The organism is Streptomyces showdoensis, from assembly GCF_039535475.1.
Classification (GTDB): domain Bacteria; phylum Actinomycetota; class Actinomycetes; order Streptomycetales; family Streptomycetaceae; genus Streptomyces; species Streptomyces showdoensis.
The window spans coordinates 1-57,671 of the sequence record NZ_BAAAXG010000003.1 but is presented as its reverse complement, the minus strand read 5'-3'; the positions used below and the strand labels follow the sequence as shown (position 1 = coordinate 57,671).

At 71.8% G+C, this 57,671-nt stretch carries 36 protein-coding genes and 5 pseudogenes (1 of these 41 running past the window's edge); 29 read left to right on the top strand and 12 right to left on the bottom strand.

Annotated features, from left to right (window positions below; genetic code table 11):
- A protein-coding gene (locus ABD981_RS02025; protein ID WP_046905776.1) for an FGGY family carbohydrate kinase crosses the window boundary here: on the bottom strand, window positions 1-651 show its beginning. It extends 918 nt beyond the left edge of the window; 651 of the gene's 1,569 nt are visible here — the first part of the coding sequence; it begins with the start codon at window positions 649-651; its stop codon lies beyond the left edge, outside the window.
- 119 nt (window positions 652-770) lie between these two features.
- Between ABD981_RS02025 and xylA the strand changes: the two genes are divergently transcribed.
- From xylA to ABD981_RS01995, 6 genes are all read left to right on the top strand, one after another.
- Window positions 771-1,940: a xylose isomerase gene (xylA, locus tag ABD981_RS02020; RefSeq protein WP_046905777.1), complete on the top strand. Its 1,170-nt coding sequence runs from the start codon at window positions 771-773 to the stop codon at window positions 1,938-1,940.
- Window positions 1,941-2,033: 93 nt separating this feature from the next.
- Window positions 2,034-2,570, top strand: a complete 537-nt coding sequence (locus ABD981_RS02015; protein WP_165590887.1) for a hypothetical protein — start codon at window positions 2,034-2,036, stop codon at window positions 2,568-2,570.
- Window positions 2,567-3,673 (top strand): hypothetical protein, encoded by a 1,107-nt coding sequence (locus tag ABD981_RS02010; protein ID WP_165590888.1) that lies wholly within the window; start codon window positions 2,567-2,569, stop codon window positions 3,671-3,673. The genes ABD981_RS02015 and ABD981_RS02010 overlap by 4 nt, the downstream gene beginning before the upstream one ends.
- Before the next feature lie 78 nt (window positions 3,674-3,751).
- Complete coding sequence (locus ABD981_RS02005; protein ID WP_046905779.1) at window positions 3,752-4,666, top strand: poly-gamma-glutamate hydrolase family protein; 915 nt, start codon at window positions 3,752-3,754, stop codon at window positions 4,664-4,666.
- Window positions 4,667-5,089: 423 nt separating this feature from the next.
- On the top strand, window positions 5,090-6,610 hold the full coding sequence (locus ABD981_RS02000; protein ID WP_123954133.1) for a cellulose binding domain-containing protein: 1,521 nt from the start codon (window positions 5,090-5,092) through the stop codon (window positions 6,608-6,610).
- Between the two features lie 16 nt (window positions 6,611-6,626).
- On the top strand, window positions 6,627-8,387 hold the full coding sequence (locus ABD981_RS01995) for a glycoside hydrolase family 6 protein (protein ID WP_046905781.1): 1,761 nt from the start codon (window positions 6,627-6,629) through the stop codon (window positions 8,385-8,387).
- Between the two features lie 68 nt (window positions 8,388-8,455).
- Here the strand turns inward: ABD981_RS01995 and ABD981_RS01990 are convergent, their stop codons facing one another.
- Together ABD981_RS01990 and ABD981_RS01985 are read right to left on the bottom strand one after the other, a co-directional pair.
- Complete coding sequence (locus ABD981_RS01990) at window positions 8,456-8,935, bottom strand: hypothetical protein (protein ID WP_046905782.1); 480 nt, start codon at window positions 8,933-8,935, stop codon at window positions 8,456-8,458.
- 226 nt (window positions 8,936-9,161) lie between these two features.
- Entirely contained in the window at window positions 9,162-10,181 is a 1,020-nt protein-coding gene (locus tag ABD981_RS01985) for a LacI family DNA-binding transcriptional regulator (RefSeq protein WP_046905783.1), read from the bottom strand.
- Window positions 10,182-10,564: 383 nt separating this feature from the next.
- On the opposite strand from ABD981_RS01985, the gene ABD981_RS01980 reads away from it, so the two are divergent.
- The 5 genes from ABD981_RS01980 (at window position 10,565) to ABD981_RS01960 (ending at window position 16,206) form a co-directional block, all read left to right on the top strand.
- Complete coding sequence (locus tag ABD981_RS01980) at window positions 10,565-11,914, top strand: ABC transporter substrate-binding protein (RefSeq protein ID WP_046905784.1); 1,350 nt, start codon at window positions 10,565-10,567, stop codon at window positions 11,912-11,914.
- A gap of 140 nt (window positions 11,915-12,054) precedes the next feature.
- Complete coding sequence (locus ABD981_RS01975; RefSeq protein ID WP_046905785.1) at window positions 12,055-13,059, top strand: carbohydrate ABC transporter permease; 1,005 nt, start codon at window positions 12,055-12,057, stop codon at window positions 13,057-13,059.
- Window positions 13,060-13,062: 3 nt separating this feature from the next.
- Window positions 13,063-13,944, top strand: coding sequence for a carbohydrate ABC transporter permease (locus tag ABD981_RS01970; protein WP_046905786.1), 882 nt, complete (start codon window positions 13,063-13,065; stop codon window positions 13,942-13,944).
- Between the two features lie 91 nt (window positions 13,945-14,035).
- The gene (locus ABD981_RS01965) at window positions 14,036-15,481 is read left to right on the top strand and encodes a GH1 family beta-glucosidase (RefSeq protein ID WP_046905787.1); all 1,446 of its coding nucleotides are present in this window, start codon (window positions 14,036-14,038) and stop codon (window positions 15,479-15,481) included.
- An 80-nt stretch (window positions 15,482-15,561) separates the two neighbouring features.
- The gene (locus ABD981_RS01960) at window positions 15,562-16,206 is read left to right on the top strand and encodes a maltokinase N-terminal cap-like domain-containing protein (RefSeq protein ID WP_046905788.1); all 645 of its coding nucleotides are present in this window, start codon (window positions 15,562-15,564) and stop codon (window positions 16,204-16,206) included.
- A gap of 24 nt (window positions 16,207-16,230) precedes the next feature.
- Here the strand turns inward: ABD981_RS01960 and ABD981_RS01955 are convergent, their stop codons facing one another.
- Entirely contained in the window at window positions 16,231-17,148 is a 918-nt protein-coding gene (locus tag ABD981_RS01955; RefSeq protein WP_046905922.1) for a glutaminase, read from the bottom strand.
- Between the two features lie 124 nt (window positions 17,149-17,272).
- Here ABD981_RS01955 and ABD981_RS01950 point away from each other — a divergent pair, with 124 nt between their 5' ends.
- Window positions 17,273-18,217 (top strand): endonuclease/exonuclease/phosphatase family protein, encoded by a 945-nt coding sequence (locus ABD981_RS01950; RefSeq protein WP_123954134.1) that lies wholly within the window; start codon window positions 17,273-17,275, stop codon window positions 18,215-18,217.
- A gap of 121 nt (window positions 18,218-18,338) precedes the next feature.
- The gene (locus tag ABD981_RS01945; RefSeq protein WP_123954135.1) at window positions 18,339-19,142 is read left to right on the top strand and encodes a VOC family protein; all 804 of its coding nucleotides are present in this window, start codon (window positions 18,339-18,341) and stop codon (window positions 19,140-19,142) included.
- A 192-nt stretch (window positions 19,143-19,334) separates the two neighbouring features.
- Here ABD981_RS01945 and helR read toward each other — a convergent pair.
- Window positions 19,335-21,505: pseudogene (gene helR, locus ABD981_RS01940) on the bottom strand (RNA polymerase recycling motor ATPase HelR).
- A 155-nt stretch (window positions 21,506-21,660) separates the two neighbouring features.
- Entirely contained in the window at window positions 21,661-22,725 is a 1,065-nt protein-coding gene (locus ABD981_RS01935) for an enoyl-CoA hydratase/isomerase family protein (RefSeq protein ID WP_046905790.1), read from the bottom strand.
- 209 nt (window positions 22,726-22,934) lie between these two features.
- Between ABD981_RS01935 and ABD981_RS01930 the strand changes: the two genes are divergently transcribed.
- Together ABD981_RS01930 and ABD981_RS01925 are read left to right on the top strand one after the other, a co-directional pair.
- Window positions 22,935-25,706: a SpoIIE family protein phosphatase gene (locus ABD981_RS01930; RefSeq protein WP_046905791.1), complete on the top strand. Its 2,772-nt coding sequence runs from the start codon at window positions 22,935-22,937 to the stop codon at window positions 25,704-25,706.
- A gap of 44 nt (window positions 25,707-25,750) precedes the next feature.
- Window positions 25,751-26,161, top strand: coding sequence for a VOC family protein (locus tag ABD981_RS01925; RefSeq protein ID WP_046905792.1), 411 nt, complete (start codon window positions 25,751-25,753; stop codon window positions 26,159-26,161).
- Window positions 26,162-26,205: 44 nt separating this feature from the next.
- Here the strand turns inward: ABD981_RS01925 and ABD981_RS01920 are convergent.
- Both ABD981_RS01920 and ABD981_RS01915 read right to left on the bottom strand, forming a co-directional pair.
- Window positions 26,206-28,516: pseudogene (locus tag ABD981_RS01920) on the bottom strand (glycosyl hydrolase family 18 protein).
- Between the two features lie 324 nt (window positions 28,517-28,840).
- Window positions 28,841-30,025: an erythromycin esterase family protein gene (locus ABD981_RS01915; protein WP_046905793.1), complete on the bottom strand. Its 1,185-nt coding sequence runs from the start codon at window positions 30,023-30,025 to the stop codon at window positions 28,841-28,843.
- A 101-nt stretch (window positions 30,026-30,126) separates the two neighbouring features.
- On the opposite strand from ABD981_RS01915, the gene ABD981_RS01910 reads away from it, so the two are divergent.
- Together ABD981_RS01910 and ABD981_RS01905 are read left to right on the top strand one after the other, a co-directional pair.
- Window positions 30,127-30,843 (top strand): TioE family transcriptional regulator, encoded by a 717-nt coding sequence (locus ABD981_RS01910; protein ID WP_240495082.1) that lies wholly within the window; start codon window positions 30,127-30,129, stop codon window positions 30,841-30,843.
- 48 nt (window positions 30,844-30,891) lie between these two features.
- A complete protein-coding gene (locus ABD981_RS01905) occupies window positions 30,892-31,476 on the top strand; it encodes a TetR/AcrR family transcriptional regulator (RefSeq protein ID WP_046905795.1) in 585 nt (194 codons plus the stop codon).
- A gap of 18 nt (window positions 31,477-31,494) precedes the next feature.
- On the opposite strand, the gene ABD981_RS01900 is transcribed toward ABD981_RS01905, so the two are convergent.
- A complete protein-coding gene (locus tag ABD981_RS01900) occupies window positions 31,495-32,781 on the bottom strand; it encodes a phosphoribosyltransferase family protein (RefSeq protein WP_046905796.1) in 1,287 nt (428 codons plus the stop codon).
- Window positions 32,782-33,064: 283 nt separating this feature from the next.
- Between ABD981_RS01900 and ABD981_RS01895 the strand changes: the two genes are divergently transcribed.
- Window positions 33,065-34,381 carry a serine hydrolase domain-containing protein gene (locus tag ABD981_RS01895; protein WP_046905797.1) on the top strand — a complete coding sequence of 439 codons (1,317 nt, stop codon included), beginning with the start codon at window positions 33,065-33,067 and terminating at the stop codon, window positions 34,379-34,381.
- A 45-nt stretch (window positions 34,382-34,426) separates the two neighbouring features.
- Here ABD981_RS01895 and ABD981_RS01890 read toward each other — a convergent pair whose 3' ends face one another.
- A complete protein-coding gene (locus ABD981_RS01890) occupies window positions 34,427-35,020 on the bottom strand; it encodes a DUF6197 family protein (protein WP_046905798.1) in 594 nt (197 codons plus the stop codon).
- Between the two features lie 154 nt (window positions 35,021-35,174).
- On the opposite strand from ABD981_RS01890, the gene ABD981_RS01885 reads away from it, so the two are divergent.
- Window positions 35,175-35,822 carry an NADPH-dependent F420 reductase gene (locus tag ABD981_RS01885; RefSeq protein ID WP_046905799.1) on the top strand — a complete coding sequence of 216 codons (648 nt, stop codon included), beginning with the start codon at window positions 35,175-35,177 and terminating at the stop codon, window positions 35,820-35,822.
- A 16-nt stretch (window positions 35,823-35,838) separates the two neighbouring features.
- On the opposite strand, the pseudogene ABD981_RS01880 reads toward ABD981_RS01885, so the two are convergent.
- Window positions 35,839-37,264: pseudogene (locus ABD981_RS01880) on the bottom strand (aspartate ammonia-lyase).
- Between the two features lie 225 nt (window positions 37,265-37,489).
- Window positions 37,490-38,531, bottom strand: a pseudogene (locus tag ABD981_RS01875) (asparaginase).
- 110 nt (window positions 38,532-38,641) lie between these two features.
- Between ABD981_RS01875 and ABD981_RS01870 the strand changes: the two are divergent.
- The 10 genes and pseudogenes from ABD981_RS01870 to ABD981_RS01825 all read left to right on the top strand — a co-directional run bounded on the left by ABD981_RS01870 (window position 38,642) and on the right by ABD981_RS01825 (window position 55,571).
- Window positions 38,642-39,097, top strand: a complete 456-nt coding sequence (locus ABD981_RS01870; protein ID WP_046905802.1) for an Lrp/AsnC family transcriptional regulator — start codon at window positions 38,642-38,644, stop codon at window positions 39,095-39,097.
- Between the two features lie 181 nt (window positions 39,098-39,278).
- On the top strand, window positions 39,279-40,727 hold the full coding sequence (locus ABD981_RS01865) for a hydrolase (protein ID WP_046905803.1): 1,449 nt from the start codon (window positions 39,279-39,281) through the stop codon (window positions 40,725-40,727).
- Window positions 40,728-40,786: 59 nt separating this feature from the next.
- The gene (locus ABD981_RS01860; protein ID WP_046905804.1) at window positions 40,787-41,587 is read left to right on the top strand and encodes an endonuclease I family protein; all 801 of its coding nucleotides are present in this window, start codon (window positions 40,787-40,789) and stop codon (window positions 41,585-41,587) included.
- Between the two features lie 156 nt (window positions 41,588-41,743).
- A pseudogene (locus tag ABD981_RS01855) lies at window positions 41,744-42,025 on the top strand (AMP-binding protein); the annotation flags it as partial.
- 68 nt (window positions 42,026-42,093) lie between these two features.
- A complete protein-coding gene (locus tag ABD981_RS01850) occupies window positions 42,094-42,267 on the top strand; it encodes a hypothetical protein (protein ID WP_345527593.1) in 174 nt (57 codons plus the stop codon).
- 87 nt (window positions 42,268-42,354) lie between these two features.
- Entirely contained in the window at window positions 42,355-42,612 is a 258-nt protein-coding gene (locus tag ABD981_RS01845; protein ID WP_345527592.1) for a hypothetical protein, read from the top strand.
- 173 nt (window positions 42,613-42,785) lie between these two features.
- Window positions 42,786-43,022, top strand: coding sequence for a hypothetical protein (locus ABD981_RS01840; RefSeq protein ID WP_345527557.1), 237 nt, complete (start codon window positions 42,786-42,788; stop codon window positions 43,020-43,022).
- Window positions 43,023-49,783: 6,761 nt separating this feature from the next.
- Complete coding sequence (locus ABD981_RS01835; protein WP_345527590.1) at window positions 49,784-50,026, top strand: lyase family protein; 243 nt, start codon at window positions 49,784-49,786, stop codon at window positions 50,024-50,026.
- A 213-nt stretch (window positions 50,027-50,239) separates the two neighbouring features.
- Complete coding sequence (locus tag ABD981_RS01830) at window positions 50,240-50,452, top strand: lyase family protein (protein WP_345527588.1); 213 nt, start codon at window positions 50,240-50,242, stop codon at window positions 50,450-50,452.
- 4,906 nt (window positions 50,453-55,358) lie between these two features.
- Window positions 55,359-55,571 carry a hypothetical protein gene (locus tag ABD981_RS01825; RefSeq protein ID WP_345527555.1) on the top strand — a complete coding sequence of 71 codons (213 nt, stop codon included), beginning with the start codon at window positions 55,359-55,361 and terminating at the stop codon, window positions 55,569-55,571.
- The last annotated feature ends 2,100 nt before the right edge of the window (window positions 55,572-57,671 follow it).

Sequence of the window (57,671 nt, the reverse complement as noted above, 5' to 3'; positions counted from 1 at the left end):
CCCGGGAGCCGGGTTCTCGGTGTGCGGGGCCGGTCGCGCGGGCTCCGGGGTGGCCGGCTGTCGCGGCTCCGCGGTGTTCGCGCCCGTGGCGTACCACCCCGTGCCCGAAGCGTCGCCCGGGTCGGTCACCGCCTCCCCGCAGAGGCGCTCGGTGAGGAAGTCGTGCGGGAGGCGGACGGCGGCTGTGCGGGCGGCGGTGGCTGGTTCGTGGTCGCGCAGCCACCGCCACTTCGCGGCCGTCACGGCGGCGACGGGAACGGAGCCGGTGCGGGCGAGCCAGGCCCGCGGGCCCCCGAGTGCGGTGGTGAGGGCAGTGGCCTGGGGTGCGGAGCGGGTGTCGTTCCACAGGAGGGCGGGGCGCAGCGGGCGGCCCGCCGCGTCGAGGGTGACGAGGCCGTGCTGCTGTCCGGCGACGGCGATCGCGGTGACGGCGGCGGGAGGCACGGCCGCCTCCTTCAGGGCTGCCGCCACGGCCTGGCCGAGCGCGGCCCACCAGGCCTCGGGGTCGCTCTCCCGGGCCCCGCCGGTGCCCGTGACGGTGTGCGGCGCGCGGCCGACGGCGAGCAGCGCGCCGGTCTCGGCGTCGACGACCGCGGCCTTGGTGGACTGGGTGGAGCTGTCGACGCCGATCACCACCGGGCGTTCCGGCATGGCCACCTCTCCTTCCGGTTCTCTCCGTCGCGTGCGGGCACTGGCGCCCGCCCCGTCCCCGACGGTATTAGTTATCTCAGAAAACAAATAAGGCGGCCAGCCTCGCGAAGGAGCCGGACATGCCGCAGGAACTTCTTCCCACCCCCGACGACCGCTTCACCTTCGGCCTGTGGACCGTCGGCTGGCAGGGCCGCGACCCGTTCGGGGACGCCACCCGCCCCGCCCTCGACCCGGTCGAGTCGGTGGAACGGCTCGCCGCCCTCGGCGCGTACGGCGTCACCTTCCACGACGACGACCTCATTCCCTTCGGAGCGGAAGAAACCGAGCGGGCCGCGGCCGTCAAGCGCTTCCGCGGCGCGCTCGACCGGACGGGCCTGAAGGTGCCCATGGCCACCACCAACCTCTTCACCCATCCCGTCTTCAAGGACGGCGCCTTCACCGCCAACGACCGGGACGTGCGCCGCTTCGCCCTGCGCAAGACGATCCGCAACATCGACCTCGCCGTCGAGCTCGGCGCCTCGGTGTACGTGGCCTGGGGCGGGCGGGAGGGCGCCGAGTCCGGCGCCGCCAAGGACGTGCGCGTGGCGCTCGACCGGATGAAGGAGGCCTTCGACCTGCTCGGGCAGTACGTCACCGAGCAGGGCTACGACCTGCGCTTCGCCATCGAGCCCAAGCCGAACGAGCCGCGCGGCGACATCCTGCTGCCCACCATCGGCCACGCCCTCGCCTTCATCGAGCGCCTGGAGCGGCCCGGACTCGTGGGCGTCAACCCGGAGACGGGCCACGAGCAGATGGCCGGGCTGAACTTCCCGCACGGGGTCGCGCAGGCGCTGTGGGCGGGCAAGCTCTTCCACATCGACCTCAACGGCCAGTCCGGCATCAAGTACGACCAGGACTTCCGCTTCGGCGCGGGCGACCTGCGCCAGGCCTTCTGGCTGGTCGATCTCCTGGAGACGGCCGGCTACGCGGGCCCCCGCCACTTCGACTTCAAGCCCGTGCGCACCGACGGCTTCGACGGCGTGTGGGAGTCCGCGAAGAACTGCATGCGCAACTACCTCCTCCTCAAGGAGCGCGCCGCCGCCTTCCGCGCCGACCCCGAGGTGCGGGCCGCGCTCGCCGCCTCCCGCCTCGACGAACTGGCCGTGCCCACCGCCGCCGACGGCCTCGCGGGCCTGCTCGGCGACCCCACCGCGTACGAGACCTTCGACGCGGACGCTGCGGCCGGGCGTTCGATGGCCTTCGAGCGGCTCGACCAGCTGGCGCTGGAGCATCTGCTCGGCGTGCGCTGACCGGCCGCGCGCACCTCCCTGTACGCAGGGTGACGCGTGTGTCATCCTCCGAGCACCACTTCATCGTCGGGGGATCGGTGATGCGTCATGTGGATGTCGACGAGCGCTGCCCGTCTGGCCGTCGCGCTTCTCCTCTGCCTGCCCGCCGCCGTGGCCTGCGACGACACGGGAGACGGCGGGAGCAGTGTCGGTGCGGGCGGCCGGCCGGCGCCCGGCAAGGGCGGAGGCGGCGGGAGCGAGGGCGGTGACGGCGGCCTCCCGGGGCCGCTCAGGATCCCGGAGTGGGGCCGGAACGGCTTCCTGTTCGACGACGACACCGCCACCGGCCGCGCCAACTGGGAAGACATCAAGAAGCTGTTCGAAGGCGCCTGCAAGGACGGCACGCTCTGCGTGGTCCTGGAGCGCGTCTACCGCGAGGAGAGCGGCGCCCTGACCGACGGGCCCTGCGGCTACGACCACGTGGAACCCGCCGCGGAGACCCTGATCGAACGGGGCGGGACCGTGTCCGTCGTGGGCGTGTGCGGCACGGACACCGAAGGGCCGACGGACCCGCCCGACCCGATCGGCACCACGGGGCCGGCCGACGGCCCGGAACCGACCGCCGAGAGCGCCCCGTCCCCGTCCTCGTGAACGAAGGCGCCGGCGGCCTCGGCCGGCTCGGCACGCTCGTCGGCGCCGTCGCCGCGCCGACGAGCCTGGTCACCGCGCTGCTCTACTACTTCGGCTACTACCACGCGTACTGGTTCTTCGCGTACTTCAGGGTGAACTCCACCGTCCTCGGCTTCAGCACGGCGGACTACCTGATGCGCAGCCTGGACGTCCTGTGGGTGCCGCTGACCGTGCTCGCGTCCCTCGGCGTGATCGCCTTCTGGGGGTACGACCTGGCGCGGCGCGCGCCGGCCGCGCGGATGGGGCCGACGGCCCGGCGCCGGGTGACGGCGGCCCTCGTGTGGGCCGGATTCCTGCTGGCGCTCGGGGGCCTGTGGTCGACGTTCCGGGTCACCTTCCTCAGCGACGTGCTCACCTTGGCGCCGCTGAGCCTCTCCATCGGAGTCGTCCTGCTGGCGTACGCCCGGAGCCTGACGCGACGGCATGCGACGGCCACGGCGCCCACAGCCACCGCACCGGACCCACAGCCCGATCCGGCTCCGGCGGCCCCGGCACCGGCACCGGCGCCCGCGCCCGGACCGGCGCCCGCACCCGCACCCGCACCCGCACCCGCACCGACACCTACGCGCACACTCACGCCGACCTCCGTACCCGACTCCACGCCCCCGTCCGCGGCCACTCTCCCGCCGGCGTCGGCTCCCCGCCCCGAATGGGCCACCTTCGCCGAGTGGTCGGTCGTCTTCGCCCTCGTCATGCTCGGCATCGTGTGGGCCACCAACGACTACGCCGCCTCGGTCGGCACCGTCCGGGCCGAGCGGTTCGCGGCCCGGCTCGCCGACTACCCCTCGACCGTGGTCTACGACGAGCACGGCCTCGCCATCGGGGGCCCCGGCGTCCGCGAGACCCGCTGCGTGGCGTCCGCGGACGACGAGCCCGCCTACGGCTACCGCTACGACGGACTGGTGCTCATCCTCCAGTCGGGAAACCAGTACGTCCTGGTACCGACCCGGTGGACACCGGCGGACGGGGTCGCACTCGTCCTCCCCCGGACCGACACGGTGCGGCTGGAGTTCGGACCGCCGCCGGGCGACGGTCGGGCGGAGCCTCGGCCGGCCGACTGCTGACGGCCCACCGCGCAGGCTTGTCATGTCAGGGGCACCCCGCGTGACGGGCGCGGTCAGCCCTCAGTGCAAGATCACCCCATGAAGAACACCAGCCGACGCTCCGTGCTCGCCTCCGCCGTCGCCGCCGCGGCCGCCCTGCCCACCCTCAACGCCATCGCCGGCAGCGGCGCGACGCCGGCCGCCGCGGCCGACACGTACGGCTCCAACACCGAGCTCTACAGCAAGAACGCGGCCCTGGAGGGCACCGACTGGATGCGCCGCTTCCGCATCGGCGCACCGGCCGCGGTCACGGACAACACCAAGGCCTCCAGCCTCCCGCTCGGCAGCACCGCCGTCATCGCCCCGCACGGCGGCGGCATCGAGGCCGGCACCAGCGAGCTGTGCATGGCGATCGCCGGCTACAAGCCCTTCGCGTACGACACCGACCCGGCCGCCTCGACGGCGCCGGGCGAGCCGCAGCGCGACTTCTGGATGTTCGAGACCCTGAAGAACTCGGCCGCCCAGCACGTGACGTCCACCAACTGCGACGACCCGGCCGCGCTCGCCGTGTGCGCGAACAACCTGTACGCCGTCTCCCTCCACGGCTTCGACTCGGCCGAGCGGAAGGTCATCATCGGCGGCCGGGACGAGCGCCTCAAGCGCAACCTGCTGGCCTCCCTCGCGAAGTACGGGATCACCTCCCCCACCACCAGCATCAACTGGAACGTGAACGTCGTCATCGCGGGTGCCGACGACCCCATCAACGGCGACGACCCGGCCAACATCGTCAACCGGACCCGCTCCGGCGGGGGCGCCCAGCTGGAGATATCGACGGGGCTGCGCGAGGCCATGTTCGGCACCTTCTCCGGCGCGGACAACCGCCGGACGACCGCCGGCGTGCCCAGCATGGACAGCCCCTACGCGGACTACTTCTGGAACGGCTTCGTCAAGGGCGTTCGCGAGGCGATCAAGAACCACGAGCTCGGTCTCGACCCCAAGTTCATCACCTCCTGAGGCCCTGACCGGGGTCGGGCGGACCCTCCCGCGGATCCGCCCGACCCCGGCCACAGTCCCGGTCCCCGGTGCCGGGCCCCGGCCACAACGGCGCGAACCCCTGCATGAACGAGGGCATGAACGTGGGCGCGGGGGCGAGCGTGGCGGTCCTGGTGGCATGCCGGGGTTCTCCTCGCGGCTCGGGAGGTGAGGGGTGCCGGGGTGGGACACGGTCAAGCTCTGAACCAGTGGGAGCGCTCCCACTGTGCAGACCCGGGAAGACGCCGTCAAGACGCGCGAAGAGTCGAAGGCGCCGCCCGGCGAATTTGAACAACTCCTCTTTTCCTTGGCGCCGGTTGGCGCTACGGTCTGGCCCCACCAGTGGGAGCGAATCCATTCCGTCGGCACGCCGTCAGGGCCGTGCCCTCGCTGAAGGACTCGCTCATGCGACACCCCCCGCGTCTGTCCGCGCTGCTCGCGGGAGCGGCGCTCACCATGGCGAGCACTGCTCTCGCCATGACCGGTACGGCCCGAGGAGCCGCGGCCGCACCGCCCTGCACCGTCACGTACTCCGTCGCCGGCTCTTGGGCCGGCGGCTTCCAGGGTGCGGTGACCGTCACCAACGACGGCCCCGCGCTGACCTCCTGGAAACTCGCCTTCGACTTCCCGGTCGGCCAGGTCGTCCGTCAGGGCTGGGGCGCCCAGTGGTCCCAGTCGGGCGCGACCGCCACGGCCCTGAACGAGAGCTGGAACGGCGCGCTGGCCACGGGTGCGAGTGCGACCACCGGCTTCCTCGCCTCCTGGTCCGGCACCAACCCCGCTCCGGGGACGTTCACGCTCAACGGAGCGGTGTGCGCCCAGGGACCGGGGAACACCCCGACCCCGACTCCCACACCCACCCCGACTCCCACACCCACACCCACACCCACACCCCCCGCCCCCACCACCGGCGCGCCCGAGCTGACCGTGGTCGGCAACCGGCTCGTCGACGGGAACGGTGCCGCCCGGCGGCTGCTCGGCGTGAACCGCTCCGGTGGCGAGTTCATGTGCGTGCAGGGCCACGGCGTGTTCGACGGCCCCGTCGACGACGCCTCCGTCCGTGCCATCGCCGACTGGAAGGCCGACGCCGTACGCATCCCGCTCAACGAGGAGTGCTGGCTCGGCCTGGACAACGTCCGGCCCGAGTACCGGGGCGCCGCCTACGTCACCGCCGTCAAGGACCTGGTGGACCGGGTGATCGCCCACGGCATGACGCCCGTCGTCGAACTGCACTGGACCCACGGCCAGTACACCGGCAACTCCTCCGGCTGCGCCGACGTCCACGCCACCTGCCAGAAGCCGATGCCCGACGCACGGTACACCCCGGCGTTCTGGACCTCGGTGGCCGACACCTTCAAGAACGACCTCCGGGTGGTCTTCGACCTCTTCAACGAGCCCTACCCGGACCGGGCGACCGCCACCGCCGCCCAGGCCTGGAGCTGCTGGCGCGACGGCGGCAGCTGTCCCGGCATCGGCTACGAGGTCGCCGGCATGCAGGACCTCGTGGACGCGGTCCGGGCGACCGGGGCGCGCAACGTGCTCCTCGTGCCCGGCATCGCGTACGCCAACGATCTGAGCCAGTGGCTCGCGTACGCCCCCCAGGACCCGGCGAGCCGCACGGCCGCCGCCTGGCACGTCTACAACTTCAACTCCTGCTCCGACGAGACGTGCTGGGACGGCACCCTCGCCCCGGTCGCCGCCCGGGTCCCCCTGGTGGCGGGCGAGATCGGCGAGAACACCTGCGGGCACGCGTTCGTCGACCGCGTCATGAAGTGGTTCGACGACCGCGCCCTGTCGTATCTCGGCTGGACCTGGAACACCTGGAGCTGCGGCTCCGGACCGGCCCTGATCACCTCGTACGACGGCACCCCCACCGCATTCGGCATCGGGCTGCGCGACCACCTGCGCACCCTGAACGGACACTGAAAGGGGCTTCACCCCCATGAGCCGCTCAACCAGCCGTACCGCCCTGCTCGCGGCCCTCGGTCTGATCACGGCGACCGGCGCCACCGCCACCGTGATCGGCACGGCCGCCGCCGGGGCCGCGACCCCGGGCTGCCGGGTCGACTACCGGATCTCCAGCCAGTGGAACACCGGCTTCGGCGCCGACGTGACCGTCACCAACACCGGGGACCCGGTCTCCGCCTGGACCGTGGAGTGGTCCTTCGGCGGCGACCAGAAGGTGACCCAGGGCTGGAACGCCGCGATCACCCAGTCCGGCGCCGCCGTCACCGCGAAGAACGTCTCCTACAACGGCACCCTGGCCACGGGCGGTTCGACGTCCTTCGGCTTCAACGGCTCATACGGCGGGACCAACGCCGTGCCGTCGGTCTTCACGCTGAACGGCGTCGTCTGCAACGGGGCGACGCCACCCACCACACCGCCCACCACCCCTCCGACGACGCCCCCGACCACTCCCCCCACCACACCGCCGACGACCCCGCCGGCCGGGACCAGGGCCGACAACCCGTACGCGGGCGCCAAGGTGTACGTGAACCCGGAGTGGTCCGCCAAGGCGGCGGCCGAGCCGGGCGGTACCAAGGTGGCGAACCAGCCCACCGGCGTCTGGCTGGACCGGATCGCCGCCGTCCACGGCTCCGCGAGCTCGATGGGCCTGCGCGCCCACCTCGACGAGGCCCTGCGGCAGAAGGGCGGCGGCGAGCTCGTCGTCCAGCTGGTGATCTACAACCTGCCCGGCCGCGACTGCGCCGCCCTCGCCTCCAACGGGGAGCTCGGGCCGACGGAGATCGACAGGTACAGGACGCAGTACATCGACCCGATCGCGGCGATCCTCGGCGACGCGAAGTACGCGGGGCTGCGGATCGTCACCACCGTCGAGATCGACTCCCTGCCCAACCTCGTCACCAACGTCTCCGGCCGTCCGACCGCGACCGCGAACTGCGACGTCATGAAGGCCAACGGCAACTACGTCAAGGGCGTCGGCTACGCCCTGAACAAGCTGGGCTCGATCGCCAACGTCTACAACTACGTGGACGCGGGACATCACGGCTGGCTCGGCTGGGACGACAACTTCGGCGCCTCCGCCGAGCTGTTCAGGACGGCCGCCACGGCCGAGGGCTCGACCGTCGCCAACGTGCAGGGCTTCATCGTGAACACCGCCAACTACAGCGCCCTCAAGGAGGACCACTTCACGATCGACGACTCCGTGAACGGGGTCTCGGTGCGCCAGTCGAAGTGGGTGGACTGGAACCGCTACACCGACGAGCTGTCGTACGCCCAGGCCATGCGCGACAAACTGGTGGCGATCGGCTTCGACCCGAAGATCGGCATGCTGATCGACACCTCCCGCAACGGCTGGGGCGGTACCGCCCGGCCGGCCGGCGCCGGAGCCAGGACCGATGTCAACACCTATGTGGACGGCGGGCGTTACGACCGGCGCATCCACCTCGGCAACTGGTGCAACCAGTCCGGCGCGGGGCTCGGCGAGCGGCCGCAGGCGGCTCCGGCGGCCGGCATCGACGCGTACGTCTGGATGAAGCCCCCGGGCGAGTCCGACGGGGCGAGCAAGGAGATCCCCAACAACGAGGGCAAGGGCTTCGACCGGATGTGCGACCCGACGTACACGGGCAACGCGCGCAACGGCAACAGCATGTCCGGGGCGCTGCCGGACGCGCCGCTGTCGGGGCAGTGGTTCTCCGCGCAGTTCCAGCAGCTCCTGAAGAACGCGCATCCGGCGCTGTGAGGCGCGCCTGAGCCGGTACGCGGAGGGGGGCCGGGGCCCTGGAGGGTCCCGGCCCGCCCTCGGCGCGCTCATCCCGCGGCGCAGGTCGCGGCGGGGAGCTCCCGGGGCGTCGCCCGTGGCGCCTCGCCCGCGGGGACGGTGACGTCGAAGGCGTAGCAGCCGGTCGCGTAGGTCGCGTTCACGAAGATGAAGGTGCGCGACGGGCCGATGCCGAGCAGACCGGCCACCACGCGGGTCGTGCCGTCCTGCCTCGTGATACCGACCAGGCCCCTGGCCGGTTTCGCCGGCGGGAACGCGGCGGTGATCTCGGCGTCGGTCACGGTCCCGTCGGCCGCCGCCGCGACCAGCTGCCGCCGGTGGCGCTCGACCGACGCGCCCAGGTTCTCGCGGGCGGCCGCCTCGTCGCGGCCCGGCTGGGTGGCCAGCCAGATCCAGCCGCCGACGACGAGCACGAGCAGGGCGACGAGCACGGACAGGCACCCGCGCCCCACACAGCCGGGCACGGGGCTCCGCCCGGCCCGCGGTGTCTCGTCCGGTCCGGTCCCCATGGGCGCAGCCTCTCCTCACGGCAGGCTCCGCGCCGCCCCCTTGGCCGAACCGCAACCGCACCGAGCCGCCACGGTGACGCACCGCTCCCCGGTCCGGGACCGCACCGGGAACCGCCACCCGCAGCGGGAGCGGCCGCCCGTGACCGGAACGGCCGCGCGTACCCGGAACGGCCGCCCGTGCCCCGAGCGGCCGCGCGTACCCGCGCCACGCCCGCCTTCGGTCCGCTCAGGACGATTCCCGTGGCACCAGTGTCGTCGGCAGCACGCTCGGCTGCGTCTCCGTCGCTCCGGCGATCCGGTCGAGCACCATGCGCGCCATCGTCCGGCCCATCTCCTCGATGGGCTGGCGCACGCTGGTGAGCGGCGGGTCCATGAGCCGGGCCACGGCGGAGTCGTCCACGCCGACCAGCGCGACGTCCTCGGGGACCCGGCGGCCCGCCTCGCGCAGGACGCCGCGGGCACCGGCAGCCATGACGTCGGAGGCCGCGAAGACGGCGTCCAGGCCGGGGCTGCGGCCGAGGAGTTCGCGCATCGCCCCGCGGCCGCCCTCCTCGGTGAAGTCGCCGGTGGCGACGAGGAGTTCGTCGGGAGCGAGGCCCGCCGCGGCGATGCCCTCGCGGTAGCCGTCGAGGCGGGCCCGGGCCGCGTACATGTCGAGGGGGCCGGTGATGGTGGCGATGCGCCGGCGGCCCCGGGCGGCGAGATGGGCGACGGCGGCCCGGCCGGCGCCCGTGTTGTCCGAGTCGACGTAGGCGGCGGACTCGTCGGCGGTGCGCCGGCCGCCCAGGACGACGGGGAGGCCGAGTTCGCGGACGAGGTCGGGCAGCGGGTCGTCGGCGTGCACGGAGGTGAGCAGGACGCCGTCCACCCGCTGGGCGGCGAGATACTGCTCGAAGCGCTGCCGTTCCCGCTCGGTGCGGACCAGGGTGAGCAGCAGCTGCTTGTCGGCCTCGCCGAGTGCCGCGCTGACCCCGCGGATGATGTCGAGGAAGTAGGGCTCGGCGAAGAGCCGGGCCTCGGTCTCGGGGATGACGAGGGCGATGGCGTCGGTGCGGCTGCCTGCGAGGGCGCGGGCGGCCTGGTTGGGCACGTAGCCGAGTTCCTCGATGGCGCGGTGGACGGCCTGACGGGCCTGTTCGCTGACCCGCGGCGAGCCGTTGATCACCCGGGAGACGGTGCCCCGGCCGACCCCGGCCCTGGCGGCGACCTCCTCCAGCGTGGGCCTGCCACTCTGCCGTCCGTTCACGACCTTCGTACTCCCCTCGTGCGGGCCTCGGCCCCCATGCGCCGATCTGGTCAAGATAGGCCACGATCGCCGCTCCCGTCAGAGTCCGGCGCCGTTCGGCACCCGAAGCATGGGAGCGCTCCCACAGTAGCGGATTCCCCACGCGAGCCCACCGCGCCCCACCCGGCACCGAATCCGCGTTCATGTCTTGACACCGGCACCCGGCAGGCAGGAACCTTCCGGCAACGACGACGTGGGAGCGCTCCCATCATGGGCTGCGCACAGCCTCCCCGGCCCGCCCGTACCGCCGTCGTGTTCCGGGTCCCGACCGCCCGAGCCGAGCCGCGAGAGCCGTCCGGACCCCTTGGCGCACAACGAGCACCACCTTGGACGAGGAGAGTGGAATGCGCACTTCCAGCAGCAGACGGGCACCCGGCCGCGCACGCCGTACCGTGCTCGCGGCCGTCACCGCCCTGACGGCCGGCACGGCCCTGCTCACCGGCTGCGGCGACGGCGGAGACGGTGGCGGCAAGGCCGCCGACGGGACCGTCACGCTGCGGATCGGCACCTTCGGTTCGTTCGGCTACGACGACAAGACGGGCGCCAAACTGTACGCCGAGTACGAGAAGGCGCACCCCAACATCAAGATCGTCGAGTCGAACGTCGCCGACGGCCAGAAGTACTGGGACACCCTGAAGCTGCGCCTCTCCCGCAACAGCGGACTCGCCGACATCCAGGCCGTCGAGGTCGGCTACATCGCCGAGGCGACCGGCTCCTCGATGGCGGACAAGTGGGTGGACCTCTCCCGGACCGGCGGCGCCGACCTGAGCGCCTTCCTCGACTGGAAGGTCAAGCAGGCCACCACCGCCGACGGCAAGGTGATCGGCCTCGGCACCGACATCGGCCCCATGGCCATCTGCTACGACAAGGAGCTCTTCGCCAAGGCCAAGCTGCCCACCGAACGCACCGAGGTCGGCAGGCTCTGGGCCGGCGACTGGTCGAAGTTCCTGGAGACGGGCCGGACCTACCAGAAGAACGCGCCCGCCGGGACCTCGTTCCACGACTCCGCGAGCGGTCTGTTCAACGCCGTCATCTCCAGCGAGCCGGAGCAATACGCGAACGCGAGCGGGCAGCTGGCCTGGGAGGACAGCCCCGGGGTGAAGAAGGCCTGGGACACCGCCGTCGCGGCGGCGCGCGGCGGGCTCACCGCCAAGCTGCGCCAGTTCGACGAGAAGGGCAGCTGGAACGCCGCCTTCAAGAACTCGAAGTTCGCCACGGTCGCCTGCCCGAGCTGGATGACCGGCATCATCAAGGACCAGGCCGGCGCGGGCAACCAGGGGAAGTGGGACATCGCGGCACCGCCGGTGGCGGGCAACTGGGGCGGTTCCTTCCTCGCGGTCCCCAAGTCCGGCAAGCACACCAAGGAGGCCGCGGAGCTGGCCGCCTGGCTGACCGCCCCGGCCCAGCACGCCAAGGTGTTCGCGGTGAACGGCAACATCCCGTCCACCAAGGACACGCTGTCCTCGGCGGCCGTCGTGGGCGCCAAGCTGCCGTACTTCGGCGACACCCCCGTCGGTGAGATCTTCGCCGCCGCCGCGGCGAACATCCGCCCGGCCCCGATCAGCCGCTGGGACGGGCAGATGAAGACCTTCCTCACCGACAACGGCATCCTCGACATCGAGCAGCGCGGCACGGACCCGGCGAAGGCCTGGGAGAACGTCAGAAAGCTGGCCGAGGACAAGATCGACCAGTAGCGCAAGGCGTGCGACGGCCCCCACGGCGGGCCGTCGCCGTCCGCACGGCCGCGTGATCCGCCCGGCCCGCACGGGCCCGCGCGATCCGCGGGCCCCCCTGCCCGCCCCACCCGCATGCTCCGACCTGGAAGGACGCCCGCGTGGCCACCTCCCTACGGGCGAGGAACGGCGGCTCCCCGTCGCCCGACGCACCGCCCTCCCCCGCCACGCGGCGGGGCGCCGGCCGACCGGCCGCCTCCCGCCGCGGCAGGCTCTACCGCTGGGACCTGAAGGCGACCCCGTACCTCTTCGTCGCCCCCTTCTTCCTGACCTTCGCCGCCTTCGGCCTCTTCCCGCTGCTCTACACGGGCTGGCTCTCGCTCCACCGGGTCGAACTCGGCGGCGACCCCCGCTGGAAGGGCCTGGAGAACTACACCGACCTGGCCACCAGCGAGTTCTTCTGGAACGCGCTGGCCAACACCTTCACCATCGGGGTGATCTCGACCGTCCCGCAGCTGCTCATGGCGCTGGGACTCGCGCACCTGCTCAACTACAAACTGCGGGGCCGCGGTTTCTTCCGGGTCGCCGTGCTCGCCCCGTACGCGACCTCGATCGCGGCCGCCACCCTGGTCTTCGCGCAGCTCTTCAACACCGACTACGGACTGATCAACTCGGCGTTGGGCTGGGCGGGTTTCGACCCGGTCGACTGGGAGTCCTCGAAGTGGCCCGCCCAGATCGCCATCTCGACCATCGTGACCTGGCGCTGGACCGGGTACAACGCGCTGATCTACCTGGCCGCGATGCAGGCCGTGCCGCAGGACCTGTACGAGGCGGCGGCGCTCGACGGGGCCTCCCGCTGGCGGCAGTTCCTGAGCGTGACGATCCCGTCGATCCGCCCCACCATCCTCTTCACCGTCATCGTCTCCACGATCGGCGCCACCCAGCTGTTCGGGGAGCCGATGCTCTACGGCGGCAGCGTCGGCATCTCGGGCGGCAGCGGCAACCAGTTCCAGACCCTCAGCCTGCTGATGTACGAGAAGGGCTGGGTCACCGGGGCGCTGGGGCAGGCCTCCGCGATCGCCTGGGTGATGCTGCTGCTCCTCCTGCTCATCGGCGGCGTCCAGTCGCTCCTCGCCCGTTCGCACCGTGCCAAGCCGGGGAGCTGACCCATGGCCCGTACCTCCTTTCTTCCGCTGCGGAGGATTCCTCTGCGGCAGTCGGCCGGCCGGCAGCACCACGCGGGTCCGCTGACCTACGTCCTGCTCGGCACCGCCGCCCTCTTCTCGCTCTTCCCCCTCTACTGGAACCTCGTCGCCGCCTCGCACACCGGTGAGCGCGTCGTGGAGGCGCCGGCCCCGCTGCTGCCCGGGCCCCGGCTCTTCGACAACCTGTCCTTCGCCTGGAACCAGGTGGACATGGGCGAGGCCCTGGTCAACACGACGGTGGTCGCCTCGCTGGTGGCCGTGTCGACGGTGCTGTTCGCCACGCTCGCCGGCTTCGCCTTCGCCAAGCTCCCGTTCAGGGGGCGCGGCGCGCTGCTGACCCTGGTGGTGGCGACGATGACGATCCCGCCGCAGCTCAGTGTGATCCCGCTGTACCGGATCATCACCGACCTGGGCTGGGTCGACCAGCTCCAGTCGGTGGTCCTGCCGTCGCTGGTCGCCGCGTTCGGCGTGTTCTTCATGCGCCAGTACCTCGTCGAGGCGCTGCCCGTGGAGCTGGTGGAGGCGGCCCGGATGGACGGGGCGCACTCGCTGCGGATCGTCTGGCACGTGGTCTTCCCGGTGGCCCGGCCGGCGATGGCGGTCCTCGGCATGCTGGTGTTCGTGCAGGCCTGGAACGACTTCTTCTGGCCGTTCATCGCGCTCACCCCGGACGGCAGCCCCACTCTCCAGGTGGCACTCGCCGGACTCGGCGCGGGCAACCACACGGTCGACCAGGCCGTGGTCCTGACCGGCGCGCTGATCTCGACGGTGCCGCTGCTGCTGGTGTTCGCCGTGCTCGGCCGGCACATCGTCGGCGGGATCACCGCGGGCGCGGTCAAGAGCTGACCGCCACCCCGCTCCGGCCGCCGTCGTCCGGCCCCTTCTGTCCGCCCACCTTTCGCCCTTCCCCCTCTCTCTGCGTTGGGAGCGCTCTCCTATGACCGCGTCCGAAACCCGGCCGCTCACCGCCGTCCGCCGATTCCCGCCCGACTTCCTGTGGGGCGCGGCCACCGCCGCGTACCAGATCGAGGGCGCGGCGGCGGAGGACGGGCGCACGCCGTCCATCTGGGACACCTTCTCGCACACCCCGGGGAAGGTCTTCCAGGGCCACAACGGTGACGTGGCCGTCGACCACTACCACCGCTTCCGCGAGGACGTCCGGCTGATGGGCGAACTCGGACTGAACGCCTACCGGTTCTCGGTCTCCTGGTCGCGGGTCCAGCCGACCGGGCGGGGCCCGGCCGTCCAGAAGGGCCTCGACTTCTACCGGCGGCTCGTGGACGAGCTGCTCGCGGCCGGGATCGAGCCGGCGCTCACGCTCTACCACTGGGACCTGCCGCAGGAGCTGGAGGACGCGGGGGGCTGGCCGGAGCGGGCGACGGCGGAGCGGTTCGCCGCGTACGCGGGTCTGGTGGCCGACGCGCTGGGCGACCGGGTCACCCGCTGGACGACGCTCAACGAGCCCTGGTGCTCGGCGTTCCTGGGCTACGGCTCCGGGGTGCACGCCCCGGGCCGCACCGATCCGGTGGCCGCGCTGCGGGCCGCCCACCACCTCAACCTGGGGCACGGCCTCGCGGTGCGGGCGCTGCGGGCGGCGCTGCCGGCCGGGGCGAAGCTCGCGGTCTCGCTGAACCTGCACGAGGTGCGCCCGCTGACGGCGTCGGCCGCGGACCGGGAGGCGGCCCGCCGGATCGACACCGTCGGCAACGGGGTGTGGCTGGGCCCGATGCTGGAGGGCGGCTATCCCGAGGAGCTGTTCGCGGACACGGCCCACCTGACCGACTGGGCGTTCGTACGGGACGGGGACACGGAGACGGCCGGGCAGCCGCTGGACTGGCTGGGCGTCAACTACTACACGCCGACGGTGGTCTCGCGGGTCGCCGAGGGCGAGGAGAAGCCGCAGGACGACGGGCACGGCAACAGTGCGCACTCCCCGTGGCCGGGCGCCGACGACGTCGCGTTCCACCAGGCGGACGGCGCGCGGACGGCGATGGGCTGGCCGGTCGACCCGGCGGGTCTCCACGACCTGCTCACCCGGCTGTCGGCGCGCTACCCGGGCCTGCCGCTGGTCGTCAGCGAGAACGGCGCCGCGTACGAGGACGTGGTCGGCCCGGACGGCTCGGTGCACGACCCGGAGCGTGCGGCCTACGTCCACGCGCATCTGGAGGCGGTGCACCGGGCGGTGGCGGACGGCGCCGCGGTGACCGGGTACTTCCTGTGGTCGCTGCTCGACAACTTCGAGTGGGCGTACGGCTATGCGAAGCGCTTCGGCGCGGTGCACGTCGACTACGGGACGCTGGCCCGGACGCCGAAGTCGAGCGCCCGCTGGTACGCGCGGGTGGCCCGCTCCGGGGAGCTGTGCGCGCCGGGTGCCGAGGGCTGAGCCCCGCGCGGGGGGTACGGTTCCGGGCGGGGGCGCACGCCCGCCCGGAACCGTACCGTCTCGGAGGAAGTGCACAAGCGATGGCCGTGATTCACAAGACCACGATGCAGCCGAACAAGCTGGAGCTCCTGACGCCCTGGCTGCCGACCCGGCCCTGGTACCGGGGCGGCGAGGGCGTCGTGCCCGTCCTGGAGCGGGCGGGCGGATTCCGGCTCGACGACCCGGAGGGCGAGGTGGGCATCGACTTCATGGTGGTCACCGACGCGTCCGGCGAGGAGATCCGCTCCTACCTGGTGCCGCTGACCTATCGGGGGGCGCCGCTGGCGGGTGCGGAGGACGCGCTGATCGGCACGTCCGAGCACGGCGTGCTGGGCACCCGGTGGGTGTACGACGGGGCCCACGACCCGGCGCTGCTGGGCGAGTTGACGGCCCTGCTGGAGGGCCGGGCGGTCCCGCAGGCGCAGAGCCTGTCCGACACCCCTGACCCGACCGTCGTCGCCTCCTTCGACGGGTCGGGCTCCTGGGACCCCGGCGTGGCGCCGGTCGTGGAGGAGGGGGCGGACGGGACCGACGTACGGCTCGGCACGGGCGCGCCGGTCCTGCGGTTCGTCCGGTTCCTCGACCCGAAGGCCGCCGGGGCGCGGGGCGAGGTGACCGCGGGCTGGCGTCTCCCGGACGGCGAGGAGCGGCGCGGCGCGTACGTGCTGGTGCTCGACGCGGCCTGAGCCGGGACCTCGGACCGGCCCGGGTCAGAACACGGACAGGCCGGTGATCGTGGTGAAGCGGTCGAGCGCGGCGACTCCGGCGACGGAGTTGCCGCGCTCGTCCAGTCCGGGGCTCCACACGCACAGCGTGCAGCGGCCCGGGACGACGGCGATGATCGCGCCGCCGACCCCGCTCTTGCCGGGCAGTCCGACCCGGTACGCGAAGTCGCCGGCGGCGTCGTAGGTCCCGCAGGTGAGCATGACGGCGTTGACCTGCTTGGCCTGGCTGCGGGTGAGCAGCCGGGAGCCGTCGGCGCGGATGCCGTGGCGGGCGAGGAAGCCGGTGGCGAGGGCGAGGTCGCCGCAGGAGGCCTCGACCGAGCACTGGCGGAAGTACTCGCGCAGCAGGGTCGGCACCGGGTTGGCGATGTTGTCGTAGCTCGCCATGAAGTGGGCGAGGGCGGCGTTGCGGTCGCCGTGCGCGGTCTCGGAGGCGGCGACGTCCCGGTCGAAGTCGAGGTCGGCGTTGCCGCTCTCGGCGCGCAGGAAGTCGAGCAGGACGCCGGAGGCGTCGCCGGTCATCCGGTGGAGCTGGTCGGTCACGACGAGGGCGCCGGCGTTGATGAAGGGGTTGCGGGGGATGCCGTTCTCGTACTCCAGCTGCACGAGCGAGTTGAACGGGTTGCCGGAGGGCTCGCGGCCGACGTGGTCCCAGAGCGGGTCGCCCTTGCGGGCCAGCGCGAGGGCGAGGGTGAAGACCTTGGTGACGGACTGGGTGGAGAAGGGCTGCTGCCACTCCCCCACCCCGTACACGGTGCCGTCGAGTTCGGCCACGGCCATGCCGAAGCGGTTCGGGTCGGCGGAGGCCAGCGCGGGGATGTAGTCGGCGGGCCGGCCGCGCTCGGCGAGGCCGGCGATCTCCTCGGCGATGCGGTCCAGGACGGGGGCGAACGTCAACAGCATGATCACATGATGCGCCGGGCGGTCGCCGGGCGCTGTCGGTGCCCCTCCCTATGATCGTTCCGATGCCGCTCGGTCGCGGCGCCCGGCCGCCTCCGCGGCCGGTGACGGGAGGGGGAGTTCCACCATGCGTAGTTCCGTCGTTAGACGACGAGGCCTTCGGCCGGCCCTGGCGGGGGCGCTGGCCGCCGTGCTGCTGCCCGCGACGGCGGCCCAGGCGGAGACACCCGCCCCCCGCTCGTACACGGTCTGGCAGTGGAACGTGGCGGGGAACACGATCCACGACGGCTCCACGACCGACGGGATGGTCACCCAGGCGGCCGCGTCGGTCGTGAGCCGCTCGGCCGATTTCGCGGCGTTCAACGAGCTGTGCCAGGGGCAGTACAGCGCCCTGGTGGACGAGCTGCGGGCGAAGGGCTGGCCGCAGGACGCGCAGAACTTCGCCCGTTTCGAGCCGAGCCGGCAGGCGGGCGACCCGGCGGTGTGCAAGGGCGAGGCGTTCGGGAACGCCCTGTTCAGCAAGCGTCCGCTGGGCGGCGCGGCCCGCTTCGCGCTGCCGGACGACGGCTCGGCGGAGAAGCGCAACCTGCTGTGCGCGCCGCTGACCGACGGGACGGCGACCCGGTTCTGCACGACGCACATCACGACCAGCCAGTCGTTCAACGTGGCCCAGCTGGAGTTCGTGCGCCAGAAGCTGGAGGACTACCACGCGGCCGGGGAGACGGCGCTGATCGCGGGTGACTTCAACGCGCAGCCGAACTACGGCCGGCTGAACTCGTACTACGCGGCGAGCCTGGACACCCCGAACAACCGGAACAACACGGGCCAGTACCGGGAGCTCGACGACGACGACGCCGGGAACTGCCCGGGCTACGGCGAGTGGACGGCCGAGGGCACGCCGGGCACGACGCCGCCCTGCGGGGGGTACGCGAAGATCGACCACATCTTCGTGCGGGAGAGCGCGCTGGCCGGGCCGTACAGCGCGGACTCGCTCGCGATCTCGACGAGCTGCACGGGCGGCGCGGCCTGCTCCGACCACCGGATACTCGTCGGTACGGTGACCGTCAAGTAGAAGCGTCAACCATCAGCGGTCCGGCGGCCCCGTCCCCGGGCATCCGCCGGACCGAGTGGCGAAGCCGGGAGGTCCGGGCCAGGGTGGCTTGGGGGGACGGACCGAGAGTGAGGTGAGCCGGGTGCCGCTGACCGCGGACGAGCCGGGAGCGCCGTGCTGGCTGAGCCTGGCGGCACGCGACCTCGAAGCCGCCGAGCGGTTCTACGGGGCGGTCCTCGGCTGGACCTTCCGGCACGGCCCGCTCGGCCAGGGCTTCTCGGTCGGCGAGCGGGACGGCACGCCGGTCGCCGGGATCGGCGAGGTGGTCGACCGGATGGCGGTGCCGGTGGCCTGGACGGCGTACTTCGCGGTCGCCGACGCCGACACCGCGGTGGCGCGCATCCGCGAGCGCGGCGGCACCGTCGGCGTCGGGCCGGTGGCCTTCCCGCCGCGCGGCCGGGCGGCCCTCGCCACCGACCTGGAGGGCGCGGCGTTCGGCGTCTGGGAGGGGCGGGTCTCCTCCCGCTGGCGGGTCGGCGAGCAGCACGCCCCGGCCTGGCTGGAGCTGCACACCCGCAACGCGTTCGACGCCGCCGTCTTCTACGGCGGGGTGCTGGACTGGGCCGACGGCGGCCCGGACCGCTTCGAGCTGTCCTACGAGGACGACCAGGTGGTCCTGCGCCGCAAGGGCGACGCCGTCGCCCGGCTGAACAGCGGCCCGGCCGAGGCGGCGTCCGACCAGCCGCAGCGGCGCCCGCGCTGGCTGGTCCACTTCCGGGTCCCGGACCTGGACCGGGCGACCGCCGCGGTCCTCGACCACGGCGGCGCCCTCGTCCCCGAGGCCGACGCCGGCTGGCGCGCCCCGACCGGCCGGCGGACCACCGTACGGGACCCTCAGGGCGGCCTGTTCACCCTCGACGAGAACGGGACGGCCACCGGTCCCTGACCGGTACGGGCCGGCCCGTACCCGATCGGGCCGAACCCGTAGGGCCGTACACCTAGGTCCGCACGCGTAGGTCCCAACCCGTAGGTCCGAACCCGTTCGTCCGTACCCGCAGGTCCGTACGCGTCGGCCCCGTACCCGTCGCGCTGCACGGGCAGCACCGGACCGGCGTCCCTCCCGCGGCGCCCGACCGCCTCAGCTCGTCAGGACGACCAGCTGCCGGGTCGCGCGGGTCATGGCCACATAGCGGTCGACGGCCCCCTCGACACCCTCGCCGAAGCCCTCCGGGTCGACGAGGACGACCAGGTCGAACTCGAGGCCCTTCGACAGGGTCGGCGTGAGCGAGCGGACGCGGGGCCTCGGCTCGAAGGCGGGGTCGCCGATGACGCACGCCACCCCCTCGGCGTGCGTCGCGAGCCAGTCGTCGAGGATCGCGTCGCGCTCGGAGGCAGCTCCGTGGACGACGGGGATGCCGCTGCTGCGCACCGAGGTCGGCACGTTGGCGTCGGGCAGCACGGTGCGGATGACGGGCTCGGCCTCGGCCATGACCTCCTCCGGCGTGCGGTAGTTGATGCTCAGGGAGGCCATCGTGATCCGGTCGAGCCCGATCCGCTCCAGCCGCTCCTGCCAGCTCTCGGTGAAGCCGTGCCGGGCCTGGGCCCGGTCGCCGACCAGGGTGAAGCTCCCGGAGGGGCAGCGGAGCAGCAGCATCTGCCATTCGGCGTCGGTCAGTTCCTGGGCCTCGTCGACCACGATGTGCGCGAACGGGCCGGCCAGCCGGTCCGCTTCGGCGCCGGGCAGCGCGCTCTCGTCGATCAGGCTGTCCCGCAGGTCGCGCCCGTTCAGCATCGTCACCGCGCCCTCGCCGTCGTCGTCGGCGGCGAGGATGTTGTCGATGACCCCGGCCATGCGTTCGCGTTCGGCGGCGACGGCGGCGTCGTGCCGGCGCTTGCGCAGCGAGGACTTCGGATCGCCGAGCCGCTGCCGGGCCGCGTCCAGGAGCGGCAGGTCGGACACGGTCCAGGCCTGGGGCGTCGGCGCGGCGCAGCGTGCGCACCTCGTCGGGGGTGAGCCAGGGGGCGCACAGGCGCAGGTAGGCGGGGACCGACCACAGGTCTCCGACCACGTCGGCCGCTTCGAGCATCGGCCAGGCGCGGTCGAGGGTGTCGACGAGCTCCTGGTCGTGCCGCAGCGCCTTGCGGAACAGCTCCTCGGGGACGTCCTCGTCGAGCTTGTCGAGCAGGATGGTGACCAGCTCGTCCCAGATCTGCTCCCGGGCCTCGTTGTGCGGGGGTGCCCCGCCCCGCCGCCTCGAACGCCTCGGCCCAGTCGCCGGCGCTGAGCCAGACGTCGGACCAGTCGGTCGAGATCCGCATGCCCTCGGTGGGCGGGTCCTCGTAGAAGCGGACGGCCTTCTCGATCGCCTTGACGAGCTCCGCGGAGGCCTTCAGCCGGGCGGCTTCGGGGTCGGTCTCGGGCAGCGCGCCGGCGCCCTCGGCGACCAGGTCGCGCAGGGTGCAGGTGCGCACGCCCTCCTCGCCGAGGCTGGGCAGGACGTCGGAGACGTAGGTGAGGTAGGGCTGGTGCGGGCCGACGAACAGGACGCCACCGCGACGCTGGTTCAGGCGGGGGTCGGAGTAGAGCAGGTAGGCGGAGCGGTGCAGGGCGACGACGGTCTTGCCGGTGCCGGGGCCGCCGTCGACGACGAGCGCGCCGCGGGAGCCGGCGCGGATGATGGCGTCCTGGTCGGACTGGATGGTGCCGAGCACGTCGCGCATCCGGGCCGAGCGGTTGCCGCCGAGGCTGGCGATGAACGCGGACTGGTCGTCGAGGGCGGCGTGCCCCTCGAAGCCGTCCGCGGTGAACACCTCGTCCCAGTAGTCGGCGATCCGGCCCCCGGTCCAGCGGTACCTGCGGCGGCTGGCCAGGCCCATCGGGTCGGCGTGGGTGGCGGCGAAGAACGGCTCGGCGGCGGGCGAGCGCCAGTCGATCAGGAGCCTGCGCCCCTCGGCGTCGGTGAGGCCGAGCCGTCCGACGTAGACGGGTTCGGCGTCCTCGGCGGTGACGATCCGGCCGAGGCACAGGTCCAGGCCGAAGCGGCGCAGGGCGCGCAGCCGGCCGGTGAGCCGGTGGATCTCGGCGTCCCGGTCCATCGCCTCCCGGCCCAGACCGCCGGGGGCCTTGCGGAGCGCGTCGAGGCTGTCGGACAGTTCGGCGATCGACTGCTCCAGGCTCCGCGCGACGGCGGCGAAGTGCCGCTCGTCGGCGGCGATGAGCTCCGGGTCGGCCTTGGCCGACAGGTTCGCGGGCAGGGCGAACGCGCTGGTGTTCAAGGGGTGGTCATGGACGGACGACGTCACGTGCACTGAGTGGATCTCCCATTTCCGCAGGTCCTGGCCTCGATGGGCGATTCTGCGGGACACGGGGGGGCCTTGCCGCAAGCCCCCCTGTGCGCTATAAGTTGAGAGTGGCAAGGAGAGGGTTCACCTCCTTGCCTTTCCTTTTGCCCGGATTCCCGGGCTCAGTGCGCCGTCAGGCCCAGTTCGCCGGCCGCGTGCGGGGCGAACCACCGCTCGGTGTCCGCTTCGGTGACCTCGGCGAGGGTGGCCGGGATCCAGTGCGGGTCGCGGTCCTTGTCGACGACCTGGGCGCGGATGCCCTCGACCAGGTCGGGCGAGCCGAGCGCGGCGCAGGAGAGCCGGAACTCCATGTTCAGGGCGGCCTCCAGGGAGTCCAGCCGCCGGGCGCGGCGGAGCGCCGCGAGGGTGGCCTTGAGCGCCGTGGGCGAGCGCCCGAGCAGCACGCCGGCGGCCTCCTTGGCCTCGGGGACGCCGGAGTCGGAGAGGCGCTCCACGATGCCTTCGACGGTGTCCGCCGCGTAGCAGGCGTCGATCCAGGAGCGTCGGGCGGCGAGCTCGCCGGCCGGCGCGGGCCGGGCGTGGCGGGCGACCGCCTCGGCGGCGGGGAGGCCGGTGAGCGCGTCGGCGAGCGCCGGGAGGTCCGCGGAGGGCACGTACCGGTCGGCGAGGCCGGCCAGGATCGCGTCGGCGGCGCCGGCCTGCGCGCCGGTGAGGGCGAGGTGGGTGCCCAGCTCGCCGGGGGCGCGGCCGAGGAGGTGGGTGCCGCCGACGTCGGGGACGAAGCCGATGCCGGTCTCGGGCATGGCGATCCGGGAGCGTTCGGTGACGACGCGCAGCGAGCCGTGGGCGGAGACGCCGACGCCGCCGCCCATGACGATGCCGTCCATGAAGGCCACGTACGGCTTGGGGTAGCGGGCGATCCGGGCGTTGAGCCGGTATTCGTCGCGCCAGAAGGCGGGGGTGGCGGTGCCGCCGGCGCGGGCGTCCTCGTGGATGGCCCGGATGTCCCCGCCGGCGCACAGTCCGCGCTCCCCGGCGCCCCGGATGACGACGGTCTCGACGGCCGGGTCGTGCTCCCAGGCGGTCAGGGCCTCGTCGACGGTGCGGACCATGGCGTGGGTGAGGGCGTTGATCGCCCGGGGCCGGTTGAGGGTGAGGAAGCCTGCGCGGCCCTCGGTGTGCACGAGCACGTCCGGCTCACGGGGGTCGGCGGTGCCGTGGGACATGGTGTCGCTGCTTCCTGCCGGTGACGGACGGTCGGCGATCGGTCCCGCCGGGTGGCCGGGGCGCCGCCGGGGGAAACGATCTTCCACCCACCGTAACGGGCCGGCCGGCCCGCGCACAGGGCCTCTCGGCCCCGTCCCGTTTCCCCTGCCGGTCACAGCGGGGGCAGCATGGAAGGAGGCGCCCGTAGCAGGGCGGGAAGGAGCACACCGTGACGGGTGGCGCGGACCGGTCCGGCAGTGGCCCCCAGGGGCGGCGCAGTGGGCTACGGAGCGTAGCCGGCCAGGTGTTCGCCCTGCAGGCGCTCATCGCGCTGCTGATCATCGCGGCCGCGGCCCTGGCGCTGGTCCTGCAGGGGAAGTACGACAGCGAGCGCGAGGCGCGCAGCCGCTCGCTGGCCGTGGCCGAGGGCTTCGCGCACGCGCCGGGGCTCGCCGACGCGCTCCGCTCGCCCGACCCGACCGCGGCCCTCCAGGCCCGGGCGGAGGCCGCCAGGATCGGTTCGGGCGTCGACTTCGTGGCCGTGCTGGCCCCGGACGGGGCCCGGTACACCGACTCCGATCCCAGTCTCATCGGGCAGCGGGCCCAGGGGGACATCGCGCGGGCCCGGGCCGGGCAGTCCTTCACCGAGATCTTCCACGGCGCGCCGCAGGACGCGGTGCGGGCGGTAGTGCCGGTCCGCGCCGCCGACGGCACCGTGGTCGGCATCGTCACCAGCGGCGTCGAGGTGGAGACGGTCGGCCAGGCCGTGCAGGGGCGGCTGCCGTTGCTGCTGGGCGCGGCCGCGGGCGGTCTGGTGATCGCGGTGAGCGGGGCCGCCCTGGTGAGCGCCCGGCTGCGGCGCCAGACGCACGGGCTGGGCCCGGCCGAGATGACCCGGCTCAAGGAGCACCACGAGGCGGTGCTGCACTCGGTGAAGGAGGGGGTGGTCATCGTCGCGGCGGACGGGCGGCTGCTGCTCGCCAACGACGAGGCCCGCCGGCTCCTGAAGCTGCCCGAGGACGCGGAGCGGCTCCCGGTCACGGAGCTGGGCCTGGAGCCCCGTACGGCGGCGCTGCTGCTGGCCGGGGAGACGGTGACGGACGAGGTGCACCCGGCCGGGGACCGGCTGCTGGCGGTGAACGTGCGGCCGACCGGGAACGGGGCGGCCGACGGCGGCTGTGTCATGACCATGCGCGACACCACCGAACTGGCCGCGCTGACCGGCCGGGCCGAGGTCGCGCGGGGGCGGCTGCGGCTGCTGTACGAGGCGGGGACGCGGATCGGCACGACGCTGGACGTGGTGCGCACGGCGGAGGAGCTGTCGGAGGTGGCGGTGCCGCGGTTCGCCGACTTCGTGACGGTGGAGCTGCTCGACCCGGTGGTGCGGGGCGAGGAGCCGTCGGGGGCGTTCACCGAGATGCGGCGCACGGCGCTCACCGGGGTCCGCGCCACCTCGCCGCTGCAGCCGGTGGGCGACCTGATCCGGTTCGTGGTGCCGACGACGCCGATGGCCTCGGCGCTGGACAAGGGACGGGCGGTGATCCAGGCGGATCTCGCCTCGGCGCAGGGCTGGCGGGCCCAGGACCCGGAGGGCGCGGCGGAGGCGGTGGCGTACGGGCTGCACTCGCTGCTCACGGTGCCGCTGCTGGCGCGCGGGGTGGTGCTGGGGATGGCGAACTTCTGGCGTGCCGCGGACACGCCGGAGCCGTTCGGCGAGGAGGACCTGTCGTTCGCGGAGGAGCTGGCGGCCCGGGCGGCGCTGGCGATCGACAACGCGCGCCGCTTCACCCGGGAGCACACGATGGCGGTGGCGCTGCAGCGGAGCCTGCTGCCGCGGGTGCTGCCCGACCAGAGCGCGGTGTCGGTGGCGCACCGCTATCTGCCGGCGAAGGCGGGGGTGGGCGGCGACTGGTTCGACGTGATCCCGCTGCCGGGCGCGCGGGTGGCGCTGGTGGTCGGGGACGTGGTGGGGCACGGGGTGCACGCGGCGGCGACGATGGGGCGGCTGCGGACCGCGGTGGCCAACTTCTCCACGCTGGACCTGCCGCCGGACGAACTGCTGGGCCATCTGGACGAGCTGATCGACCGGCTCGGCGAGGAGAACGAGTCGGGGGCGGAGGACGGCGACGAGTCCGACGGGGACGGCACGGCGGAGGGCAGTACGGGCGCGACCTGCCTGTACGTCATCTACGACCCGACGAGCGGCGCGTGCACCATGTCGAGCGCGGGGCATCCGGGTCCGGCGCTGGTGCGGCCCGACGGGAGCGTGGAGTTCCCGGCGCTGCCGGCCGGGCTGCCGCTGGGCCTCGGGCTGGGCGAGCGGCCCTTCGAGTCGGCGCGGCTGCGGCTGGAGCCGGGCAGCAAGCTGGTGATGTTCACGGACGGGCTCCTGGAGGACCGTGCGCGGGACTTCGACACCGGCCTCGGGCTGCTCCGGGAGACCCTGGCGCGTCCGGACCGCTCGCCCGAGCAGACCTGTGCGGACGTGCTCGCGGCGATGCTGTTCCCGGTGCCGTCGGACGACATCGCGCTGCTGGTGGCGAGCGCCCGGCGGATCCCGGCGGACCGGATCGCCGAGTGGGAGGTGCCGGGCGACCCGTCGGCGGTCTCGCCCGTGCGCAACCAGGCGGCGGCGCGGCTGGCCGCGTGGGACCTGGAGGAGGTCGGGTTCACGGCGGAACTGGTGCTGAGCGAGCTGATCACCAACGCGATCCGGTACGGCAAGCCGCCGGTCCACGTCCGGCTGGTGTACGACCGGGCGCTGATCTGCGAGGTGTCCGACGGAAGCAGCACCTCCCCGCACCTGCGGCACGCGACGGACACGGACGAGGGGGGCCGGGGCCTGTTCCTGGTGGCGCAGTTCGCGCAGCGCTGGGGCACCCGCTACGCGCGCCGCGGCAAGACGATCTGGGCCGAGCTGCCGATCGCCCCGGAGCACCCCGGCGGGGACGTCGCGGCGCCGCTGGTCGATCCGGACGCCCTGGAGGACCTGGCCTGGTGAGGACCGGGTACGGTCGGCCGTACCCCATCGTTCGGAGGAGTACGTTGACCGGCCCCGTCACCACCGGAACCCTGCACCACGTCGAGCTCTGGGTGCCCGACATCGGCCGGGCGGTGGCCTCCTTCGGCCCGCTGCTCTCCTCGCTCGGCTACACGCCGTTCCAGAGCTGGGAGGCGGGGCGCAGCTGGCGGCTCGGGGCCACGTACCTGGTGGTCGAGGAGTCGCCGGCGCTCAGCGCGGACGCGCACGACCGGCTGCGTCCGGGGCTGAACCACCTGGCCTTCCACGTGGCGACGCGGGCGGAGTTCGACGGTCTGGTCGAGGAGGCGGTACGGGGCGGGTGGCGGCTGCTGTTCCCCGACCGGCATCCGCATGCCGGCGGGGAACAGACCTGTGCGGCCTATCTGGAGAACGCGGACGGGTTCGAGGTCGAGCTGGTCGTCTCGGAGGCCTGAGCCTCCCGGGCCCGGGTGCGCCGGGCCCGGCCCCGTCCGCCGGGTCAGCCCAGTCCGGTGCGCAGGGCGGTCATCAGGGTGCCGCCGGCGGTGTCGCCGGACATCTCCCAGATGAAGACCCCGAGCAGCCCCTTGGACTTCAGGTAGGTCGTCTTGCGTCCGATGGACCAGGCGTCGTCGAAGCTCCACCACTGGCCGCCGGCGCCGGTGTAGCCGGAGGTGGCGCCGGACTGTTCGTCGTGGCGGACGGTGAGCCCGGGGACCGAGGCGATCAGGTTGGCGTAGCCGCGTACCCCGGCCTCCTCGGCGAACTGTCCGGGGGCGGCCCCGGTGGCGCTCTGCCACTCCCCCGCCGCGCCGCCGTCGGCGACGCCCTGCCAGCCGCGGCCGTAGAAGGGGATCCCGATGGTGAGCTTGCGGGGGCTGAACCCGGCGGCGAGGTAGGGCTTGATCGCCTCGTCGACGCTGAAGTGGAAGCCGTAGGGGTCCTGGGTGTCGGTGTACAGGTTGGCCTGGTGTCCGGTGCGGTTCGGCTCCCAGGAGTTGTCGCTGCCCGCGCCGTGGAAGTCGTAGCCCTGGACCATGGCGTAGTCGAGGTCGGTGGCGGCCCGGGTGAGGTCCCAGCCCTGGCCGATCTTGACGGGGTCGGCGGGGGTGAACGCGGTCAGCAGGCGGTGTTCGCCGCCGAGTTCGTCGAGCTGCTTGCGGAACTCGGCGACGAGGGCGGCGTTGTTGGCCTTGTCCTGGGGTCCGTAGTGGTTGCCGGGGTGTCCGTCGGGCGAGCCGGGCCACTCCCAGTCGAGGTCGATGCCGTCGAAGACGCCGGCGCCCACGCCTTCGCCGCCGGCGCCGTTGTAGACGGGCAGGTTGCCCTTGATCCACACGTCGATGCAGGAGCGGACGAACTTCTGCCGGGAGGCCTCGGTGGCGGCCACGTCGGAGAAGTACTTGGAGTAGGTCCAGCCGCCGAGCGAGACGACGACCTTCAGCTTGGGGTACTTGGCCTTGAGCTTCTTCAGCTGGTTGAAGTTGCCGCGCAGCTTGCCCCAGCCGTCGTCGGCGACCCCGTCGACGGACTGGGCTGCGCTGAAGGGCCGGGCGTAGTCGGCGTCGGCGTCGCCCGCGCCGGTGCCCTGGTCGGGGTCCTGGGGGTTGGAGCCGACGCCCTTGGTGACTCCGGCCTGGCAGGTGAGGTTGACGGGGTCGATGTTCTCGAAGGCGTAGTTGACGACGTCGAGGGAGGCGGCGGCGCCGGAGGTGTCGAGGTTCTTCACGAAGTACTGGCGTCCGTAGATGCCCCACTGGGCGAAGTAGCCGACCTTGAGGTAGCGGCCCTGGGCGAGGTCGGCGGTGGTGACGGTGAGGGCGTTCGACGGCGGCGAGGCGTTGTCGGCGGCGTCACGGGCGCGGACGGTGAAGGTGTACGGGTTGGCCGGGCCGAGGCCGCTGACGGTGGCCGTGGTCGCGGTGCCCGGCACGGTGCGGACGAGGACGCCGTCGCGGTAGACGTCGTAGCCGACCACGCCCTTGTCGTCGGTGGCGGCGTTCCAGGCGAGGCTGACGCTGGAGGCGGTGGTGGCGGTGGAGCGCAGCGCGCCGGGTGCGGTGGGCGGGTTCGGGTCGCTCGCCGGGTCCACGGTGGTGACGGTGAGGGGCGGGCTCTCGGGTCCGGTGTTGCCGCGGGTGTCCTTGGCCCGGACGGTGAAGGTGTACGCGGTGGCCGGGGTCAGGCCGGTGACGGTGGCCGAGGTGGAGGTCGCGGTGGCGACGACGGCGCCCTTGGAGAGGACCTCGTAGCCGGTGACGGGGTGGTCGGCGGGCGTGGCCGGCGCCCAGTCGAGGCTCACGGTCCGTACGGTGACGGCGGTGGCGTGCGGGGCGCCCGGCGCGGTGGGGGGGCACGTCGGGACTGCCGTCGCACTTGCCGCCGTTGACGGTGCAGCCGGTCGGGGCGGTCTGCGGGCCGGTGGCGACGAACCAGTAGCTGTACGGCTCGGTGGAGCCGCCGGCCGGGACGGTGGCGTTGTAGTGGGCGTTGCGGACGGTGACGTGGCGGCCGGTGACGGTGGCCTCGCCGTTGTAGTGGGAGCTGACGCTCACGCCCGCGGGCAGGTCGAACTCCAGGGTCCAGCCGTTGACGGGGGTGGTGGTGCCGTTGCGGATCACGAGGATGCCGCGCCACCAGCTGCCGTTGTTCTCCGAGGTGAAGCCGGCGGTCACGGCGCCGGCGGCGTGCGCGGGTGCGGCGGCCGGGCCGGCGAGGGCGGCGATCGGGAGGAGGAGCGCGGCGAGCAGGACCAGGAGTCCTCTGCCGTGGCGCCGTCGTCTGCGGCGGCTTCTCCGGTCTGTTTCCATCGGGTCTCCCTGGACGCGTGTGAGGGGTACGGGAGCGCGTCGCGGGACCGTGTGGCGGCTCGGGTGCGGGACTGCGGCTGTGGGACCACCGAACGGGAGCCAACGGCACCGTAGTTGGTACGGACCATTGCGTCAACGCGGCGCGGAACGCTTGACGTCGCCCAGTGGTCTACTCCACCGTGGAGGCGGGTCGGGGACAGTGCCGGTGTGGGCCGGTCCCGCCCCCGCCCGGCACCGCCGTTCCACGCAGGACCGTGTACGCACGGCCCGGCCGCCCCTTCGCGGGGGCGGCCGGTTGCGGCGGGTGCGGCGTACGGACCGAACTCAGCGCGCGGACGCGCCGACGGCTCCGGCGTCGCGGAGGTGCAGGACCGCGTCGACGCCGTCGAGCGTCGCCCGGTCGAGCGGGAAGTAGCCCTTGGCCGGTTCGGCGCCGGTCCGCCCGCGCCCGTCGGGCACCTCGTCGGCGCGGACCGTCCCCCAGCCGTCGACCCGGTGCTGGAGGGCGCCTTCGTAGGTGTCCGGCCCGGGGTCCGTGAGCCCGAGCGCCGCGCTGCGGCCGACGCTCCCGGCGACGCACACGTACCGGTCCCCCAGGAGCGAGCCGACGATCCCCCCGGCGCTCGACCAGGTGGCGCTCAGCTCCCCCGCGGTCCACGCGCTCGGCGAGCGCTGGAGGTGCAGGTTGTGGGCGAAGACGAGCGTCGGCCCCCTGAGCTCCTCGGCCTCCCGGACGGCGAGGAGGTTCTCGGCCATCAGCGCGTCCCGGGTGGCGAGCAGGCGGGTGATGCGGGCGCCGGGCTCGCCGGGCTCGGCGCACTGGCGGTGGTAGCGCAGCAGCCCGATCGCGGCGGCCAGGTGCGCCTTCGCCCGCCGCCAGGCGGCGAGCGAGGTCGCCGCGATCAGCTCGGGCGCGCGGGAGTGCAGCGTGACGACCAGGTCGTCGGCGAGGGCCCTCGCGCGCTCGGCCTCGGGGGTGGCGCCGGGCGACTGCGCGGCGTCCAGGACCGCCTCCTGGCGGCTCCAGTGCTCGTCGTCCCCGAGAAGGCGGGCGAACCGGTCCGCATCCTCGGGGGTCTCGGGGGTCCCGGGGGCGAGCCCGAGGTACGCGCGGACGTGCTCCAGGGCCGCTCGGGGGCTGGGCGCGCTGTAGTTCTCGGTCGGGATGTCGAAGCCGTGGAAGGCCAGCCGCTCGGCCGCCGGCCGGCCCGCGTTGTGGTCGCGCATCCAGGCGACCAGCTCCCGGTTGGCGTCGAGGGCGCCGAAGCCGTGCGAGAAGCCCTCGGCCAGGACGGCGTCGAGGCTGTCGGCCCCGCCCTGGACGTAGGCGTCGACCCGCAGCGCGGCCAGGCGGTCGGTCTCCAGGGCGACGGACCGGAAGCCGCGGTCGGCGAGCCCGGCGAGGAGCGTGTTGCGGATCCGCCCGAAGGCGGGTTCCTGATGGGTGGGTTCGCCCAGCCCGAGCAGGGTGCAGGAAGGGGTGACGAGGTCATGGAAGTCCTGGTTCATGAGCCTCCACCGTATCCTTGAAAGAACGGTGGAGACTTTACGGAAGCATGCCCGTGTATTCAGCGCCGACCGTGCCGCCAAGTCTCAAAACAAGGAGCATCGTGCGACCGACCGACCTGGCCCGCCGGCACGGCATCTCGACCCAGGCGGTCCGCAACTACGAGGCCGACGGCTGCCTCCCGCCCGCCGCGCGCACCCCCAGCGGTTACCGGGTCTACACCGAGACCCACGCGGCGGCGCTCGACGCCTATCTCGCCCTCGTCCGGGCGTACGGGCACGCCACCGGCGGGCGGATCATGAACGCGCTGCACTCGGGCGCGCTCGACGCCGCCCTGACCGCCGTCGACCGGGGCCACGCCCAGTCGCTCCGGGACCGGGAGACCCTCGACGCGGTGCGCGGCGCCGTGGAGCACCTGCTGGCGCACCCGGCCGAGCGCCCCGCGGCCGGGCCGGACACCCGCACGGTCGGCGAGCTCGCGCGCCGGCTCCGCGTCACCCGGGCGACCCTGCGCAACTGGGAGGGGGCCGGGATCCTCGCCCCCGCGCGGGACGCCGCCACCGGCCACCGCGTCTACGGGCCGGCCGACGTCCGCGACGCCGAGCTGGCGCACCTCCTGAGGCGCGGCGGCTACCCGCTGGACCGGATCGCCGAGGTGGTCCGGCAGATCCGTACGGCGGGCGGCACGCAGGCGCTGGGCGCCGCCCTGGAGGGCTGGGAGCGGCGGCTCACGGCACGACGGCTCGCCATGCTGGACGCGGCCGCGCGCCTCGGCCGGTACCTGGACCTCCGCCCGGACCTCGATCCACTCCAGGCGTAGTACTCTCCCTGGAGTACGCGCGACGGCCGGACGACAGGAGTGACACCGGTGGCCCGCAGCAACCCCGAGCGCCGGGCGGCGCTCGTCGACGCCGCCATCGAGGTGCTCGCCCGCGAGGGGGCCCGGGGCCTCACCTTCCGCGCGGTGGACACCGAGGCCGCCGTGCCGCCCGGCACCGCGTCCAACTACTTCGCCAACCGCGACGACCTGCTGACCCAGGCGGGCGCCCGGGTCTACGAGCGGCTCCAGCCGGACGAGGCGACCATCGAGCGGCAGCGGGCGGCGAGCCCGGACCTCGCCACGTACACCGTGCTGATGAAGGAGCTCGTCGGCCGGGTCAGCGGCTTCCGCACCGGCTACCTCGCCCTCCTGGAACTGCGCCTGGAGGCGACCCGGCGCCCGGAGCTGCGCCAGGTGCTCACCGAGCGGATCCGCGCCGACGTCGAGGCCAACGTCGCCTACCACGAGGCCTCGGGGCTCCCGGGCGACGCAACCGCCGTCAAACTGCTGATCCTGGCCTTCAACTGGCTGATCGTCGAACAGCTCACGCTCCCCGACGTCTTCTCCGAGGAGGAGCGCGACGCGCTCATCGCCGCGGCCGTCGACCGCATCGTCGGCGGCACCCCGGGCTGAGGCCGGCCGTGCGGGGGCTCAGAGCCGCTCGGCGAACCACGCCGCCGCCAGCTCGCCCACCCGCTCCAGCTGTCCCGGCTCCTCGAAGAGGTGCCCCGCGCCGGGCACGGTGACGAGCCGGTGCTCGCAGCGCAGCCGCCGCTGGGCCCGCTCGTTGAGATCGAGGACCAGGGGGTCCGCGCCGCCGACGATCAGCAGGGTGGGCGCCGTCACCTCGGGCAGCCGCTCGTCCGCGAGGTCGGGGCGCCCGCCCCGGGAGACCACCGCGGCCACGCCGTCGTCCGGTTCGGCGGCGGCCCACAGCGCGGCCGCGGCACCCGTACTGGCTCCGAAGTACCCCGTGCTCAGGGCGCCCGCACCGTACCTGCCGGTGAGCCAGTCGCTCGCCTGCCGCAGCCGGCGGGCGAGCAGCGGGGTGTCGAAGACCTTGGCGCGGTCGGCCGCCTCGGCCTCGGTGAGCAGGTCGAACAGGAGCGTGCCGAGGCCGGCCCGGTTCAGGGCGGCGGCGACGGCCAGGTTGCGGGGGCTGTGCCGGCTGCTGCCGCTGCCGTGCGCGAACAGCACGATCCCGGTGGCCCGTTCGGGGAGCGTGAGCCGTCCGCCGGCCTCCGATCCGCCGAGCGGGATGCGCACCTCGGCGTCCTCCGCGTACCCGGCCCGCTCGCCGCGCCCCTCCCGGCGCGCCCGCAGACACGCGACGACCTCCTCGTCCGTGGTCTGGGAGAAGTCGGTGTAGAACTGCCCGATCGCGTAGAAGAGCTGGGGTTCGCGCACGCTGTACGTCTCGTCGGCCGCGCCCCCGACGCGCGCGACCCAGTCGTGCGGCGCGACCGGCACGGCGAGCACGATCCTGGCGGCGCCCCGGGCCCGTACGACCTGGCAGGCGGCGAGCGCGGTGGCTCCGGTGGCGAGCCCGTCGTCCACGACGACGGCGGTGCGGCCACGGGGGTCGGCGGCGCCGCGGGCCGCCGCGTAGCGCCGGGTCCGCTCCTCCAGTACGGCCCGTTCGCGCGTCTCCACCTCGGCCAGGGCCTGCGGGGAGACACCGGCGTCGGAGAGGACCCGGTCGTTGAGGACGCGGACGCCGTTCTCGCCGATCGCCCCCATGGCGAGCTCCGGCTGGTACGGCACGCCGAGCTTGCGGACGAGGCAGATGTCGAGGGGCGCGTCGAGCGCGTCGGCGACCTCGGCGGCGACGGGCACTCCTCCGCGGGGCAGCCCCAGGACGACCAGGTCCTGCCCCTTGAGGCCGGTGAGCCGGGCGGCGAGCCGGCGGCCCGCGTCGGTGCGGTCGGTGAAGTACATGTCCTGCCCGCCTTCCTGGCCCGGGACGCGAACGCGGGACGGGCAGTCAGGGCCGGGCCGACGGGAGGGGAGGGATCCGGCCGGTCCCCGGCCGAGGATCACGTCTCCGTGGAGGAACGGCCTGGTCAGACCGCCGCCCATACACCCAGGTTAGTCCCCTGGACGTCATGCCTTCCGATGACCGTGCTCGTCCGGGGGAAGGACGCGGACCCGGAGCGGGGCGGCGAGGATGGACGGTCCGCGCCCGGATCCCGGGCGCGGACCGAACGACGGAGGGGATTCCATGCGCTTACGCCTGACGCAGCCGGCCCGGACGACCGCGGTGGCCGCGACCGCCCTGCTGGCCCTGACCCTGGGCGTGCTTCCGGCCCAGGCGGCCGACACCGCGGGCACCGCGCGGACGACGGCCGCGGCCCGCCACACGCCCGCCCTGGACCGCGAGGCGCTGCGGGCGTCGCTCGACGCCTTCCGCGACGCCGGGATGTTCGGGGCCTTCACCTCGGTCCGGAGCGGCGCGGAGAGCTGGCGGGGCGCGACGGGCCTCGCCGACACGGCGACCGGGCGTCCGATGGCCCCGGGCCTGGAGCACCGGATCGGCAGCATCAGCAAGAGCTTCACGGCCGTGGCCGTCCTCCAGCAGGTGGAGCGCGGCCGGATCGACCTGGACGCGCCCGTCGGCCGCTACCTCCCCGGGCTCGTGACCGGCGAGCGCGGCGCGAAGGTGACCGTCCGGATGCTGCTCAACCACACGAGCGGCATCGGCGACTACGTCCTGCCGGCGTTCCCGGGCATCCTGGAGGACCCGGGCGCCACGCTCGACCGCAACAGGCTGCGGCACATCGAGCCCGAGGAGCTCGCCCGGCTCGGCCTCGCGGCCCCGCCGGCGCAGGAGCGCGGCAGGTTCAGCTACTCCAACACCAACTACATCCTGGCCGGGCTGCTCCTGGAGAAGGTCACCGGACAGGACCCCGAGGCCTACATCACCCGCCACGTGATCCGTCCGGCCGGGCTGCGCCACACGTACTACCCGTCCTCGCCGTCCCTCAAGGGCCCCCACGCGCGGATGTACGAGTCCTTCTTCGGCCTGATCGACCCGCCGCGGGACTACAGCACGTACGACATGTCGTGGGCGGGCACGGCCGGGGCGATGGTGTCGACCACCGACGACCTCAACACCTTCTACCGCAAGCTGCTCGGCGGCAGGCTGATCGGCAAGGCGGCGCTGCGCGAGATGAAGACGACGGTGCCGGGGTACGACACGGCGCCGGGCGAGGAGGCCCTGATGCGGTACGGCCTCGGGATCTACACGCTGCGGATGCCGAGCGGCGGCTGGTACTGGGGCCACGACGGCGCGGTCTTCGGCGCGGGCACCTGGTCCCTCGCCACGGAGGACGGCCGCCGCCAGGTCTCCCTGGCGTACAACCTCATGAAGTACCAGCGCTTCGACGAGCAGGGACAGCAGCTGCCGGACCCGATCACGCCGGCCATGTACGCGTACGTGGACGGCGCGCTGAGCGGCGCCCCCGCCCCGGCGGGGCTGCGGAGCTCCGCTCCGGCACCGGCGGCACCGCCGCTGGTCGACCGGCTGCCGGTGCGCTGACCTCGGGGTGACCGGGGCGGCCGGGCATGATCCGGAGGACACGGCCTAACGGCCCGCCCGGGCCGCGCGGCGGATCGTGGCGTCCACCAGGGCGAGCGCGTCGGCCGCGGTCCGGCCCGGGGCGCGGTTCCACGGGCCGATGAGCCCGGTCCAGCCGCGCGAGCGGAGCTCTTCGAGCATCCACGCCCCCGCCTCGTTCATGGTGGGGGCGCTGCCGTGTCCGAGCCGGTGGGCGGCGAGCATGGCCCCGCAGACACAGCGCGCGCCGCGGACGTCGCGCAGTCTGTACGGGGTGTTCTGCCAGCCCCACTCCGTCAGGACGCTCCGGGCGTGGGCGAGATGGACCGAGGGCCGCACGTCGGGGCTGCCGATGCGGCGCCAGGTGTGCAGCCGGTCGGGCAGGATCGCGCCGAGCCTGCCGGGGAGCGGCCGCTCGGCGGGCGGGGCGGGCGGCAGCGCGTCCAGCGCGTCCGCGACGAGCCGGTCCACCGGGACGGACAGCAGCCGCCGCCAGTCGCCGGCCTCCTCCCGTACCGGCGGCGCCTCGGCCCAACGGCCCACGATCTCCTGCCAGGCGGCGCTGTCGAGGAGCTCGGCGGCTTCGTGGTCGAGGAGCTCGGGCGTGACGACGGCCTGCATAGACAGCCTCCATACATATTCGTACTGATACTCATATGAATGTCGGTTTTGTCCGCCACGACCTTGAGCCCGAATCGAAAACACACGCGCAACAGCCGCACCAGGACATACGGTCGTGCCCGAGTTCCCCTATGGCACGAAGGAGCACACGCGCATGAAGATCGCCGTACTCGGCACCGGTGATGTGGGCCGGCAGCTCGCGAGCAAGCTGGTCGCGCTCGGCCACGAGGTGACGCTCGGCTCCAGGTCCGCCGACCACGCCGGCGCGACGGCCTGGGCCGCGGAACACGACGCGGCGCACGGCACGTTCGCCGCGGCGGCCGCCGGGGCCGAGCTGGTGGTCAACGCCACCGGCGGCCTGGTGTCGCTGGCCGCCCTGGAGGCGGCGGGTGCGGAGAACCTGGCGGGCAAGGTCGTCGTCGACGTGTCCAACCCGCTGGACTTCTCGGCCGGCTTCCCTCCCGCGGTGCAGACCCCGGACGGCGGCAGCCTGGCCGAGCAGATCCAGCGCACCTTTCCCGAGGCGCGCGTCGTGAAGACCCTCAACACCATGACGAACACGGTGATGGTGGAGCCCGCCCGGGTCCCCGGTGACCACGTCGTCTTCGTCTGCGGGGACGACGAGGAGGCCAAGCTGACGGTCACCGAGCTGCTGGCCTCCTTCGGCTGGCCGGCCGCCCGGATCGTCGACCTCGGCGACCTGTCGGGCGCCCGGGGCACCGAACTCCTCCTGCCGCTCTGGCTGCGCCTGATGGGCACCCTGGGCACCGGGGACTTCAACTTCGGGATCCTCAAGGCCTGACCGCCCGAGACCGGGCTCAGACCTCCAGCACGCCGCCCGTCGTACCCGTCAGGTACTCGGTGGTGAGGAGCTCGGCGAGCCGATCGGGCGGGAGCAGCCCCTTCTCGAGGGTGAGTTCCGCGACCGAGCGGCCGGTGGCCAGCGCCTCCTTGGCGATCGCCGTGGCCGCGGTGTAGCCCAGGTGCGGGTTGAGGGCGGTCGCGAGACCGATCGAGTTCTCGACGCTCGCGCGCAGGGTCTCGACGTTGGCGGTGATGCCGGTGACACAGCGCTCGGCCAGCGTCAGACAGGCCGCCCGCAGCGAGGTCATGCTCTTCGACAGCGCGTGGAAGATGACCGGCTCGAAGGCGTTGAGCTGCAGCTGACCGCCCTCGGCCGCCATCGTGATGGTCATGTCGTTGCCGATCACCTCGAAGGCGACCTGGTTGACGACCTCGGGGATCACCGGGTTGACCTTGCCCGGCATGATGCTCGAACCGGCCTGCACGGGCGGCAGGTTGATCTCGCCGAAGCCCGCGCGCGGCCCCGAAGACAGGAGCCGCAGGTCGTTGCAGGTCTTGGAGAGCTTCACGGCGATCCGCTTGAGGACCCCGGAGAGCTGCACGAAGGCGCCGCAGTCCTGGGTGGCCTCGACCAGGTTGGCCGAGGTCACCAGGGGCAGGCCGGTCAGCCCGGCGAGATGCCGCCGGGCGGTCTCGGCGTAGCCGGGCGCGGCGTTGAGCCCGGTCCCGATGGCCGTGGCCCCCCAGGTTGATCTCGTGGATCAGCTCGATCGCCTCGGCCAGCCGCCCCCGGTCCTCCTCCAGCATCACCGCGTACGTGGAGAACTCCTGGCCCAGGGTCATGGGCACCGCGTCCTGGAGCTGGGTGCGCCCCATCTTGACCACGCCGCCGAACTCGACGGCCTTCTCGGCGAAGGCGTCCTGGAGCACGGCCATCGCCCGCAACAGCTCGCGCCCCGCGCCGATGGCGGCGATCCGGATGGCGGTCGGGTAGACGTCGTTGGTCGACTGCCCGAGGTTGACGTCCTCGTTGGGGTGCAGCGCCGCGTAGTCGCCCTTCTCGCGCCCCATCAGCTCCAGGGCGCGGTTGGCGACGACCTCGTTGGCGTTCATGTTGGTGGAGGTCCCGGCGCCGCCCTGGACGACGTCCACGACGAACTCCTCGTGCAGCGCGCCGCCCCGGATCTCGCGGCAGGCGGCGACGATGGCGCGGGCCTTCTCCGCGGGGAGCAGGCCGAGCTCCTCGTTGGCGAGGGCGGCGGCTTCCTTCACGCCGGCGAGCGCGTCGATGAGCAGCGGATAGACCGAGATCGGCACACCCGTGATGGCGAAGTTCTCCCGAGCCCGCAGCGTATGCACCCCCCAGTAGGCCTCGGCGGGGACATCCCGGTCACCCAGCAGGTCGTGCTCACGGCGGACGGACGGCGACGGAGAGGGAATCACGGCATGCCTTACGCGACGGGGAGGGAGGGTGGGACGACGGCGGGGAGGGGTCCGGGGTCGGAGCGGGGGCAGGGGTGTCCTGACGTGGCGGCGCCCGTACCGGGCGGAGCGAGGTGAAGGTCGCGGTCCGGACACCCCTGCCCCCGCGGAGGCCCCGGACCCCGTCGCCCCTCGGGGAGGCGCGAACGCGAGCGCAGGCGTCAGCGCAGGCGGCGCGAAGGATCAGTGCGCGGCGGCGAGCACGGACTCCGACCGCACCGGCCCTTCGAGCAGCGTCCGCAGCAGAGCCGTACGCCGCTCGGGCGAGGGAACGTCGGCCAGCAGCGCGGCCAGCAGCGCGATCCGCGCCTGCCCGGGACGCAGCGTCCCGGCGAGCACCGCACCGGCGGCGGCCAGATCGACGGCCCCGCCGCCCGTGTAGACCTCGGCGACCGGACCGGACGCGACGCGCGTGGACAGGACCACGAGGACGCCCTGGGACACCGCGTCGGCGACGGCCGCGGCTATCTCGGGCGTGGCGTTGCCCGCACCGGTGCCGACGAGGACGACGCCCCGGGCCCCGGCGGCGACGGCCGCGTTCAGGAGCAGCGGATCGGCGTCGGAGTGGTGCATCACGATGTCGACGCGGGGGCACGGGCCGCCCGGCGGCGGGCACGGGCAGCGGCGCCGGCCGCACGGGCTCGCGCTCGATGTCGACCTGGCCGAAGCCGAGCCGCCCCACCCGGTCGCCGGAGGGGTCGGCGAACGGGTCGGCGGCCAGGGTCTTGGTCTTGACGGTGCCGCGGGCCGCGTGGACCAGGCCGTCGAAGACGACGAGGACGCCGAGGCCGCGCACGGTGGCGGCGACCTGGAGCGCGTCGTAGAGGTTCCCGGGCCCGTCGCCGTCGCCGGTGCCGAAGGGCCGCTGGGCGCCGGTGAAGACGACGGGGCGCGGGTCGGAGTGGTGGAGGTCCAGGAAGAACGCGGACTCCTCCAGCGTGTCGGTCCCGTGCGTGACGACGATGCCGTCGACGCCGGGGTCGGCGAGCGTCTCCTCGACCGCGCGCAGCAGCGCGAGCTGGCGGTCGGTGGTCATCCGGGAGCTGTTGACGTTGAAGAGGTCGAGGACCTCGACGTCCACGGCGTCGGGAACGGCCGCGGTGGCGACGACGTCGTCACCGGAGGCGTCGGCGGCGTATCCGCTGCCCGTCCAGCGGCTCGCGATGGTGCCGCCGGTGCTGATCACCACGATGCGGCGAGGCCTGGCGTCGCGCGTCCACTTCATGACCTTACGCCCCTTTCCCTGAGAAGACGCCGCAACGATAGGCCAATCGGCACGCAAGGCGATTGCGATTTCTACCCGGAATCATGAACTCCGTGGTGAATAATTGCGCCATGGACCGAATCGATCTCCAGATCTTGCGCGAGCTCCAGGAAGACGGCCGGCTGAGCAACCAGGAGCTCGCCCAGCGGATCGGCCTCAGCCCCTCGCCCTGCATGCGCCGGGTCCGCCAGCTGGAACAGGACGGCGTGATCCAGGGGTACCGGGCGGTCATCGACCCGGCCGCCGTCGGCCGGAGCTTCGAGGTCCTGGTATCGGTCGAGGTGAAGCGCGACCGGGAGACGGTCGAGGCGTTCGAGGAGGCCCTGCAGGACATCCCCGACGTCATCGAGGCGTACCGCCTCTTCGGCAGCCCCGGCTGCCTGCTGCGGATCGCGGTCGCGGACCTCGCGGCGTACGAGCGCCTGTGGATCGAGCGGCTGACCACCCTGGCGGGGGTCACGGAGGTGAACTCCCAGATCATCATGAAGCGGGTCAAGGAGCCCAAGGGCCTCCCGGTCGACCGCTGACCTGACATACGGAATCCCAACTTCCGCCCGGAGCAAGGCATTCCATGGGCGGGATCTGGTCATGTACGGTTCAACCGCGCGTGACGTGGACGTCTGGTCCCCGACGTTCTACGCGCGCAGAGTGGGCGCCCGCACCGCCTTTCCGCCACATCGCCTCATCCCCCTCACGGAGGTCTGACGGATGCTCGGACTCACAAGGTCCACCCGCCGCCGCTTCGCCGCCCTGACCGCCCTCGGCACCCTCGTCGCGGCCGCGGCCGCCGCGCCGACGCAGGCACAGGCACAGGAGACGGCCGCCGCCCCGCTGCGCGTGCTGTTCGACAACTCCAAGGCGGAGACCGCCGGGAACGCCGACTGGATCATCGGCACCGGCCAGCCCGACCCGCTCACCCAGAACGCCTCCCCCTCGGCAGAGACCGACTGGACCGGGGCCATCTCGGCCTGGGGCGTGGCACTGCAGCGGACCGGCCGCTACGCGCTCAAGACGCTGCCGTCGGGCGGCACCATCACGTACGGCACGACCGCCGCCACCGACCTGCGGAACTTCGACACCTTCGTGCTGCCCGAGCCGAACGTGCGGCTCAGCGCGAGCGAGAAGACCGCCGTGATGACCTTCGTCCAGAACGGCGGCGGCCTGTTCCTGATCTCCGACCACGCGAACGCCGACCGCAACAACGACGGCTGGGACGCGCTGGAGATCATCAACGACCTGATGGCGGACAACGGCGTCGACGACACGGACCCGTTCGGCTTCACCCTCGACACCGGCACGGTGCAGACGGACGACCCCCGGGCGATCGCCGACACCGCCGACCCCGTCCTGAACGGCACCTTCGGCAAGGTGACCGGCAGCATCATCCGCAGCGGCACCACCGCCACCCTGAAGCCGGCCGACAACCCCTCCGTCAAGGGACTGGTCTACCGCACCGGCTCCTCCGGGACGACGGGCGCGTTCTTCGCGACCAGCACCTTCGGCAGCGGGCGCGTCGCCGTGTGGGGCGACAGCTCGCCGGTCGACGACGGCACCGGCCAGTCCGGCAACACGCTGTACGACGGCTGGAACGACCCCGCCGGGACGAACGCGGCGCTCGCCCTCAACGCCACCGACTGGCTGTCGAAGGCGACCACCGGCGGGGGCGGCGGGGGTGGCGGCACCTGCACCGCCGGCCAGCTGCTCGCCAACCCGGGCTTCGAGTCGGGCGACACCTCCTGGACCGCCTCGTCCGGAGTCATCACCAGCGACACCGGGCGCCCGGCCCGCACCGGCTCCTCCAAGGCATGGCTGAGCGGTTACGGCTCCGCCCACACCGACACGCTCGCCCAGACGGTGACGATCCCGGCCGGCTGCACGACGGCCGCCCTCACCTTCCACACCCGCATCGACACGGCCGAGACCACCACGACGACCGCGTACGACACGCTGAAGGTCCAGGTCCTCGACAGCGGCGGCACGGTGCTGTCGACGCTCGCGACCTACTCCAACCTCCACGCGTCGAGCGGTTACGTCCAGCGCTCCTTCAGCCTGGCCGGGTACGCGGGCCGGACCGTGACGCTGAGGTTCACCGGCACGGAGGGCTCCACCCTCCAGACCTCCTTCGTCATCGACGACACCGCGCTGACCGTGGGCTGACGCCCACCCCGCGCACCCACGACGGCACCGCACCACCCGCCCCCGAGAAAGGACCCCCCATGTCCGTTGCGCAGATAGGCAGATGGAAGGTGTGGGCAGCGCTGTCCGCCGCCCTCGTCGGCCTCACGCTCCCCACCCTCGCCGCGACCCCGGCGAGCGCCACGACCACCGCGTACGACAGCACGTACTACAAGAACGCGGTCGGCAAGACCGGAACCAGCCTGAAGTCCTCGCTGCACACCATCATCAGCAGCCAGAGCAAGATCTCGTACGACGCGGTCTGGAACGCGCTGAAGGTCACGGACCAGGACCCGAACAACACCGCGAACGTGATCCTGCTCTACAGCGGCACCTCGCGCAGCAAGACCCTCAACGGCGGCGCCGTGGGCAACTGGAACCGCGAGCACGTGTGGGCCCAGTCGCACGGCGACTTCGGCACCGCGGCCGGCCCGGGCACCGACCTGCACCACCTGCGCGCGGCGGACGTCCAGGTCAACAGCATCCGCGGCAACAAGGACTTCGACAACGGCGGCAGCGCGGTCAGCGGCGCGCCGGGCAGCTACACGGACAGCAACTCCTTCGAGCCGCGGGACGCGGACAAGGGCGACGTGGCCCGCATGATCCTGTACATGGCCGTCCGGTACGAGGGGGACGACGCCTGGGCCGACCTGGAGCCCAACGAGTCGACCAGCAACGGCAGCGTCCCCTTCATGGGCCGCCTGTCGATCCTGAAGCAGTGGAACGAGCAGGACCCGCCGAGCGCGTTCGAGGAACGGCGCAACGACGTCATCTACACCAGCTACCAGGGCAACCGGAACCCGTTCGTCGACCACCCGGAGTGGGTCGAGGCGATCTGGTAACCCCGGATCGGGCGCACGCCGGGCCCCCAGGGTCCGGCGTGTCCGCTTGGACGTTCCACCGAGCCGGTCCGGCATCCCTGGTCCGGACAGCGCATTGCCTCCGGGGGCACGACGGGCCTGGAATGCCCGGGTAACCGGCACCCCCGAAGGAAGCACATGACCTCCCTGCTTGACGGCTGCGAGCCCTGGCCCGAGGAATTCGTCGACCACTACTGGGCCGCCGGGCACTGGCGCGGCAACACGCTCGACAACCTGCTGCGCGGCTGGGCCCTGGACCACGGTCCGCGCACCGCGCTCGTCCACGGCGACACCCGTCTCACGTACGCGGCGCTGAACCGGCGCGCGGACCGCATGGCCGCCGGGCTCCGGCTGCGCGGGCTGCGGCGCGGTCAGCGGGTCGTGGTGCAGCTGCCGAACGTGCCCGAGTTCGTCGTGGCGGTGTTCGCCCTGCTGCGCGCCGGGGTGGTCCCGGTCCTCTGCCCGATGACGCACCGCAGCCCCCGGAGATGTCCCGCCTCGCGCGGCTCACCCAGGCGGTGGGCTACATCGGACCGTCGACGTACGAGGGCTTCGACCACACGGCGATGGCCGCGGAGATCGCCGCCCAGGACCCCTTCCTGCGCCGGGTGTTCACCCTACGAGCCGCCGGGCACCGCCTCCCCCCTACGGCGGCGGCCTGACCACCGACCCGGCGGGCTGCCACTACAGTCCGACTGGACTCGATCGACGCCCCGCCCGAGCCGGCGCTCGCGCAGGGCGCGGACCAGGTGGCGCTGCTCCTGCCGTCGGGCGACCGGCTGGTGCCGCGCACCCACGACGACTACGCCTACCAGGCGCGGGCCGCCGCCGAGCTGGTGGCGCTGACGCGGGACGACGTGTACCTGGCCGCGCTCCCCGCCTCGTCCAACTTCGCCTTCGGCTGCCCCGGCATCCTGGGCACCCTCACCGCGGGCGGCAACCGTCGTGCTGACCGACACCGCGGACGCCGGCGGAGTGCCTGCCGGTCATCGCGCGGGAGCGGGTGACCGTGACGTCGGTGACCCCGTCCATCGCCCCGGAGCTGGCTCGACGCGCACTCCTCGTCCGCGGACCGCCGCCGACCTGAGCAGCCTGCGCCTCGTCCAGATCGGCGGGGCCCCGCTGCCCCCGGCCGACGGCCGAGCGCGTGGCCCCTCGAACTGGCCTGCCGCCTGCAGCAGTGTTCGACCTGCCCGAGGGCGTCCTCGTCCTCACCCGCCCCGACGACCCGGACGAGACCGTGCTCACCTCGCACGGCCGCCCGCTCTCCCCCGACGACCGGCTCCGCATCGTCGGCGCCGACGGCGAGGACGTCGGCCGATACGGCACCCCCGACACGCGTGGCCGTGGGTGCAGTCGGCAACGTCCTTCGCCGTCGGCGCGCAGACTGATGCGGAGCCACGGTCGTCAGGGGTGAGAGCGGGCTGGCCGTGCGTAGGTGAGCACGCGTCTCGTCAGCGGTCGTCGGCGGTGAGTGACGAGCGCATCGGCAGGACGAACACCTGCTGCAGGCGGCAGTTCCAGTCGGGGCCACGCGCTCGGCCGTCCCAGCGGCCTGGGGCAGCGGCGGGCCCGTCCGATCTGGACACGAGCGCAGGCTGCTCAGTCGGCGTGGCATGTGGCTCACCGGACGAGGAGATGCGCGTCAGACCAGCTCCGGGCGAATGGACTGACAGAAACAGACGCGCGGTGCACCCGACTCCCGCACTGCGTATGACCGGCAGGCATCTCCGACCTGGGTCCGCGGTGGACAGATGTCGCAGGACACGACGGTGCCCTGTTATTCCGCGACGGCTGAGGGATAGCCCAGGATGACGGGGCAGCGCGAAGGCCAGAAGTTGGACCGACGGCGGGCTCAGTAACAAAGCGAGAGACGCGGCACAGGTACACGTCTCGTTCACGCGCACTACGTTTGCGAGCTGCCACCAGCTCGGCGCTGGCCGCCGCGCCTGTAGAGGCGTCTCAGCTCGTGCACAGTGTGTCTACGCTCCAAGTGTCCGACCTAATCAATGGCACAGCCGGTCGCACGACGGACCTAGGAGCAGCGCTCCTGGTCCGACGTCCACCTGCGCGAAGCCGCCGGCTCGGGCGGGCGTCAGATCGAGTCCAGCGCACTGTAGTGGTCCGCCCGTTTCTCGGTCGGTGGTCAGGCCGCCGCGTCAGGGAGAAGTGCGAGGCGTGCCGGCGGCTCGTAGGTGGAACACACGGCGCAGGAAGGTGGTCACCATGCGGCGATTCTCCGCGGCCATCGCCGTGTGTGTCGAAATAGCCCTCGTACGTACGGACGGTCCGATATGTAGCACACCGCCTGTTGGAGTGAGCCGCGCGGAGGCGAGCGACAATCTCGGCGAGGTGCGGGGACGTACAGTACACGTAGGCAGAGGCCCGGGACGCCACCCGGCGCGCAGCAGGGCGAACACCGCACACGTGACGAACTCGAGGGGCCACGTTGCGTGGGCAGCTGCACCACGACCCGCTGACGCGCAAGCCGCGCCGCGGCGAGACCACGGAGCCGGCTGCATGGCCATTTATGACAACGACGAGGGTCCGTGCGGCGCCGCGGTATCGCAGCCGTGCGTAACGTGAGCGAGGTGTCCGCCGAGGGACGACGAACCGCGAGTGCGCGGACCGTGGTCCAGGCTCGCCGCGACAGTCAGCGTTGTCGAGCGTAGTTGCCGTCCTGCCAGTGCCTCGCGGCCCAGTAGTGTGTCAGACGAATTCCTCGGCCACAGGGCTCGCGCAGCAGTCACGAGGCAGGGACTGAGTCATGTGCTTCCTGATTGGGGCCGGTGCCGGATTTAAACACGCCGGCATTCCAGCCCGGTCGTGCCCACCGGAGCAATGCGCTGTCCGCGACAGGATGCCGGACCCGGCTCGGATGGAACGTCCACGCGGACACGCCGGACCCTGGCGGGCCGACCGTGCGCCCGAATCCGCGAGTGGTGCCAGATCGCCTCGACGCCTCACACGGTGGTCTGACGAACGGTTCGGTTGCCGATGGTAGCTGGTGTAGATGATCGTCGTTGCGCGCGTTCCTCGAACGCGCTACGGTGACGTGTCCTGCTATATCGTTCCACTGACATTTCAGGATCGGACAGGCGGTCCACTGAAGATCGCTGCCGTTGTCTGCGTCGAGACCTCTCGTTGGCTCCACGGTCGGACCAGGCGTCGTCGTGCCCCCTCGTAGCCGGATACGGCCATGCTCACAAGAGATCATGCGGAGGCCACTGTCGCCCTTGTCCGCTGTCCGCGGCTTCGAAGGAGTTGCGTGTCGACGTGTAGCTGACCGGCGCGCCGCGCTGACCCGCGCTGCCGCCGTTCGTCACGAAGTCCTTCTTGTTGCCTTGCGATGCGTCGTCGACTCTTTGATTTCGGACGTGACGTCGCCGCGCGCAGTGGTGCAGGTGTCCGTGCCCGGGCCGGCCGCATTGGTGCCGAGCGCGCCCGGTCTAGCGTGCGACTGGAGGCCCACACGTGCTCGCGTTCGTTTATCAGTTGCTCACGGCGACCGCTCGTGTTGAGTCCTTTGCTGCGCGCAGGTGCCACGACTGTCGCGCTAGGATCACGTTACGCGTGGGGAGGTTGTTCGTAGAAGTCTGTCCGTGACTCTCAAGCGCGTTCACAGACGGCGTCGTATCGTACGATATTGTTCTCCGAGATCTTGCTCTGCTGCGAGGATGGAGGTGTGCAGCGAGGACATTCAGGCTGCGCTTACGTCTTGTCCCGGACCGTCGTTCTTAGTGTACTACTGTGCTGGTCGTACGCGGTGGGCAGTGCGCTCGACGGGGTCGCGCGCGAGGCGGGGAGCCTGTGAGGCCGGACGAGCGGCGCGGGACAGCGCTGCCCACACTTCCATCTGACCTAGCTGCGCAAGCGGACCTGGGGGTCCTTTCTCGGGCGGTGAGTTGCATAGCCGTCAGATGGTCGTCGCGGCGACGTGGGCGTCAGCTCCACGGTCTTAGCAGCGCGGCAAAAGGGTGTCGTCGAGGACGAAGGAGGTCTGGAGGGTGGAGGCCTCCGTGCCGTCGACGTGAACTCAGCGTCACGGCTCCAGATGCCTCGCGTACCCGGCCAGCTGAAGAGAGCGCTGGACGTACCGCGTCGACGCGTGGGCAAAACGGTTGGAGTAGGGTCCGCTGAGCGTCGACAGCACGTGCCGCCGCTGTCGAGGACCTGGACCTTCGCGGTCGTAATGCGGTCAGTCGTTGTGGTCTCGGCCGTGCGATGTCGGGTTTGGAATGGTTTGAGGGCGGCCGTCGGTGTAGACGCCTGGGATCGTCCCGTCTGGCGAGCGTGTCGGTTGTTGGTCGGAGTGGCCGTTAACCTCTCGGCCATGACTTGGAGTAGCTCGGTTGGGCCGGGCCCCGGTGTCGAATGATAATGAATCGACCGAGACGAGGCGGTCCAGGACAGTGTCATGTCGCCCGACCTCGACAGCCCGGGTTGACAGCGATGCAAAGTGGCCGGCGGTGCAGGTGCTCGCCAAACCCGACGCCCACGCACGGTGGTCGCAGTCAGAACAGCCAAGTCGGTGAGGCCGTGAGGCGAGCGCGCGTCGTCCCACGGCATAGGCCGGTACGTTCCCAGCCGTCGACATTAAAGCGTGTTGCCGGAAACATGGCAACACAGGTGCGTCGTAGACAGGCGCAGAGAGCACTGTCGACCCAACACGGCGACGGCGCACACGCGCTCCCCTCCGCACGAAGGCGCTGGTCGCGAAAGCAGAAACGCGCCAGCTCGTCACGGGGGGAGGAGGAGCCGAGTGCGGTAGACCAGTACTCGCGACGGCATTGCGGGTGTTGTCGGCCGCCTTTCGAGGTGGTCGGTGCCAACTGGTCTCGCCACGGGCTAGAGGTAAGTGATGGCGGCCGGTTCAAACCGTCTGCCGAGGTGCCGCTTCACGGGACGGGGCCTCCGGCGGTATTTTTCAGTCGGGCGATCGCCCGGGGTTCGTCCGTGCGCACACCGTGACGTGGGTGTTCTAAAGGGGGCTGTGTAGAAGCACAGAACGGGCCCGTCGTCGTCACCGACGCCGTTTGTCCCCATCAGGTAGGCTGTTGATATGATCTCCAGGCGCGTCCCCAGCCGTCGTCTGTTTATGGCGGTCGGCTGTTCGCGCAGTCACTAGGTCGGGAGATCGACGGAAAACCAGGCCAGAGAAGCCGTTCTGGGCACGAAGGTCTAGCCCGACCCTACCCTCCCCAACGTGCGGTTCTTACTCGCTCGCGTGAGACCGCAACGTCGGACCGTCCGGGCTGAAGCACGAAAGGTGTCGAAGTCATGCAGGCAGTGGGCGGCGGTCGTGCCGTACAGTGCAATGGTGCCGCCCGATGGCAGCGTATGAGCGCGTGAAGCCCGGCCGGGTCCGCTGCAATATGAAGTGCACGCACCAGGCCGAGATGGGCCCGGTCCAGGATTCGGTACTGCCGAGGGGGAGGGGCGTTTTGGGGACGGGGGTCGGGCTGGTCGGTGCCGATGATCCAGTCGGCTGAGTTCGGACCGGTATACAGACCTTGGAGTTGTTCGAACAGCAACAGAGCAGCGGGGCGGCGGCGTTTCCGTGACTGTGCCTGGCGTAGGCGCGGCGGCAGGGCCGCGGACCGCGACGAGGGTGACGAGGGCGGTCAGGGCGGCGAAGCGGCGGCGGGTGGGACCTTGTTGAGTCCGAGCATAGTATTAAGACTCGTGTAGGGGTGATGAGGCGCGTGGCGGATAAGGCGGTGGTGCAGGGCAGGCCCACTTATCGCGCAGCACGTAGAACGTAGGGGACACAGGACCGTCCACCGTCACGCGTCGATGAACGCGCTACATAGACCAGAATCCCGCACAGGAATGCCGTTGCTCCGGGCGGAATTGGATTCAGTATGTCAGGTCAGCGGTCGACAGGGGAGGCGCCTTGGGCTTCTTTGACCCGCTTCATGATGATATGGGAGTTCACCTCCGTGCCCCCGCCAGGGTGGTCAGCCGCTCGATCCACAGGAAGCTGTACGCGCGAGGTCCGCGACCTCGATCGCAGCAGGCAGACGGGGCTGCCGAAGGAGGCGGTAAGACCTCGATGACGTCGGGGATGTCCATGCAGCGGCCTCCTCGAACGGATCGACCGTCTCCCGGTCTCGCTTCACTTCGACCGATACAGGACTCGAAAGCTCCGGCCGTACGGGGGGCGGGTCGATGACGCCCTTGGGTACCCTGGATCAGGCCGTCCTGTTCCAGGGCGGACCGCGGCGCATGCAGGGCGAGGGGTGAGGCCGATCCGCTTTGGCGAGCTCATGGTTGTGTTCAAGCCGGCCTCTTTCTGGAGCTCTGCGCAAGTCTGGAGATCGGATTGGCGCGTCCATGGCGCAATTATTCACCACGGAGTCTGATTCAGGGTAGAGAAATCGCAATCGGCCTTGCTTGGGCGATTGGCCATCGTTGGGCGTTTTCAGGAAAGGTGCGCGTATCACGTGGTCATGAAGTGGGACGCGCGGACGCAAAGGCCTCGCGCATCGTATGTGATCAGCACCGGGCGGGCACCATCGCGAGCCGTGGACGGGAGCGATACGCCGCCGGAAGCCTCCGGTGACGGACGTTCGTGCCACCGCTGGCGTTCCGACGCCGTGGAGTCGAGGTCATCGACCTCTTAAAACGTCAACAGCTCCCGGATGACACCGACGCCAGCTCGCGTGCTGCGGCGGGTCGAGAGACGCTCGCCGACCCCGGTCGTCTACGGGCCACATCTTCGTCACGCACGGGACCGACACGCTGGAGGAGTCCGCTTCTTCTGGACCTCACCACTCCGACCCGCGCCCGTAGTTCTTACCGGAGGCACCAAGCGGCCTTATCGGCACCGGCGACGGCGGCGGGTGCCTCGGTAACTTACGCGCGTCCAGGTCGGCCCGCCACCGTGCGCGGCCTCGGAGTCCTCGTAGTCTTCGACGGCCTGGTCCACGCGGCCCCGCTCCTGGCATCCGTCAGTACACAAGACTGGCCGCCGACCCGTTCGAGATCCCCTCCGGCGGATCGGGGGGGGGCTCGGCTCGGCTTCGGCAGGTCGACATCGAGCGCGTGAGCCCGTGCGGCCGGCGCCGCTGCCCGTGCCCGCCGCGGGCGGCCCGTGCCCCGCTTCGACATCGGTTGACACCACTCCGACGCCGATCCGCTGCTCGCCTTGAAACGCTGGCCGTCGCCGCCGGGGCCCGGGGCGTCGGTTCCTCGTCGGGACCGGTGCGGGCAACGGCCACGCCGAGATAGCCCCGGCCGTCCCGACGCGGGTGTCAAGGGCGTCCTCGTGGTCCTGTCCACGCGCGTCGCGTCCGGTTTCGGTCGCGGAGGTCTACACGGGCGGCGGTGAGTCGTCGATCTGCGGTCTGCCGCCGCCGGTTGCGGTGGCTCGCCGGGACGCTGCGTCCCGGGCTAGGCGCCGAATCGCGCGCTGGCCGCGCTGCTGGCCGACGTTCCCTCGCCCGAGACGCGTACGGCTTCTTGCCCTGGGACAGCTGCTCGAAGGGCCGGTGCGGTCGGAAGTTCGCTTGCTCGCCGCCGTCACGAGCTCCACTGACGTTCGCTGTGGCTGCGCGTACGGACACGCAAGGGTCCATCACGATGGGCGGCGTTCGCGCTGTCCCGGGGGGCGAGACGGGGTCCGGGGCCTCCGCGGGGTCAGGGGTGTCCGGACCGCGACCCTTCCACCTCGTCCGCCGGTACGGGCGCCGCCACGTCAGGACACCCTGCCCCGCTCCGACCCCGGACCCCTCCCCGCCGCGTACCCACCCTCCCTCCCCGTCGCGAAGGCGCCGTGATCCCTCTCCGTCGCGTCCGTCCGCCGTGAGCAAGACCTGCTGGGGTGACGGATGTCCCCGCCGAGGCCTATGGGGTGGTGCATTACGCTGCGCGGGGCTCGGGGAGAACTTCGCCATCACGGGTGTGCCGATTTCGGTCTATCCGCTGCTCATCGACGCGCTCGCCGGCTCGTTGAAGGAACCGCCGCCCTCGCCAACGAGGAGCTCGGCTGCTCCCGCGGAGAAGGCCCGCGCCATCGTCGCCGCCTGCCGCGAGATCCGGGGCGGGCGCGCTGCACGAGGAGTTCGTCGTGGGACGTCGTCCCAGGCGGCGCCGGGACCTCCACCAACATGAAACGCCAACGAGGTCGTCGCCAACCGGCCTGAGTGATGGGCGCGAGAAGGGCGACTACGCGCGCTGCACCCCAACGAGGACGTCAACTCGGGCAGTCGGACCAACGACGTCTACCCGACCGCCATCCGGATCGCCGCCATCGGCGCGGGGGGGCGCGAGCTGTTGCGGGCGATGGCCTGTGCTCCAGGACGCCTTCGCCGAGAAGGCCGTCCGAGTTCGGGCAGGCGTGGTCAGATGGGGCGCACCCAGCTCCAGGCGCGGTGTCCCATGACCCTGGGCCAAGGAGTTTCTACCATCGTAAGATAGGGGTGATGGCTGGAGGAAGGACCGGGGGCGGCTGGCCGTAGGCGATCGAGCTGATTCCACGAGATCAATCTCTGGGGGCCAGGCCACTCAGTGGGACCGGGCTCAACCGCTCGAGCGCGCCCGGCTACGCTGAGACCGCCCGGCGGCATCTCGCCGGGCTGACCGGTCTGCCCCTGGTGACCTCGCCAACCTTGGTCGAGGCCACCCAGGGGACTGCGGCGCCTTCGTGAGCTACTCACGCGGTCCTCAGCGGATCGCCGTGAAGCTCTCCAAGACCTGCAACGACTGCGGCTCCTGTCTGCGGGGCCGCGCGCGGGCTTCGGCGAGATCAACCTGCCGCCCGTGCAGGCCGGTTCGAGCATCATGCCGGGCACAAGGTCAAACGGTGATCCCCGATGTCGTTCAACCAGGTCGCCTTCGAGGTGATCACGGCAACGACAGATGACCATCACGATGGCGGCCGAGGGCGGTCAGCTGCAGCTCAACGCCTTCGAGCCGGTCATCTCTCCACGCGCGTCGAAGAGCATGATCGCTGTCGGGCGGCCTGTCTGACGCTGGCCGAGCGCGTGTCACGGGGCATCCGTACCGCAGACGTCGAGATTGGACCCTGTGCTGCGCGTATGCGTCGAGGCAAATAAAAAAGCTTTCTGGGATTGTAGGCGAGTCCGCCAATAACCCTGCGACATGGGCTACACCGCGGCCAAGGGCGTTAGCCAAGGAGGTCGCTGGGACCTGGCCGCTCAGAGGGTGCGGAAAATCGTACCTCGAGAAGGGGCTGCTCCCGCCGATCGGATCGCGGAGCTCTTCAACCACCGATACCTTACGGGTACGGAGCGGCGGGCGTGATGGATGTGTCTGAGCCGGGTCTCGGGCGGTAGGCCTTGAGGATCGCCGAAGTGTAAGTCCCCGGTGCCCAGGGTGCCTATCAGGCGCAGCAGAGAAGGCGGAGGGAGTTCGGTGCCCGGGGCGCCCGACAGGTCGCGCGAGGTCGACGGATCGGGCGGCGGCCAGCCGAAGGAGGCCAGCAGCTGCGGGATCCGGTCAGCTTGGATCCTCGTCGTCCCCGCAGACGAAGACGACGTGGTCACCGGGGGACCGGCGGGCTGCTCCACCACAACGTGTTCGTCATGGTTTTGAGGGTCTTTACGACGCGCGGCCTGGGAAAGGGCGCTGGATTCTGCTCGGCGAGGTGCCGCCGTCCGGGGTCGCCAGCGGGGGGGAAGCCGGCGAGAAGTCCAGGGGGTTGGGACACGTCGAGACGACCTTGCCGTCCAGGTTCTCTCACCCGCCGCCTCCAGGTGCGGACAGTCGGACACCAGGCGGCGGTGGCGTGGACCACCAGTCGGCCCGGCGGGCCGCCGCGGCGAACGTGCTTGTCGCCGAGTCGTTTCCGCGGCCAAGGGCCGTCGCGGCCGGCGTGGTCGGCGGACTGGAGCCGAGCGTCACGTAGTGGCCGGAGGCGACACAAGCTTGCGTCGCGAGCTGCCGGCCCACATAACGGTGCTAGTACGGCGCTTCATGCGTCGTGTGCTCCTTCGTGCATAGGGAACTCGGGCACGACGGTATGTCTGGTGCGGCTGTTGCGCTTGTGTTTCGATTTGGGTTCAAGGTAGTGTCGGACAAAGACACATTCATATGAGTATCAGTACGAATTATGTATGGAGGCTGTCTATGCAGGCGTCGTCACGCTCCGAGCTCCTCACCACGAAGCCGCGTAGTTCCTTCGACGGAGCGGCCGCCTGGCAGGAGATCGTGGGCCGTTGGGCAGAGGGCGCCCGCCGGTTACGGGAGGTTTAGGCTGGCGACTGGCGGCGGCTGCTGTCCGTCCCGGTGGACTGGGCTCGTCGCGGACGGCTGGACGCGATGCGGCCCGCCACGCCCGCGAAGCGGGCCGCTCCCCGGCAGGGCTCGGCGGCGATCCTGCCCGACGTGTTTGGCTGGACACACATGGCGCCGCATGCGGGCAGCCCCTTGACGTTGCTGGCCTCGGGTCCATCTCGCCAGGCCGGGAGGGTCCTGACGGAGTGGGGGCTGGCAGGAACACCCCGTGTACAGAGTGGGCGCGACGTCCGCGGGGCCGCGCTGTGTCTGCGGGGCCTGCTGCCGCCAACGGGCTCGGACACGGGTCGGCGCCCCAACATTGAACGGGCGGGGGCGGTTGGAGATGTCGAAGGAGATCCGCTCTGCCGTTGCACCGACGCCGTGGAAGACGGAGGACCTTCATCGGCCCATGTAGTGGCTTGGAACCACCGCGCCCCGGCGAACACTCGGAGCCGCCGGCGTCGACGCAGATCGCACCACTGGTGGACGCCACGATCACCCGCGGCGGAGCCCTGGGGCGGGCCGTTAACCGGCCGTGTCCTCCGGATCATGACCGTGCCGCCCCGGTCACCCCGAGGTCAGCGCACTCGGCAGCGGTCGACCAGCGCGGGGCCGCCGGGTTGCCGGAGCGGAGTCCAGCAGCCCCGCCTGTGATACGGCGGGGGCGCCGCCTCAGCGCGCCCGTCTCACGTACGCGTACCAATAGGCGGCGTGGATCGGAGTCCGGCAGCCTGCTGTCCCACTGCTCGTCGAAAGCGCTGGTACTTCATAGTAGGTTGTACGCCAGGGAGACCCTGGCACGGCAGGCAGTCCTCCGTGGCGAGGGACCAGCGTGCCCGAAGACAGAAGACCGCGCCACGTCGTAGGCCCCAAAGTACCAGCCGCCGCCTCGGCATCCCGCAGCGTGTTAAAAAGATACCGAGGGACGTACCCGCATCAGGACCTCCTCGCACGGCCGCCGTTTCGTACCCCACACGGCACCGTCGTCTTCATCTCGCGCAGCGCCCGCTTGCCGATCAGCCTGCCGACGAGCAGCTTGCGGTATAGAAGGTTCTGTTGGAGGTCGTCGGTAGTCGACCCATCTGCCCCGGCCGGCCCGCCCAACGACAATACGGGTAACAGGATAACGTCGCTTCGTAGCCCCGCAGCGGGCGATCAGGCCGAAGAAGGACATGCGTACATGCGCGCGGTGGGACGGCCCCTTGAGGGACGGCGAGGACGGGTTAGTACGTGTGGCGCAGCCGAGCCGGACGGAAAGATCACGTAGGCACCGGGTGATGTAGGCCTCCGGGGCGCGTCCTGTCCGGTGACCTTCTCAGGAGCAGCCCGGCCCAGATGTAGTTGGTGTTTGTTTGGAGTAGACTCAAAAACAAGCCGCGGCTGTCCACTGCGAGCCCGAACAAGCGAGTGGACTAAGAAAGGCGCAGGGTCGATGACCGGGCATGCGAGCGTCCTCGGGAGGTCGGATGCGTCCAGCAGCAACACTCAACAGTTGAACAATAGTTATGCAAGAGACTTGTCGAGCGTAGGCGCCACCGGGTTCCTACCAGTGGATGCCCGTTGGAACTGACGGACAAGGACGTTAATCCAGTCGCCGAGCCGACTACAGATGTGGACTTGTAGCAGCAAATACGGGACGTTACCCTGCGCCAGCGCTCGCCCCGGCCCGAGCCAGCGTGCGAACCCACCTAATGTAGCACTCGTGATGCGACGGGCTCAGTCCAGGTTCGATCCGAGCCACACGCACGCTCCACCGGGCTGGAGGGACGGCCAAGGCCCGGTGAAGACTCTTTGTTGATAACTGTCGATCGGTGCTCAGGCCCGGGGCCACGGACGCACGGTCGCCGATGCGGGACCGAGGCCGAACGTCCAGCACGCCCCGTCAGCTCCCGCTGCCGTCCGACTCCGCGGACTCAGAGGTATGCAAGGACCGACACATCCCGCGTCGCGGAAAGTCGTCGAGCGACGACTCCGCAGCGCATCGCGGTCCACGGGCGGGACGGCTGGTACTCGGATGCTGGAAGGCCGCACAGGAAGCCGCACACGAGGACGCTGGTCGTCACGCTGTATGAGACACACGCAACACGTACAGCAGGCGTCAAGAGGAACTCCGTTACGTGGCTCAGGCCGCTCGCTGGGCTGAAGGCACGGCCCAGGGTACAGAGGCCAAGCAAGCCGTAGGCGAGTAACTGCACGGCGGGACGAGTTAGACGAGTCGATAAAGAAGGGCACAAGGGAGACAAACTGCGAAAGATTTCCGGATATCAAGCTCCGCTCTGTTTACGAACGATCTCTGCAGCCTAGCACCACAGCGGGATCCCCGAGCCGCGCGCGAGAGCCACCGTCCATCCTATCCGCCGTCCGACCCTGCTACGCGAATGTTCCGTTGTAATGAGTATCCTCGACGGCGACTACCGTATCACCCGGACGAGCACGGGCATCGGAAGAGCATGACGTTCCGGGACTAACCTGGGTGTGATATACTGGGACAGAGGACGGTCTGACCAGGCGACTAGTCCTACCACGGGAGACGAATGATCCTCGGCAGAGGGACCCACGATTGCCACAGTGTACCCCTACCCCTATCCGTCGGGCCCACAGAGCCTTCCTGACTGCCGTGTCCCGCGTTCGACGTAACCGGGCCAGGAAGGCGGAACAATGTAAGAGACATGTACTTCACCGACACGAGCCGAGCAAGCGGGAGGCCGCCGGCTCGGGCCCGGCACCCAAGGATCACCGGTCGCTAGGGGACAGGACGGTCGTCCTGGGATCGCCCAGCGAGAGGAAGCGCCCGTCGCCGCCGATGGTCGCCGACGCGCATACTGACGCGCGCCCCTCGAACATCTGCCTCGTCCGCAAGACTCGGCGTGACCAGTATACCAGGCCGTGAGCTCGCCATGGGGGCGATCGGGCAATGCCTTACGAATTGAGAGCGGACGGCAGTCACGCGGTCCTCAAACGACTCAAGGTACCGTCTCCGGACGCCCCGGTGTCTCCCGCCCCCCCCCGTCCACCAGGCCCTGGCCGAAAGGGTGGAGACGCTGGAACGGGCCGTACGTGAGAGCGGACCGGCACGCTACGCGGCGGCCCCGGCGCCGCAGACCCCGTGGCAGCATCGCGTCGTCGGGACGACGCGGGCGCGCCAACCGGAGCCATACGCGCCTCGCCGACCTGCCAGGTCGTACGGGTAACACGGGGCGCCGCCTCGCCAGGATCCGTGACTCGCGCGTGCCGGGTTCGCGCAGCACGAATGTGGTCGCGCGCGCGGGGGCGCGGCGACGAGAGTACAGCGTGCGCGTAACCCCAGACTCTTCTACGCGATCGGGGGCAGTTATACACGACTTCTCAGGACCAGGACGAGGAGGCGTCGCGGTGTGCTGCGCGGTGCGCGCCGGGATGGCGGGCGCGGCGACGGGGTGGGGGTACGCGGAGGACGCCGAGGTGCGCATCATCGCTGTCGGGGATGAGGTTGGCCGGCGACGGCTCGACGTTCCCCGACGGGCCCAGGGACGTGCTGTTCGCGACGGTCACTGCTGGCAGGCAGCCAGGCACAGCGCCCCGAAACCTGGCGTCAGCCGCCCGCGCCCTGAACCGGGGGGCGGCCTCCGGCACGCTCCTGTTCGACCTGCTCACCGAGGCCGAGGCGGCCGACCGCGCCAAGTGCTTCGACACCGCTGCTCGCGTCGGCGGCTCGGCAGTCGAGGCGATCTGGCTCACAGGCTAGGTACGGTGCGGGCGCCCTGAGCACGGGGTTTACTTCGTGAGCCAGTTGATTGTACGGGATGCAGCGGAGTCCGCGCTGTGGGCCGCCGCGAACGGACGACTGGGTAGTGTGGCCGCGGTTTTTGGGTCTCAGGTTGGCGGGCGCCCCGACCTCGCGGAAGCGAGCGGCTGCCCGGAGGTGACGGCGCCCACCTGCTGATGTCGGCGGAGCGCGGACCCCTGGTCCTCGATCTTCAACGTGAGGGGCCCAGCGAGGGTGCCGTTGTCGCTGCGAGCACCGGCTCGTCACCTGCCGGCGCGGGGGCATCCTCTTCGAGGAGCCGGGACAGTTGGAGACGGTGTGGCGAGCTGGCGGCGGGGTGGTTCGCCGAGGGCTCTGAGCCCCCGCACGGAGGTGCCTCAGCCGGGGGCCGCCGACGATGCGGTCGACGGGCGCGGCGATTGAGCTGTTTTCGCGCTTCCTACCCGGTTAGAAGACGTAGGGGGAGCGGAGCTGTTCGACGAGTCAGCCAGTTGAATGGCCAGGGGATCAGCAGTTTGGGGGGGGGGGGGTGGACGGGCGGTTGCGTCGCCGGGGAGACCCGAGGGCCTCGTGTTTAGGCGACGTTGGCCTCGACGTCGGCGCGGATCCGCTCGGTGAGCAGATGGCGCAGCTCCGGAGCGCAGGGTGTCGCCTCCAGGCGCAGTTCCAGGAGGGCGAGTGGGTTAGGCGGTGCGGAGGCGATGACCGGGTCCGACGAGATCCTTCATCAGCACGGTGTTACGTGGCGAGGTCCGGTGCTCGCCGTCCCGCCGCTCGTATGGTCGGCTCGCCGGCCTGGAGCGCGCTCGTTGGACCCGGGCGCCCGCCTGTGAGTCAGCAGGTCGTCGCGGTTGGCGAAGTAGTTGGACGCTTTGGGGGTGCCGGGCTGTGGTTCAGTGCGGGCTGCGGTGTCCAGCCGTCGCGGAGGTGGTTAGGTGAGGGCGCCTCGGGCCCCATCGTGGGGAGCACCTCGGATGTGGCGGGCGTTCGACGAGCGCCGAGCTGGGCGTGCTCGGGGTTGCTGCGGTCCTGACTGTGTGTCACCCCTGTCGTCCGGCCGTCGCGCGTACTCCAGGGAGAGTACTAGCGCCTGGAGTGGATCGAGGGTCCGGGCGGAGGGTCCGAGGTAAGTACCGGCCGAGGGCTGCGCGGCCAGGAGGTTGCAGCATGGGCGAGCCGTCGTGCCGTATGCCCGCCGCTCCCGACCCTCCCAGGGCGGCGCCCAGCGGCCTGCGTGCCTTGCCCGCCGTACGGATCTGCCGGACCACCTCGGCGATCCGGTCCATGCGGGTAGCCGCGCCGCGCCTCAGGATGGTGCGCCAGCTCGGCGTCGCGGACGTCGGCCGGCCGTAGACCGCGGTGGCCGGGTGGCGGTCGTCCCGCGCTGGGGGCGAGGATCCCGGCCCCCCTCCCAGGTTGCGCAGGAGGGGTCGCCCGGGTGACGCGTGAGCCGGCGCGGCGAGGCTCGCCGACCGTCGGCGGGTGTCCGGCCCGGCGCGGGGCGCTCGGCCGGAGGTGGCACAGCAGGTTGCTCCACGGCCGCGAGCCACCGCGTCGAGGGTCTCCCGGTCGCGGAGCGACATGGGCGTGCTGGCCCCGGTCGACGGCGGTCAGGGCGGCGTCGAGCGCGCCCGAGTTGCAGCGCGTTTATGATCCGGCCGCCGGTGGCGTGCCCGTACGCCCGGACGAGGGCGAGATAGCGTCGAGCGCCGCCGGCCGTGGGTCTCGGTGAGACCGGGTAACCGCTGGGGGTGCGCGCCGGGGGCGGGAGGCAGCCGTCGGCCTCGTAGTTGCGGACCGCCTGGGTGAGATGCCGTGCCGGCGGGCCAGGTCGGTGGTACGCACGATGCTCTTGTTTTGAGACTTTGGCGGACACGGTCGGCGCTGAATACACGGGCATGCTTCCGTAAAGTCTCCACCGTTCTTTCAAGGATACGGTGGAGGCTCATGAACAGGACTTCCATTGAACTCGTCAACCCTTCCTGCACCGATGTGGCCTGGGCGTAACCACCATCAGGAAACCGCCTTCGGGCGGATCCGCAACACGCTCCTCGCCGGGCTCGCCGACCGCGGCTTCAC

Bases quoted from the DNA above. Each gene is read 5' to 3' on its own strand.
- xylA (WP_046905777.1), top strand. From the start codon at position 771: ATGCCGCAGGAACTTCTTCCCACCCCCGACGACCGCTTCACCTTCGGC.
- ABD981_RS01950 (WP_123954134.1), top strand. From the start codon at position 17,273: ATGCGTAGTTCCGTCGTTAGACGACGAGGCCTTCGGCCGGCCCTGGCG.
- ABD981_RS01900 (WP_046905796.1), bottom strand. From the start codon at position 32,781: ATGTACTTCACCGACCGCACCGACGCGGGCCGCCGGCTCGCCGCCCGG.
- ABD981_RS01995 (WP_046905781.1), top strand. From the start codon at position 6,627: ATGAGCCGCTCAACCAGCCGTACCGCCCTGCTCGCGGCCCTCGGTCTG.
- ABD981_RS01890 (WP_046905798.1), bottom strand. From the start codon at position 35,020: ATGCAGGCCGTCGTCACGCCCGAGCTCCTCGACCACGAAGCCGCCGAG.
- ABD981_RS01850 (WP_345527593.1), top strand. From the start codon at position 42,094: ATGTCCCGCCTCGCGCGGCTCACCCAGGCGGTGGGCTACATCGGACCG.
- ABD981_RS01955 (WP_046905922.1), bottom strand. From the start codon at position 17,148: ATGCTGTTGACGTTCGCCCCCGTCCTGGACCGCATCGCCGAGGAGATC.
- ABD981_RS02005 (WP_046905779.1), top strand. From the start codon at position 3,752: ATGAAGAACACCAGCCGACGCTCCGTGCTCGCCTCCGCCGTCGCCGCC.
- ABD981_RS01885 (WP_046905799.1), top strand. From the start codon at position 35,175: ATGAAGATCGCCGTACTCGGCACCGGTGATGTGGGCCGGCAGCTCGCG.
- ABD981_RS01935 (WP_046905790.1), bottom strand. From the start codon at position 22,725: ATGTCCCACGGCACCGCCGACCCCCGTGAGCCGGACGTGCTCGTGCAC.
- ABD981_RS01970 (WP_046905786.1), top strand. From the start codon at position 13,063: ATGGCCCGTACCTCCTTTCTTCCGCTGCGGAGGATTCCTCTGCGGCAG.
- ABD981_RS01860 (WP_046905804.1), top strand. From the start codon at position 40,787: ATGTCCGTTGCGCAGATAGGCAGATGGAAGGTGTGGGCAGCGCTGTCC.
- ABD981_RS01960 (WP_046905788.1), top strand. From the start codon at position 15,562: ATGGCCGTGATTCACAAGACCACGATGCAGCCGAACAAGCTGGAGCTC.
- ABD981_RS01915 (WP_046905793.1), bottom strand. From the start codon at position 30,025: ATGAACCAGGACTTCCATGACCTCGTCACCCCTTCCTGCACCCTGCTC.
- ABD981_RS02000 (WP_123954133.1), top strand. From the start codon at position 5,090: ATGCGACACCCCCCGCGTCTGTCCGCGCTGCTCGCGGGAGCGGCGCTC.
- ABD981_RS01870 (WP_046905802.1), top strand. From the start codon at position 38,642: ATGGACCGAATCGATCTCCAGATCTTGCGCGAGCTCCAGGAAGACGGC.
- ABD981_RS01965 (WP_046905787.1), top strand. From the start codon at position 14,036: ATGACCGCGTCCGAAACCCGGCCGCTCACCGCCGTCCGCCGATTCCCG.
- ABD981_RS02015 (WP_165590887.1), top strand. From the start codon at position 2,034: ATGTCGACGAGCGCTGCCCGTCTGGCCGTCGCGCTTCTCCTCTGCCTG.
- ABD981_RS01865 (WP_046905803.1), top strand. From the start codon at position 39,279: ATGCTCGGACTCACAAGGTCCACCCGCCGCCGCTTCGCCGCCCTGACC.
- ABD981_RS01895 (WP_046905797.1), top strand. From the start codon at position 33,065: ATGCGCTTACGCCTGACGCAGCCGGCCCGGACGACCGCGGTGGCCGCG.
- ABD981_RS01980 (WP_046905784.1), top strand. From the start codon at position 10,565: ATGCGCACTTCCAGCAGCAGACGGGCACCCGGCCGCGCACGCCGTACC.
- ABD981_RS01990 (WP_046905782.1), bottom strand. From the start codon at position 8,935: ATGGGGACCGGACCGGACGAGACACCGCGGGCCGGGCGGAGCCCCGTG.